Source organism: Roseibium sp. TrichSKD4, assembly GCF_000148725.1.
GTDB lineage: Bacteria > Pseudomonadota > Alphaproteobacteria > Rhizobiales > Stappiaceae > Roseibium.
Map to the genome: position 1 here is coordinate 4,386 of NZ_GL476303.1, position 45,676 is coordinate 50,061.

At 52.8% G+C, this 45,676-nt stretch carries 38 protein-coding genes and 7 pseudogenes; 20 read left to right on the forward strand and 25 right to left on the reverse strand.

From position 1 onward, the window contains the following. From TRICHSKD4_RS30545 to TRICHSKD4_RS30120, 13 genes and pseudogenes are all read right to left on the reverse strand, one after another. Positions 1 to 600, reverse strand: a 600-nt coding sequence (locus TRICHSKD4_RS30545; protein ID WP_208992980.1) for a hypothetical protein, incomplete at its 3' end; no start/stop codon positions are given. After that, positions 597 to 1,712, reverse strand: a complete 1,116-nt coding sequence (locus tag TRICHSKD4_RS02585) for an asparagine synthetase B (RefSeq protein WP_009465842.1) — start codon at positions 1,710 to 1,712, stop codon at positions 597 to 599. The genes TRICHSKD4_RS02585 and TRICHSKD4_RS30545, both read right to left, overlap by 4 nt. Before the next feature lie 174 nt (positions 1,713 to 1,886). Beyond that, positions 1,887 to 2,369 carry a DUF1933 domain-containing protein gene (locus TRICHSKD4_RS02590; RefSeq protein ID WP_168156967.1) on the reverse strand — a complete coding sequence of 161 codons (483 nt, stop codon included), beginning with the start codon at positions 2,367 to 2,369 and terminating at the stop codon, positions 1,887 to 1,889. A gap of 68 nt (positions 2,370 to 2,437) precedes the next feature. Further along, positions 2,438 to 3,445: a polysaccharide deacetylase family protein gene (locus TRICHSKD4_RS02595; protein ID WP_083782709.1), complete on the reverse strand. Its 1,008-nt coding sequence runs from the start codon at positions 3,443 to 3,445 to the stop codon at positions 2,438 to 2,440. Then, positions 3,400 to 4,302 (reverse strand): class I SAM-dependent methyltransferase, encoded by a 903-nt coding sequence (locus TRICHSKD4_RS02600; RefSeq protein ID WP_009465845.1) that lies wholly within the window; start codon positions 4,300 to 4,302, stop codon positions 3,400 to 3,402. The genes TRICHSKD4_RS02595 and TRICHSKD4_RS02600 overlap by 46 nt, the downstream gene beginning before the upstream one ends. A 32-nt stretch (positions 4,303 to 4,334) precedes the next feature. Beyond that, positions 4,335 to 4,991 (reverse strand): hypothetical protein, encoded by a 657-nt coding sequence (locus TRICHSKD4_RS02605; protein WP_040616094.1) that lies wholly within the window; start codon positions 4,989 to 4,991, stop codon positions 4,335 to 4,337. Positions 4,992 to 5,073: 82 nt separating this feature from the next. Further along, complete coding sequence (locus TRICHSKD4_RS02610) at positions 5,074 to 6,282, reverse strand: glycosyltransferase (protein ID WP_009465847.1); 1,209 nt, start codon at positions 6,280 to 6,282, stop codon at positions 5,074 to 5,076. A gap of 4 nt (positions 6,283 to 6,286) precedes the next feature. Continuing rightward, positions 6,287 to 7,192, reverse strand: coding sequence for a bifunctional 2-polyprenyl-6-hydroxyphenol methylase/3-demethylubiquinol 3-O-methyltransferase UbiG (locus tag TRICHSKD4_RS27855; RefSeq protein ID WP_050763318.1), 906 nt, complete (start codon positions 7,190 to 7,192; stop codon positions 6,287 to 6,289). Between the two features lie 100 nt (positions 7,193 to 7,292). Beyond that, positions 7,293 to 8,093, reverse strand: coding sequence for a class I SAM-dependent methyltransferase (locus TRICHSKD4_RS02620; protein ID WP_040616096.1), 801 nt, complete (start codon positions 8,091 to 8,093; stop codon positions 7,293 to 7,295). Further along, positions 8,083 to 9,156, reverse strand: coding sequence for a peptidoglycan bridge formation glycyltransferase FemA/FemB family protein (locus TRICHSKD4_RS02625; RefSeq protein ID WP_009465850.1), 1,074 nt, complete (start codon positions 9,154 to 9,156; stop codon positions 8,083 to 8,085). The genes TRICHSKD4_RS02620 and TRICHSKD4_RS02625 overlap by 11 nt, the downstream gene beginning before the upstream one ends. Before the next feature lie 44 nt (positions 9,157 to 9,200). Next, positions 9,201 to 10,496, reverse strand: a complete 1,296-nt coding sequence (locus TRICHSKD4_RS27860; protein WP_009465851.1) for an ABC transporter ATP-binding protein — start codon at positions 10,494 to 10,496, stop codon at positions 9,201 to 9,203. Continuing rightward, positions 10,486 to 11,304 carry an ABC transporter permease gene (locus TRICHSKD4_RS02635; RefSeq protein ID WP_009465852.1) on the reverse strand — a complete coding sequence of 273 codons (819 nt, stop codon included), beginning with the start codon at positions 11,302 to 11,304 and terminating at the stop codon, positions 10,486 to 10,488. The genes TRICHSKD4_RS27860 and TRICHSKD4_RS02635 overlap by 11 nt, the downstream gene beginning before the upstream one ends. A 482-nt stretch (positions 11,305 to 11,786) precedes the next feature. Next, a pseudogene (locus tag TRICHSKD4_RS30120) lies at positions 11,787 to 11,945 on the reverse strand (IS481 family transposase); the annotation flags it as partial. A gap of 62 nt (positions 11,946 to 12,007) precedes the next feature. Here TRICHSKD4_RS30120 and TRICHSKD4_RS02650 point away from each other — a divergent pair. The 10 genes and pseudogenes from TRICHSKD4_RS02650 to TRICHSKD4_RS32160 all read left to right on the forward strand — a co-directional run bounded on the left by TRICHSKD4_RS02650 (position 12,008) and on the right by TRICHSKD4_RS32160 (position 24,149). Beyond that, positions 12,008 to 13,172: pseudogene (locus TRICHSKD4_RS02650) on the forward strand (IS3 family transposase). 273 nt (positions 13,173 to 13,445) lie between these two features. After that, positions 13,446 to 14,555: a non-hydrolyzing UDP-N-acetylglucosamine 2-epimerase gene (gene wecB, locus TRICHSKD4_RS02655; protein WP_009465857.1), complete on the forward strand. Its 1,110-nt coding sequence runs from the start codon at positions 13,446 to 13,448 to the stop codon at positions 14,553 to 14,555. Beyond that, entirely contained in the window at positions 14,552 to 16,330 is a 1,779-nt protein-coding gene (locus TRICHSKD4_RS02660) for a glycosyltransferase (RefSeq protein WP_009465858.1), read from the forward strand. Before wecB ends, TRICHSKD4_RS02660 begins: the two co-directional genes overlap by 4 nt. Next, positions 16,327 to 17,490 (forward strand): glycosyltransferase family 4 protein, encoded by a 1,164-nt coding sequence (locus TRICHSKD4_RS02665; RefSeq protein ID WP_009465859.1) that lies wholly within the window; start codon positions 16,327 to 16,329, stop codon positions 17,488 to 17,490. The genes TRICHSKD4_RS02660 and TRICHSKD4_RS02665 overlap by 4 nt, the downstream gene beginning before the upstream one ends. A 147-nt stretch (positions 17,491 to 17,637) precedes the next feature. After that, positions 17,638 to 18,705 (forward strand): NAD-dependent epimerase/dehydratase family protein, encoded by a 1,068-nt coding sequence (locus TRICHSKD4_RS02670; protein ID WP_009465860.1) that lies wholly within the window; start codon positions 17,638 to 17,640, stop codon positions 18,703 to 18,705. Between the two features lie 209 nt (positions 18,706 to 18,914). Beyond that, a pseudogene (gene asnB, locus TRICHSKD4_RS02675) lies at positions 18,915 to 20,788 on the forward strand (asparagine synthase (glutamine-hydrolyzing)). 162 nt (positions 20,789 to 20,950) lie between these two features. Beyond that, positions 20,951 to 22,231 carry a Vi polysaccharide biosynthesis UDP-N-acetylglucosamine C-6 dehydrogenase TviB gene (tviB, locus tag TRICHSKD4_RS02680; RefSeq protein WP_009465862.1) on the forward strand — a complete coding sequence of 427 codons (1,281 nt, stop codon included), beginning with the start codon at positions 20,951 to 20,953 and terminating at the stop codon, positions 22,229 to 22,231. A 151-nt stretch (positions 22,232 to 22,382) separates the two neighbouring features. Further along, positions 22,383 to 23,549, forward strand: a pseudogene (locus tag TRICHSKD4_RS02690) (IS3 family transposase). 47 nt (positions 23,550 to 23,596) lie between these two features. Next, positions 23,597 to 23,866 carry a winged helix-turn-helix domain-containing protein gene (locus tag TRICHSKD4_RS32155; RefSeq protein ID WP_009465864.1) on the forward strand — a complete coding sequence of 90 codons (270 nt, stop codon included), beginning with the start codon at positions 23,597 to 23,599 and terminating at the stop codon, positions 23,864 to 23,866. A 61-nt stretch (positions 23,867 to 23,927) separates the two neighbouring features. After that, positions 23,928 to 24,149, forward strand: a complete 222-nt coding sequence (locus TRICHSKD4_RS32160; RefSeq protein WP_009465865.1) for a transposase — start codon at positions 23,928 to 23,930, stop codon at positions 24,147 to 24,149. 58 nt (positions 24,150 to 24,207) lie between these two features. On the opposite strand, the gene TRICHSKD4_RS02705 is transcribed toward TRICHSKD4_RS32160, so the two are convergent. From TRICHSKD4_RS02705 to TRICHSKD4_RS02720, 4 genes are all read right to left on the reverse strand, one after another. After that, entirely contained in the window at positions 24,208 to 24,645 is a 438-nt protein-coding gene (locus tag TRICHSKD4_RS02705; protein WP_009465866.1) for a hypothetical protein, read from the reverse strand. Further along, positions 24,642 to 25,211 (reverse strand): recombinase family protein, encoded by a 570-nt coding sequence (locus TRICHSKD4_RS02710; RefSeq protein WP_009465867.1) that lies wholly within the window; start codon positions 25,209 to 25,211, stop codon positions 24,642 to 24,644. Before TRICHSKD4_RS02710 ends, TRICHSKD4_RS02705 begins: the two co-directional genes overlap by 4 nt. Positions 25,212 to 25,329: 118 nt before the next feature. Further along, the gene (locus TRICHSKD4_RS02715; protein WP_009465868.1) at positions 25,330 to 26,196 is read right to left on the reverse strand and encodes a lipopolysaccharide assembly protein LapB; all 867 of its coding nucleotides are present in this window, start codon (positions 26,194 to 26,196) and stop codon (positions 25,330 to 25,332) included. A 12-nt stretch (positions 26,197 to 26,208) separates the two neighbouring features. After that, positions 26,209 to 29,100: a Tn3 family transposase gene (locus TRICHSKD4_RS02720; RefSeq protein ID WP_009465869.1), complete on the reverse strand. Its 2,892-nt coding sequence runs from the start codon at positions 29,098 to 29,100 to the stop codon at positions 26,209 to 26,211. Here TRICHSKD4_RS02720 and TRICHSKD4_RS31530 point away from each other — a divergent pair. Next, positions 29,100 to 29,537 (forward strand): transposase, encoded by a 438-nt coding sequence (locus TRICHSKD4_RS31530; RefSeq protein WP_247642772.1) that lies wholly within the window; start codon positions 29,100 to 29,102, stop codon positions 29,535 to 29,537. The two genes, TRICHSKD4_RS02720 and TRICHSKD4_RS31530, sit on opposite strands and share 1 nt — an antisense overlap. Here the strand turns inward: TRICHSKD4_RS31530 and TRICHSKD4_RS02725 are convergent. Beyond that, a pseudogene (locus TRICHSKD4_RS02725) lies at positions 29,529 to 30,242 on the reverse strand (transposase); the annotation flags it as partial. The gene TRICHSKD4_RS31530 and the pseudogene TRICHSKD4_RS02725 overlap by 9 nt on opposite strands. A 138-nt stretch (positions 30,243 to 30,380) precedes the next feature. On the opposite strand from TRICHSKD4_RS02725, the pseudogene TRICHSKD4_RS02730 reads away from it, so the two are divergent. Beyond that, positions 30,381 to 30,673: pseudogene (locus TRICHSKD4_RS02730) on the forward strand (transposase); the annotation flags it as partial. A 55-nt stretch (positions 30,674 to 30,728) separates the two neighbouring features. Here TRICHSKD4_RS02730 and TRICHSKD4_RS02735 read toward each other — a convergent pair. Beyond that, the gene (locus tag TRICHSKD4_RS02735; RefSeq protein ID WP_009465872.1) at positions 30,729 to 32,621 is read right to left on the reverse strand and encodes a nucleoside-diphosphate sugar epimerase/dehydratase; all 1,893 of its coding nucleotides are present in this window, start codon (positions 32,619 to 32,621) and stop codon (positions 30,729 to 30,731) included. A gap of 201 nt (positions 32,622 to 32,822) precedes the next feature. On the opposite strand from TRICHSKD4_RS02735, the gene TRICHSKD4_RS02740 reads away from it, so the two are divergent. From TRICHSKD4_RS02740 to TRICHSKD4_RS02760, 5 genes are all read left to right on the forward strand, one after another. Continuing rightward, a complete protein-coding gene (locus TRICHSKD4_RS02740; protein WP_009465873.1) occupies positions 32,823 to 33,845 on the forward strand; it encodes a GSU2403 family nucleotidyltransferase fold protein in 1,023 nt (340 codons plus the stop codon). A gap of 320 nt (positions 33,846 to 34,165) precedes the next feature. Then, the gene (repA, locus tag TRICHSKD4_RS02745; protein ID WP_009465874.1) at positions 34,166 to 35,371 is read left to right on the forward strand and encodes a plasmid partitioning protein RepA; all 1,206 of its coding nucleotides are present in this window, start codon (positions 34,166 to 34,168) and stop codon (positions 35,369 to 35,371) included. Between the two features lie 97 nt (positions 35,372 to 35,468). Further along, positions 35,469 to 36,554 carry a plasmid partitioning protein RepB gene (repB, locus tag TRICHSKD4_RS02750; RefSeq protein WP_009465875.1) on the forward strand — a complete coding sequence of 362 codons (1,086 nt, stop codon included), beginning with the start codon at positions 35,469 to 35,471 and terminating at the stop codon, positions 36,552 to 36,554. 210 nt (positions 36,555 to 36,764) lie between these two features. Beyond that, positions 36,765 to 38,042: a plasmid replication protein RepC gene (repC, locus tag TRICHSKD4_RS02755; RefSeq protein ID WP_009465877.1), complete on the forward strand. Its 1,278-nt coding sequence runs from the start codon at positions 36,765 to 36,767 to the stop codon at positions 38,040 to 38,042. Between the two features lie 105 nt (positions 38,043 to 38,147). After that, complete coding sequence (locus TRICHSKD4_RS02760) at positions 38,148 to 38,573, forward strand: hypothetical protein (protein WP_139051940.1); 426 nt, start codon at positions 38,148 to 38,150, stop codon at positions 38,571 to 38,573. Between the two features lie 4 nt (positions 38,574 to 38,577). On the opposite strand, the gene TRICHSKD4_RS02765 is transcribed toward TRICHSKD4_RS02760, so the two are convergent. After that, positions 38,578 to 38,868: a hypothetical protein gene (locus TRICHSKD4_RS02765; protein ID WP_139051941.1), complete on the reverse strand. Its 291-nt coding sequence runs from the start codon at positions 38,866 to 38,868 to the stop codon at positions 38,578 to 38,580. Between the two features lie 247 nt (positions 38,869 to 39,115). On the opposite strand from TRICHSKD4_RS02765, the gene TRICHSKD4_RS02770 reads away from it, so the two are divergent. After that, positions 39,116 to 39,592, forward strand: coding sequence for a nucleotidyltransferase family protein (locus TRICHSKD4_RS02770; protein ID WP_009465881.1), 477 nt, complete (start codon positions 39,116 to 39,118; stop codon positions 39,590 to 39,592). A gap of 3 nt (positions 39,593 to 39,595) precedes the next feature. Continuing rightward, complete coding sequence (locus TRICHSKD4_RS02775; protein ID WP_009465882.1) at positions 39,596 to 39,967, forward strand: DUF86 domain-containing protein; 372 nt, start codon at positions 39,596 to 39,598, stop codon at positions 39,965 to 39,967. 64 nt (positions 39,968 to 40,031) lie between these two features. Here the strand turns inward: TRICHSKD4_RS02775 and TRICHSKD4_RS02780 are convergent, their stop codons facing one another. The 3 genes from TRICHSKD4_RS02780 to TRICHSKD4_RS02790 are packed head-to-tail and all read right to left on the reverse strand — an operon-like array spanning position 40,032 to position 41,743. Further along, positions 40,032 to 40,412 (reverse strand): VOC family protein, encoded by a 381-nt coding sequence (locus tag TRICHSKD4_RS02780; protein WP_009465883.1) that lies wholly within the window; start codon positions 40,410 to 40,412, stop codon positions 40,032 to 40,034. A gap of 1 nt (position 40,413) precedes the next feature. Next, the gene (locus tag TRICHSKD4_RS02785; RefSeq protein ID WP_009465884.1) at positions 40,414 to 41,427 is read right to left on the reverse strand and encodes a zinc-binding alcohol dehydrogenase family protein; all 1,014 of its coding nucleotides are present in this window, start codon (positions 41,425 to 41,427) and stop codon (positions 40,414 to 40,416) included. A 25-nt stretch (positions 41,428 to 41,452) separates the two neighbouring features. Beyond that, positions 41,453 to 41,743, reverse strand: a complete 291-nt coding sequence (locus TRICHSKD4_RS02790) for a putative quinol monooxygenase (RefSeq protein ID WP_009465885.1) — start codon at positions 41,741 to 41,743, stop codon at positions 41,453 to 41,455. A gap of 102 nt (positions 41,744 to 41,845) precedes the next feature. Between TRICHSKD4_RS02790 and TRICHSKD4_RS02795 the strand changes: the two are divergent. Beyond that, a pseudogene (locus tag TRICHSKD4_RS02795) lies at positions 41,846 to 42,736 on the forward strand (LysR family transcriptional regulator). A gap of 130 nt (positions 42,737 to 42,866) precedes the next feature. On the opposite strand, the gene TRICHSKD4_RS28870 reads toward TRICHSKD4_RS02795, so the two are convergent. Both TRICHSKD4_RS28870 and TRICHSKD4_RS02805 read right to left on the reverse strand, forming a co-directional pair. Then, entirely contained in the window at positions 42,867 to 44,069 is a 1,203-nt protein-coding gene (locus tag TRICHSKD4_RS28870) for a hybrid nucleoside-diphosphate sugar epimerase/sugar transferase (RefSeq protein WP_208992981.1), read from the reverse strand. Between the two features lie 88 nt (positions 44,070 to 44,157). Continuing rightward, on the reverse strand, positions 44,158 to 44,481 hold the full coding sequence (locus tag TRICHSKD4_RS02805) for a hypothetical protein (protein WP_009465889.1): 324 nt from the start codon (positions 44,479 to 44,481) through the stop codon (positions 44,158 to 44,160). Between the last annotated feature and the right edge of the window lie 1,195 nt (positions 44,482 to 45,676).

A 45,676-nucleotide genomic window follows, 5' to 3' on the forward strand; every position in this document is an offset into this window, starting at 1 on the left:
CGTCTGTGTATTGTACTTCCGCATTACGAGGTTCGAGGTTTCCTGAGATACGAACGCAACAGCATCGGCTGCATGAATCACAGAGGCCTCGTCGCGCAGCGCTGTGAAGTGTGCGGCTTCATTCCCAGTATCAAATGGGTTGTCAGCCCAAGGGTCGCTAAAATGTGCGAGCCACGGCAATTGAGGGAGTGCCTTTTTGACGGAAAGGCCCAGCATGTGATCGACCCACGGCTGCGCAAAGGTAACTAGAGCCGAGTACTCATTTTTTCTGGCAAGTTGCAGAACTTTATCAAAACCACGGCGTAAAAAATTATATTCTGAATAATTGGCCGGTGGATTTAGGCGCCGTTTGATACGCTGAGCGAGCGGAGTGGTGACAACATCTTCTCCTATGCGCACATAATGTGTGGTGTAATACGCTTCATATAGTGCCGCGAAGGATGGATCTGAAGTGCCCTGCACGTCCTCCGGATGAACGGTCAGAACATCGATCTCCCAACCAAGTCCCGCCAACCCTTTCAACAGCCGAGATATTTGAACTGAGCGAGGGAAAACTAGAGGCGGCATTGTCCAGGTTACTACAAGTATCCTCTGGCTCATCTCCAGCGCCTCATCCACAATTCGAGAATTAGGAGATTCCAGAGACGATGGCGGTCCATCATCGCTGCTTCCGGAGAAGTGCCGACGCGCAGTAGTTGTGAAAGTGCAGCAGGGTAGCACCATTCAATCAGGCGTGTTGCTGGGCTTGCGAGCATCTCATTTGCCCAGTCTTTCAGATGATTTGATAGCCAGCCGTAGACAGGCACGGGAAACCCCTGCTTAGGCCGATCGATGATTTCGCTTGGTAACCTCTTCTCGGCGAAGCGTCGCAATATCATCTTTGTCTTCCATTGCCCATCTCTGTCCTGCCCGACACGAAGGTCATCAGGCAAGGTTGCAGCAAATTCCACGAGGCGGTAGTCGAGGAAGGGGGTACGCAATTCGAGCGAAACACCCATGGACATACGGTCTGCCTTCATCAGTAGGTCTTCTACAAGCCAATCACCGCAATAACCGTAGAGAGCCTGCGCGAGGGGTGATGCCGGACCAAAGGAACTTATACGCTCACGTTCACTGTCAAGACTATCCCTTTCGATATTGTTTTCGCGCAGTAAGGAGGCCTTTTCGTCGCTGGTCATGTAGTTGGTCATTACCAGAGGATAAGGCTCGTTACGTAGATCCAAGAACGAGGAATCGCCGCCTGCTATTCTTTGAAAGAATCGGCGAAGATAGCCTTTTCTGGGTCCCCTCCCCTGCCACTGCTGCATCACCCTATCGAACGAATAACCTCCAAGGATCTCGTCGCTCCCTTCGCCAGACAACACAACTTTTACGTCTCGTCGCGCCAATTTACAGACATAATAAAGCGGCACTGAAGCAAGATCCGCGAGCGGTTCATCTGTAAAACTGACGAGTTCGGGCAGAAAGCTAATGAACTCCTCTGGGCCGATTTCTACCTCGTGATGTTCACAGTCGAGGTGTTTTGCCACTGCCCGCGCGTAGGGGCGCTCGTCGATCTCGGGTGCGTCGCGGAAGGCTACCGAGTATGTTTTAAGCTTAAATCCCGCTTCTCTGGCTGCCGCTGCGACACAGCTAGAATCAAGCCCTCCGCTGAGCATGACCCCAACCGGCACATCCGCGACCATACGAATGGATGTCGCGTCAACCAGCAAATCATCAAAATGACGCTGAAGGGTGTCGGAAGCTTGCGAGGTCTTGGTGCAAGCCGCGGAATATCCCAGTATCGTTGTATCTCTGGGGAAGCGCCAAACGAAACGTGATCTTGTGCCGGGTGGCAGCTTTGTACCCCGTGCAGATTGTTTGCGGTCCGGGAACGTAGCGATATGTCAATAGTCCAACCGCTCCGTTATCACTGTATCGCCAGCATCGGGACTACTAGCTAGAATAGCGTTTATTTCGGACGCGAAGACAAGCTCACCATCTTTGAAACGCCAATAGAGCGGTTTTACTCCCAATCTGTCACGTAAGAGGTGAAGTGTCTGGTGGCGGCCGTCCCAAATGGCTATAGCAAACATGCCATTCAACAAGTCTACACAGGAAGTCCCAAACCGTTCGTAGAGGCGCAATATCACTTCCGTATCGCTGCGTGATTGGAAGCTCCCCCCACGGTTAATTTCCGCCTCCCGAAGGGCAGAATGATTGAAAATCTCGCCGTTGAAGACGATCAGAATTTGCCCGTCTTCGGACGACATTGGCTGGTGGCCGCCAGTAATATCGACAATGCTGAGGCGTTGCATTCCTAGGGCAATACCATCACTAATAAACTGTCCGCGGTCATCGGGGCCGCGATGAATGATGGTGTCGCACATGGCGTTTAGCCGTTTTTGTGCACTTTCGTCAGCTTTACCCGGTCTGGCCCACCCAACAATTCCACACATCAGGATTCTCGCTCGTGTTGTCCGAGCGTACAACGCAGTGGAGTTGGTGCAAGCCGCGCCGCCTTATGTCCACTCAACGAGGGGATTCCACATTTGGCTATGTGGCGCATGGCACGTTCAAAGGACTCCTGTCCAGCGACATGACATGGATCTGCATACCAAGAGAGGATTCCGCTCATTTTCATCGAGAGCATGACATCGACTGTTTCGACCATCAGGTCCCCGTAAAGACTCCCTAAGGCATAGTTTCGCCGGTCTGTAAGGTGTGACCACGAATCCAGAATGCTGTCTGCAGACCTAAAGGAGCCAAATGTTGGCAGTTCCACGATGCCGTCCATGTCAATGACCGGCCCATAGCGATGCGCAAGATTAGGGGACGTTGTCGAACAATAGGTGTAACCTAGCTTCTTCACGACGTTGTAGATAAGTTGTAGCTGGTCGGGTGATTGGAATGTTCCGAAATGTGGCGCGCGAAAGCCCTTTGGCGCCTGCCCGCAGATGGAGGTCACCGTTTGGTGGGCGTTAAGAATATCTTCGATTACCGCTGCCTCGGACATCTCATTGTAGAATGTGGTGCTGACATATTGGTCATCCTGCCACTTTGCGTGCGGCAGTTCACCGTGGTTGATGAACTCAACGCCACTTTCGGACAAGAAACGGTATGTTTTCGCCCCGTTACGCAATTGGGTTCCAGGTACAGCGAGCGTCATTTTGATGCCCAGTGAAGTGAGGAACGTGTGAACATCCTGCGACGCTGAGATATCCATGTCTGTATCGCTGTCGAATGACAGAAACAAATGAAGTCCTTGGACACCACTTTGCTCTGCTGCCCGCGAAAAGGTACTCAGCTTCTCGAGATCGGGATTATGCGATGGATGCACTCGCGCATTAAGGCGTCGTGAAATAACGCCCACCGGATCGCGGAGCAGTCGCCTGAGTCGTGGAAGTGTCCGAGACAATGTCACCACGATGGCTTGTCTCCGGTCATCCAAAGGCTCCAACCCCATCGACGAGCGAGAGACTTGACCATTGCTGTCGTCATGGCTCTCCGCGTTAATCCGGGAAGCCAAGTGTTTAAAGCCTCTGGCACGTCGGTCCCCAGCGTTTTTATCTCAAGATTGGTAAATTGAGGCATCAGATCGCGGCGTATTTCTCGCTTGGTGACCGGCCAGGTGTGCGGATTTCCCTCCTGTCTAGCTCCGTCGCCGTAGCGACTTGAAAGCTCCAGGGGGTCCAGCGACAGATTCTCCAGATTTATGAATCCCTCCGCCCATCCAACGAGGATCTTGGAGAGGATCGAGTTTCGATTGTACAGCATTAGTGACGCACGACCGCCTGGCTTCAGGACCCGGTACATTTCTGAAATTGCAACGCGAATATTGGACGTGTGATGGACGACGCCCCAAGAATAGACATGATCGAAGGTGGCATCATCAAAGGGCAGTTTTTCTGCATCGGCTTCCAGGATATCTCCCTCTAGACCGAAAACTTTGAAACGGCGTCGGGTTTGTGCGATGGAGACTGGATTGAGGTCGATACTCGTCATTCGGGCACCCTGACGTGCCCAGTTCATCGACATGCATCCCATCCCGCACCCGACTTCCAGAACCCGCTTTCCGCGGAAACGCTCGTATTCGAAGAGATTTGCAAACGGTACATCGTCACGATGCAATGGTTCATTCCACCGGTAGAATACAGCATCCGCAAGCTCAAAAAAGCGTTGGGAGCCTAGCTCGACATTTTCGACTGAGCCATCGGCTAAGGTGTACATAGCCTGACCGTGATCTTCGCCGTAGGTCATCGGAGCGTTGGCCCACCAACTCCTTATGGCATCCTTCTGCGGTTCATCGGCAGCTTTTGTCATGTTTCAATCCTGTAAACCACAATAGGAGTGGATCAAGTCCGTCCGCGTGCAAAATCGAAAGCCGAAAGTATAGCGGAAATTGGCAAGATCATTATTCCCCAAACCAACTCCACAACACGAGTATTCGACAGGAACCGGCGCACTGCAAGCGACCGGGCCATTTGCCGGTTCCAAGTAAATACTTGCCGCCTGCCGTTCGCAATGACGAGGTTGTCTGTTTTCTTCGATGCAGAGCGCTCCAGTTTGGTCCAAGTCAAACCAAGGGCGTCGGGATAAATCAGTACGATGGTCTCAAAATTCGCCTGACCTTCTACATGTTCACTATTAAGGCAGCATTGGAGAACTTTTCGACCCGCCGGGGTCCTGGAAGCGATCTTGCCATTGCTAATGTGATTGTCGGCAATAATTGTTACATCGCTAAAGCCGCCCCGCGCCACGATGGCGTCCGCAATTGCAAGCTGATAGTCCGCACTCCGTGGGTTCGCGAAATGATCACGCATTGCCGCAATGAAGCGCCTTAGATTAAGAAAAGTTACCAGGTTAAGCACCCGCCAAAATAGCGGCACTCGAAAAGCCTTCGGTTCAGCATTACCATTGCCTCCCCGATAGCTGCAGAGCAACACCAGGCCGGTTCCAGTCAACCGGGGAGGTCCGTTTACACGGGCAGCAAGTTTGATATCAGCGTTCATATGAGATTTCTTTGTGACTATTCTTTTTCGGAAGCCACGTTGCACAGGGACGATGCTTGCTTTGTCATTCTAGTACCCATCGTCATGCTGAGCCCTCGATCATTTTCGGATTACGTTTCGCTAGGATGTCGCGATAGATGCTAGCAAATTTTGCTTCAGTTTTTGCAGGAGACCAGCGAGCTCTTGCATGAGTGAAAGCACGCTCTCCTAGCGCCTTGCGAGCATTGTGATCCTCAAGCAGATGACCAAGCGCCTTGCGATAAGCCTCCACCGTATTGTCTACGAGTGACAGAAACGGATTCCCGTCAACGGCATCTGTGAACTCGGGAACCGGTTCGCCGATGCGTTTGTTCACAATCACTGGTAACCCAGTCAGCAGGGCCTCGAGAATCGACTTGCTGATTTCCCAGTACTCCGTATGGATAGCGAATATGTCTGCATCGGCTAGAAGTAGGCACAATTCATCGTTCGGCACGGCTGGCAAAAGCTTGATCCGATCCCCAACACCCAACTCACTGATCAGGGATGACAGAACCTTGAGATGCGGCCCATCTCCCACGATTGTGTACCTTACCCCTTCAAGTGATGCGACGGCGCGGATGATGTTGCTTGGATCCTTCTCGGCGAAAAGACGCCCTACATAGACAATATGCGGTGGGGAAGAGAGTGCGTAGTCCGTCTTTTGTCGCAGGAATTCCCGGTTGAGGACATTGTAGCAGACCTCGACCCGAGCCACACCGAGACGCTTGAGATATGGCAGGATAGTCTTGTAGACCGGCATCACCAAATCGGCGTTCCGCAGAGCCTCACCCTCTAGGTACTCATAAAAGGCATTGTGACGTTGGTCCGCTTTCGTCACGGGTGAAACAATGCGTCGAACAGGATTGATATCCGGGTTGATATGCAAGGACACTATGTATGGTATGCCAAGCGTTTTCTTGATGCGACTGGCGAGATATGTATTCCAGTCAGAGCCGTGGCACCTGATCATGTCAGGCGCGATCTGGCGTGCGATTTCGACACCGCCCTTGGCCCATGTGCGGAGCCGATGCCCGGTGAGGAATGGCCAGGACTTTGTCGAGATCCCTGCCTGATCCGGATAATTATGAAGAACAAGTCGAGCGCTACCAACCGTCCGCTGCAATGCAGCTGGGTCTGGTTTGTCGTCGTTGGTCATCAGAATGTGAACTTCGTCGAAGACTTCGCCGGGATTATAATATCCGGGCTGATACTCGCCTTTTTCTATGATTTGTGAAATACGGTCTGGAACGATTACAAGCAAACGGGGCATCAGGTCACATTCTATTGGCAGGTTTGCGCGCTACGAGTGTAATAGATTCTCTTGCGGGATGGTGGAATTTGCGGAAGCGCATTGGCTGAAGCAACATCGCGGGGAGATTGCGGAAGGTCAGCGCCATCGACATTTCGTCGGCAATATCCAAGGGTTCGAAGCCGATGCCTTTCAATATGCTTAGGACTTCTTCATTCGTGCGACAGAATATCGACGTTAGGAAATAGGCAGGATCCCTACCTTGCGAGCGTAGATAGTCAGCTGCCTTCTCGCGATCATGGCGCAATTCGGGATCCCAAGGGACGTGGTAATGCGCCTCAAGTCGGTGGGCCGCATAATTTGGACACTCTATGTAGACGCGCCCACCCGGTTTGAGCATCCGCCAAGCAGCCTTTAGCATCGCCTCGCAATCTTCAATATGCTCCAATACGTTCCAAAAGGTAACGGCATCAAGACTGGTGTCCGGCTGGTCGAGCTTCGTCGCATCTCCCTGCTTGAACACCAACTGCGGATCGTCCTGAGGGCGCATGCGGGCAAGTCGCCTTTGGGCGAAATTTACCTCGAAAGGAGCGATTTCTATGCCGGTGGCGTCAATTCCTGCATTGCGTGCAGCGATTACCGTGCTGCCGAAACCGCAGCCTATATCGAGAAGCTTTGACCCCCTCGGCAAATGTGCCGTTACTACGGCAGTCGTATACTCCGCATAAGAAAAACCGATATAATTGTCGAAGTGCTGTCGAATGCTTTTTTCAGTAAACGCTCCTTTGTAGATGTTGTAAAGATACTCGACAACCTCATCGACGTCTTCTTCGACATAGTGCCGCGCATCAACTTCAATAGCTTGCTTTCGCATTTCTACTGCGTACCCCATGCATTCTAACTGATTATCGCGATCGCCTGCCTCAATCAAAGTCCAACGCGGGCATCAGGATCACAAATCTGTAACCGATCCAACGCCAGCGAACCTATATTGGCGGAACTCGCTTGGGTCAAGAAACTCTATCTTGACATCAAAGCTTGCGACAGACGATGAGGTGCCGAAATGCAAAGTTCCTGAGCATTGGCAGGCTACTGATCCACTCGTCGATCATTTTTCCTTTATACCTAGCCGCCATGACTTTTTTCCAAGCTGGATGTAACAATGGCCAAAGCCAGTTCGGCCTATCAGCCCATAGTGGCAGTAATTGAAAAGAACGATGCTCGACAATCTGCAAATCGTTCTGGGTACAAATTTGGTACATCTCTGGCACCGAGATATGGAATGTTGGAGGTAGCTCCGTATATGCCCTCACACAGATAGAATTTAGCGACCTCGAGTTTCCAAGATCAAGGACACAATGTCCGCCTTTGCGTAGTACACGTGATATTTCACTGATGACGGCATCAACACAGGGGATGGCGTACAAAGCAGAGAAGGAGTATAATGTGCTGACACTACCTGTTGCCAAGGGAATTTTCTTGGCGTCACCAACTTCAAATTTCACGTGGTTTAGACCGTTATCGAAAGATAACGCATTAGCTTTGTCGATGTAAGGCCTGCTAAAATCAATACCGAGGCAATCATGCGAGACATCAGCCAAGCTGAACAGATGCTCACCAGTCGCACAGCAAAGATCAACCAAGAGGCCCTCAACCGCGTGCCGCCTTACCGTTTTGAGCTTCTCCAACAGCAGTCTGTCGACATAATCTGCTGATTGCTCATTCAGGCGGTGGCAAATTGAGTCTACCTTGTAGACACCTTCTGTTTCGTATGCAGAGCGAATTGATTGCTCAATGTCAGAATCTCGCGTTACCTGTCGACTATTTTCCAAGGAGTTTTTCCATCATACGGGTGAATGGGTTAGGAACAGGCGGACCTGCTAATGGGTTACAGTCCGAAGGTGGCAAATCCAGTTCGGCAAAGAAAGAGCGATGAACTTGTCCGCCAAATCTTGTTTTGAAATGCGTCAGCCCTTTCTGTTTTTCTGAAGCTCCATGTGGAAATATCCAGCCGGCGTCAAACCAGCGGACCCCAATCTTCTTTGCCTCAAGCATAGCGTTCCAAAAGAGCATATAGTTGCCTCCCGCTTCTGCAGCGGTCGGCGTAGAGCATCCTGTATGGTAATAGGCACCTTCTTGAAATCTGGCCATGTTGTGAAATGCGCAGGTATTGCCTTCGCTGTCTAGCGCTCGAAATAAGATCGAATAGCCATCATTTGCGAGATTGCTCGCTATCCCTGCAAAGTACTCCTTCGGATGTGGGACCACTCCGGTTCGCTGATAAGTCTGTGTGTGGATCTCGTAATATTTTTCGACATGATCCAGCCAATTTACCCTCTCTACATAGTATCCGTGTTTTTTTGATTTTTTTATCTTTCTTTTTGCCAAATTTGAAAGATTGGACCATAACTGGTTTTCTGTTTGTGATAAATCTATTACTTGAGATAGCCTCGATGTATCACGCATACCCAGCATCTCGAACCAATTGACACCCCAACTCTGGCAGAGCGAAGTTTGAGTAACTGGCGAAACCGCGTATATTACCTTTGATGCGCCGCAAGCACGGGCCAATCTTTCACAATGATCAACGATGTATCTCAAAGTAGACGTTCGTTGCTTTGCCGATATCCCCGCCTTTAGAATTGGTCCACTTCCGCTCCATCCCGAGGACATAAGTGCAGCGGCGCTTGGGTTGTATTGAAGTGGAACCACCGCAATCAATTGACCTGCACTCATGACGCCAAAGCTATAGTCTTCGAGTCCCCATCTCGGCACTGCGAGGATCAATTCTTGCCAACCCCATAAGGAAAAAACCCAGCCATCCGGAGAGCCGCAAACAAGTTTATCCCATTTCACTTGTGTTATGTCAGAACGGGTGATTACCTCAAATGCCATTTTTTATCGTCATTCTGTTCGCTGGTCTCGCCATCGCGTTACGGTCAATCGCTAAGCAATCGCCATTGGCTGCGTTGCGCTAAAGCCCCCTGATTTTGCCTTAGCCCCAATTTGCCAAGATAGTTCCCAAGTGCAATACGAACTTGAGTTGCATCCGGGACGCAATCGAGGAACTTCAGATGTCCATCGATGATTTGCCCAAAATCTAAAGTCAAACTATATTCACCACTTACCAAACGTAAGTCATCAATCCGACATTCGATCACTCCTCTTGTTCCTATTTCAAGCTCTTTGTCATCGTGCAGGCTATAAATTACTTGAACTCGATCACCCAGATCATCAATAAAGAAAATCGTAAAGTACCCCGCCTCAATTTTCTGATTAACCTCGTATCCGATGCGAATGAACATCGTATCACCTGTTTCAAAGGTCCTCGAGGGGGTACCGTCGCTATCGAAGGTTTCGATCCATTGCAGAATAGTGCAAGGTCTTTGACCTTCCCAACCTTCTGCTTGCACAAGACTAACAAACGGCGTGCGGTCTGAAATATCTGAATGCCGTTGTTCGCCCAAACCATGAAGCTGACGCATGTAACAAGATACAACGTCCTCTATCTCACCTTGCATCACTTTTTGTCCTTTAGACAAGAGAAGACCGGAGTGGCACAAACTGCGGACGGCATGGATGTTGTGGCTTACAAAAAGGATCGTACGGCCATCATTCGCGATTTTTTCTATGTTCTTTTGGCTCTTTTCTAGAAATGCGGCGTCACCGACAGCCATCACCTCATCAAGTATGAGAATATCTGATTGCAACAATGATGCGACAGCGTAGGCTAGCCGAACATACATGCCGCTGGAGTAGCGTTTGACTGGAACGTCGATGAACTGCTCGATACCGGAAAAATCGACGATCTCATCGAACTTGGAAGCAATTTCCTTTCGGCTGAGGCCTAAAAGGACGCCTGACATAAATACGTTTTCTCGGCCGGTTAGATCTGGATGAAAGCCTGTACCGACCTCGAGCAACGAGCCAACGCGCCCCCGCATTGTCGCTCGACCCGCTGTTGGTTGTGTCACGCCGGAAAGTATTTTCAAAAGAGTACTTTTGCCCGATCCATTACGCCCGAGAATACCGAGGATCTCTCCTGGCTTGACCTCGAATGAAACATCTCGCAATGACCAAAAGTAGTCGCTTTCGTCGCGCCCCATGAATGGGAAGAATTCCCGCATATGCGCGGCTACTCTTCCCAGGGTTCCTTGCGCTTCATCGCGGTGGGGCACAACGTAGCGCTTACTCAGCCCTTCGACGCGAACGGAAAAACTGTTGTTATTGGACATCTACAGCCATTTTTTCAGTTGCGGAGAACACCAGCAAGCCACTTGCTATGACGCTTATGGAGAGCAACAAAGACCAATAAAACGATGAAGTAATGGTCAATGGTTTATCCAAGAGCCCCCATCGCGAGAGTTCTACAACCCAATACATCGGGTTTAGTTGATAATAGAACTGAAATCGTTCAGGTACGAGTGCGGGTGAGTATAGTATTGGACTTGCGTACATGCCTGCTTGCAAAATGAGTGCAAGCATGGGTCGAACATCACGAAATCGAACCATGAGGCTAGCTAACCACAACCCAAGTCCCAAGCTTAGTAAGGCAGCAAACAGAAGAAGCGGAAATAACACAAGTGCCTTTGCAGTTGGGGTATAGCCATAGATCGTCGCCACAGAGAGCAGCAAAACCAGCATTATTACGATATCGAATAATTCTTTCACGCTGGCAGAGAGCGCCAATATCAATCGGGGAAAGTAGACCTTGGATATGAGGCTAATGTTATCTTGTAGGCAGCTTGCAACCGCCAATAGATTACGGCTGAACAGCCACCACGCTGTCAATCCCGCGAAAGCAAACAATGGGTAAGGGTAGCCGCCAGTATCGACTCTCAACAAGAAGCCAAACACTAGTGTGAGCATGAGCAGTTGTCCCAGAGGCTCCAAGGCAGCCCAAAATACACCCAACAGCATTTGACGATAACGTGCAGAAATTTGACGCTGTGCGAGCATCACAAGTAGTTCGCTACGTTGCGCTGCCTCTGTGAGGCCGAAGCTCCAGTTTCTTTGCCTCTCGATGATGCGAATTTCGGCCATAAAGCTTAACTCCTGCAAGCCGACACTCGGCGGTTCTCTAGACCTGTGGGTGCCTGGTGTTAGATTCAGTAACCCCGGGTCCAACGAAGCGCATGAGCACTGGATAGAACCATTCGCGAGACCCGGAGAGAAGTGTATATGGCGTTCGCGAGATTATCCTTTTGTGCTAACTTAATTTCTTGGGGTCAGAGGACGCGGCTACAGTACAAAGCATATTGTCATTAGCAAACTATTCAGGCGCACTGCGTCGCTTTCCCTATTCAAGTCGCCTCTCCAATTAAACCAACCTCTCGGAAGTTATTTCCGGACGCTGCCATATCATTCCCATTGCCTTCTGCCAATGGGGTGGCTGAGGGGTGTTGCAAACGACGTGGGATTTCCACAACGCTGGACTATCTTCTGGGGCAAATGATGAAAGCATTGTGTTTTCCAGCACATTTGTTATCTGGGTTGGCGGACCAATCATCACTTCAATCTTCAGCGCTCAGATGCGGGATCGTCGGCTGAAGAGTGTAAAGGCAATCATCCAACGGCAAGAGCGTGTGGCGGCGGAAAGCCTCAATGATCGCTTCATCCTCGACGGACAGAACCGTCGAATGCGGCTCCTTCGGTCCAGTCCTCAAGTAGGACGTAGAAGTCTGACCCAGCCCCCTGAATTCCAGCCATCTTGGTGTTAGTGATTCATCTGAGGAAAGGATGGACCATGAAACGCAGATTCAGCGACGAACAGATCATCGGGATGATCAAGGAGTACGAGGCCGGGGTAAAGGCTTCCGACCTTTGCCGGAAATATGGCATCAGCGACGCAACGTTCTACAAGTACAAAGCCAAATTTGGCGGCATGAACGTGTCCGACGCGAAGAAGCTGCGGTCTCTGGAAGACGAGAATGCCCGGCTGAAGCGGATGTTGGCGGAGGCGATGCTCGACAATGCCGCACTCAAAGATCTAGCGACAAAAAACTACTGACGCCTGACGTGAAGCGCTGTGCTGTGCGGGACGTAATGGACCGGCATGGCCTGAGCGAGCGTCGGGCATGCCGTCTTGCGGATCTGGACCGCTCAACGTTCCAGTGCCGGAAACAGGATCCGGGTGACGAGGCCTTGCGCATAAGGTTGCGGGAACTGGCGAACGAACGCCGCCGGTTTGGGTATCGCCGCCTTGGCATTCTGCTGGCCAGAGAGGGATTTGAGGTGAACCACAAGAAGCTCTTCCCGGATCTATCGGGAAGAAGGGCTTGCGATGCGCAGGCGGTCGCGCAAGCGAGCTCTTGGCACGCGTCGGCCAATTCTGGTTCCTGACAAGGTCAATCGGCGGTGGAGCCTGGACTTCGTCTCCGATGCTTTGTCGGACGGCCTGCGGTTCCGCGTGTTGTGTGTAGTTGATGACTGCACCCGAGAGGCTCTGGCGACCATTGTTGACCGGTCACTGTCTGGCGCGCGAACTCGACACCGTGATCAGGCAACGCAGCAAGCCGGAAATGATTGTCTCTGACAATGGAACGGAAATGACCTCCCATGCCGTGTTGGCCTGGTGTCAGGATACCGGCATCAAATGGCACTACATCGCACCAGGAAAACCAATGCAGAACGCCTTTGTGGAAAGCTTCAACGGGCGTCTTCGGGACGAGTGTTTGAATGAAAATCTCTTTTCCAACCTGGCCGAGGCGAAAACCATCATCGAGAACTGGAGGAAGGACTACAACACAACAAGGCCACACACATCTCTGGGTGGGATTGCTCCGGCCGACTACGCAAGACAACTCATCGCAAACCGGCCTGCTTCGCTTGAGCTACGCAATGGCTCCGCTCAGCAGGCCTTGACCACAAACCAAACATCAGAAACAAACGTGAACGGATCCTACGCTTAAACGGTCCGGATCAGGGGCAGGGTCAGTGCGACTATTTGGTGAGGAGTAAATTGTCCGTTTTTCTTGATTTTCGCACCCAAATTTGAAGCCAATTCTTAACAAATTTCAGCGTTTTCTTGATGGCTATGTGCCTTATATAGGCGGGAAGTCCATCGGTCTTAATTGTCCAAAAATTCCCAACCGGTTCTTGGCTCAAACTGGTGGTGCAAACCCGAAATATCAGATAGTTAGTAACTCCTCTCCGTAAAGGCAAATGGCAGGAAAGCATAGTAAATGAAATCCACGGAGCTCCCTCTTATTCACCTTATTGCGGCGGCTCGCCCAAACTTCATGAAGATTGCGCCGCTCTACCATGTCCTGAGCAAGGCCGACTGGTGCCGTGTTGAACTCGTGCATACCGGACAACACTACGATGCGAATATGTCTGATGCATTTTTCAGGGATCTGGATCTTCCTACACCCGACTATCACCTTGGAGTGGGGGGGCATTCCAACATTGAACAGACCGCCCAAGTAATGCTCGCCTATGATCGAGTATGCGAAGAAACAAAGCCATCGTGGATCGTCGTTGTGGGTGATGTAAATTCTACACTTGCCTGCGCGTTAGTGGGAGTTCAACGAGGGATTCGTACGGCCCACCTTGAGGCTGGACTGAGATCCGGCGACAGACATATGCCGGAGGAAATCAATCGTCTTCTCACGGACGCGATCTGCGATCTATTGTGGACGCCATCGCCGGATGCGGATGAGAATTTGCGGCTTGAAAACACGGACCCTGCTCGAGTCGAACGCGTCGGCAACATTATGATCGACACGTACGAAATGATGCGTGACCGGATTCAGAAGACCCTCACCTATTGTCGATTTGGGCTGAATGAGGGCAAATATGCGGTGGTGACCCTTCACCGGCCTTCAAATGTCGACGACAAGTCCCGCCTCACAACCATCGTCGATGCGCTTGAAACCATGACCAGTTTTTTGCCGATCGTTTTTCCGCTGCATCCCAGAACCAAGAAAATGCTTGAGCGATTTATGCTTTTCGAGCGAATTTCCGGGATTACGGACTTTCACTTTATAGAACCCCTTGGCTATGTCGAGTTTATGGGGCTCGCGAGCCGAGCGCGGCTTATTCTGACTGACTCAGGCGGCATCCAAGAGGAGGCGACGTACATTGGCATCCCGTGTCTCACTTTACGAGAAAACACAGAAAGACCCATTACTCTCACCGAAGGTACCAATCGCCTAGTCGATATTTTCACCCTTACGGAAGCAGTTGATGACGTTCTATCAACAGAGCCTGCCCGGAAAACCCCGCCGGCGCTCTGGGATGGAAATACAGCCGAGCGCGTGGCAAATTCTCTACGTCGGAATTGTGCGCCATGAAGATTGAAACAGCATCAACAGTAATCAACGACGCGCTCACAGTTCTTTCGCAGCAAAAAGATAAGGCTTGTGTTGTATGTGTGCCTTTTACAGTTGGCGAGGATACGGTTTGCAAACTCCTTGAGCATCCTAAAATTTCTGGTGTCATCGTTCACCCAAGTGATCTCTGGAAAACCTCACAGTTGAACTCCAAAACTGTTTCGGTTTTCCATGTAGCGGAGAAGCCCGATCCGGTCATATGGAATGGTGCTAAGGCATTTCTTTTCGTCGGTTTCGCGCAATGCATTCCGTATGGTGTGCTGACATCTGCACTTCGAAATGGCGTGAAGAGTGTAATTTCACTGTACCGTGGTCAATGGCGTCGTCGATCGATCTGGCGGTTCTTGGCAGAACGCCACATTCGTGGTGGCATCTTCCAACGGTTTCTTCGTTTGGCCGTTCTCAATCTGGATCGAATTGGCACCCACTCCTTACTTGCGAGGGCAGTTGCCAAAAAACTGAACACGAACAAGCCGATCGCTGATTTTGTTTCGTCTCTTCCACGACAGGGCATGACGCAAACAAAAGGGATTGCATTCTATACCGGGTCACTTGGTTCAGGTGGCGCCGAACGCCAGATGGTTAATACAATTCTTGCGCTACTCGATCGTGGCATTGGGCCCATTAGGGTTGTTTGTGCGGGCGATCCGAATGGATTTTACAAACCTGTTTTAGATTCTGTTGGTATAGCAGTCGATGCTGTATACGCGGATGATACAAGTGCAAATGAGCAGTTCACTGCCTTGTCCAGCGCGCAGTTGAAACTGGCTTCAGACCTTCCCCAAGAGCTTGCTATGGAGGTGGTTGCGTTGAGCAGTTGGCTTAAACATCACCAGCCCAGCATTTTGCACTGCTGGCAGGATCATTGCAATATTGTAGGTGGTTTGGCTGGCTTACTGTCCCAAATCCGCACGATTGTGCTATCGACCCGCAGTGTCGCACCCTATAATTTCGGCTTCTTTCAGCTCAATCAGCGCCCTACTTATCAAGCTTTCGCTTCACGGCCGGAGATCACCATTCTCAACAACAGTCGAAGAGGGGCTGATGACTATGCGAATTGGCTAGGTATAAACCGTGCCAAGATCGATGTGATCCGCAATGGCGTAGATTTAAGCAAATTAGTTAGGCCAGCGCCGGGCGAGATTGCCAGTTTCCGTTCGTCTCTCGGCATTCCAGACAGTGCACTGGTAGTGGGAGCAATCTTTACGATCTATAAATTCAAACGCCCTTTGCTCTGGGTCGACGTCGCGGCCAAAATTGCAAAGGCGCGTCCGGATGTACATTTCTTGATGATCGGGGATGGTGCTATGCGCGCTGAAACCGAAGAGAGGATCGCACGTTACGGGCTTACGAAAAGGTTTCACTTGCCAGGGCGCATGGCGAATGTTGCCCTTGCATTGTCGGTGATGAACGCTTTTCTACTGACCTCGAGCCACGAAGGTTTGCCGAACGTCCTGCTGGAGGCCCAGACGATGGCAGTGCCTGCAGTCACCGTAAATGTAGGCGGCGCAGCCGAAGCAATTGATGACGATAAGACGGGGCTGGTCGTTGACAAAGCATCCCCAGACCAATTAGCGCTAGCGGTTCTCAAGATGCTTGATGCTGACCGCAAGGCAGAAATTGCTCGCATTGGTCCGGAGTTTGTTCGGCATCGCTTCGGTTTGGACCGTATGATTGAGGAAACACTGGTAGCATACGGAGTGGGAACCGGGATCGGTCCGACTGACCTGGCATGACTTTTCGCGAAGCGGGAAAAACCGAAGCGTCAAGTGGCCACAAGAAGCTGCTTTTTGTCGTGACTGAAGATTGGTACTTCTGGTCGCATCGGCTGCCGATTGCGCGAGCAGCAAGCCAGGCTGGTTGGCAAGTGCATGTTGCCACCAGGTTAGCGGATCACCGCCCTAGAATGGAGGAGGAGGGGTTCCATGTCCATGCAATCGATTTTCATCGTTCCGGGCTCAACCCGTTCCGGGACATTGGGACATTGATTTCTCTGGTGTTGCTCTTTAGTCGGCTACGACCTGATCTAATCCATAACATTGCTGCAAAGCCGGTTCTTTACGGGACAATGGCCGCTTGGCTGTGCCGAATACCTGCAGTTGTCAACACGATGGCTGGAATGGGGTTTCTTTTCAGCAACGAAAATTTGAAGACGCACGCGGCCCGCTTTCTCTTCATGCGTGCTCTTCTCATGCTAGGTCGTCAACGCGGGCGTAATCTCATTCTACAAAATGTCGACGACAGGCAGATGTTTCTGGATGCGGGTTTGTCAGATAAACATGTTTCGCTGATACGAGGGTCAGGTGTCGATCTGGAACAATACCCAGCTAGTGATGAACCTGATGACACACCTGTCGCAATTTGTGTCTCAAGGCTTTTGCGTGACAAAGGGATTTACGAACTGGTGGAGGCTGCGCGCCTTCTTAAGCAACGCGGTATTGCTTTGCGTATCCGCCTTGTGGGGAGCTCAGATCTCAACCCAAGTAGCATACCAGAGGCCACCCTCTCGGAGTGGTCTGCAGAAGGTGCCGTTGAAATCGCTGGCCATTCCGACCGTATCGCCGACGAGTACGGTCGCGCCCACATTGCCGTCCTGCCTTCTTATAGAGAAGGTCTACCCAAGTCGCTTTTGGAGGCGGCTGCATCGGGGCGGCCGATCGTGGCAACAGACGTGCCTGGCTGTCGCGAGATCTGTTTGGAAAATGAAACGGGAATATTGGTACCTGCAAGGGAATCAGTTGAACTCGCATATGCTCTAGAACGACTCGCCCTCGACAAAAAACTCCGCCAGCGGCTTGGCCGTCAGGCAAGAAGCCTCGTAGAGGCACAGTTTTCCGAGGAAGTCATAGTAGCGCAAACACTTGAACTCTATCGGTCGATGGAGAGCTCGGCTTGACCACGGGATAGTCGGGTATGCGCAGCGGCAATGCATTGCCGTTGGCATTCTTGATTTATTCCTGCTAAAGGCGGATGCCATTGACGGAATACATCCGTTTTGGAAGCCGTATATGCCGAATAATGTTTTTGCAATGAGAGACGGAAGATGAACCAGATTTCGACCGACGGTGGCGGTGCTGCTCAACTGACTAGCCGCAAGATCCTGATAACGGGTGTGGCCGGGTTCATCGGTTTCCATCTTGCACGTCATATGTTGAATGCTGGCTGGGTGGTTGCCGGTATCGACGGTCTGACCGACTATTATGATGTCAATCTGAAGCGTAAACGGCTGTCTATTTTACACGGTGCCGGTGGTTCTGGCTCAAATAATTTTCAGTTCCATCACAATATGCTTGAGGACGCTGATAAGGTTCAGCAGGTTTTTGAAGACTTCCGGCCTGATGTCGTAGTCCACCTCGCAGCCCAGGCCGGGGTTCGATATTCGCTCGAAAATCCAAGGGCATACATTGATGCGAATTTGGTAGGAACCTTCAATGTGATGGAAGGTGTACGGGAGCTTAAGCCCCAGCATTTCCTAGCGGCGTCCACCAGCTCTGTTTATGGTGCAAATACCGTTATGCCATTCACAGAAAATCAGCGTACAGATCATGTTCTTACATTGTATGCAGCAACAAAGAAGGCCAATGAGTCGATGCTGCACTCTTACGCCCACCTTTGGAAGCTGCCGACCACCGTTTTTCGTTTCTTTACAGTCTATGGACCTTGGGGGCGGCCAGATATGGCGCTTTTCAAGTTTGTAAAGGCTACGCTCGCCGACGAGCCTATCGACGTATACGGGGAAGGCAATATGCAGCGAGACTTCACCTACATTGATGATCTAGTGGAAAGTATTGCGCGACTTGTTGATGCTGTGCCACAGGCAGGACAACCTGTCGGAAATGTTGAGGATTCACTTTCTCCGGTAGCCCCTTACAGGGTTGTGAACATTGGCGGCGGGAGACCTGTTGGTCTCATGGAGTTCATCGAGCATATGGAAACCGAGCTTGGAAAGCCTGCAATCCGCAACATGATGCCAATGCAGAAGGGCGATGTCCGTGAAACAGTGGCTTCAGCAGAGCTTTTGGAAGCCCTGACCGGATACTGCCCACGGACAGACGTTGCAACAGGTGTGAGATCATTCGTGAAATGGTACCGCGACTTCTATCAAGTCTGACGATGTATTGCAGGTCAATTCACTTAAGTGATGCGACATGTTTTCCCAAGCACTGAGGTTGCGAATAGATAGGACAAAACTTAGTCCATCAATTGAAATCCCAATTTGTGCTGCTTGAAATTATTCTACTACAAGGTCCTGAATGAATGTGTGGAATCGTTGGATTTCTGAATTTTGAAGGTGTTGCCTCTTTCGAGACCGTCACATCAATGGCAGACAAAATCGCACACCGTGGCCCCGATTCTCATGCGGCATGGTCTGAAGGGCCGATAGCTCTTGCTCACCGGCGTCTTGCGATCATTGACCTGTCGCCCGCAGGTGCCCAACCTATGGTTTCGAATTGTGAACGTTTTGTTGTGGTCTACAATGGCGAGATCTACAACTACATCGATATCCGTGCAGACATCGAAGCAGATCCCTACTTTTCGGAGGTGGTTGGAGAATGGCGGGGACACTCCGATACGGAAGTTATGCTCGCAGCATTCGGCTTATGGGGTGTCAAGTCGACACTGCAACGGATGGTTGGCATGTTCGCGATTGCGCTTTGGGACCGACGAGAGAGAGCCCTGTATTTGGCTCGCGATAGGGCTGGTGAGAAACCGCTATATTTCGGAAAATCGAACGGGGTTCTGGCGTTTGGTTCTGAATTGAAGGCACTGCGCGAGCATCCTGCGATGAAAACTGAAATAGATCGCAATGCCTTGGCGCTTTATATGCGGCATAACTATATTCCGGCACCTTATACAATCTATCGGGGCGTATCCAAGCTCACCCCCGGCACCTATGTTAGGATCGATGCGGGAGGACAGATACGTGAGGAGACTTATTGGTCTTTACAGGACAATCTGAAGCCCGAGGGCGTCCGCCGGGGCCCTACAGCAGAAAAAGACGCGGTTGACGGGCTAGAGTCCGTCCTATCTCAGGCTATTCGGCAACAAATGGTTTCAGATGTGCCGCTTGGAGCGTTTCTTTCTGGTGGCGTCGATTCCTCAACAGTTGTGGCTCTCATGCAGGCCCAAAGCAGCAATTCGGTTCGCACATTCTCAATTGGTTTTAACGAGGACAGCTACAACGAAGCACATTTTGCCAAGGCTGTAGCAAAGCATTTGGGAACGGATCATACGGAACTCTATGTGACGCCGAATGAGGCGATGGCGGTAATCCCGAAGTTGCCTGCAATATACGATGAACCATTTTCAGATTCGTCACAAATCCCCACGTTTCTTGTCTCGCAACTTGCGCGTAGCCGGGTGACAGTCTCGTTATCTGGTGATGCTGGAGACGAACTTTTCGGCGGTTATTCCCGGTATACCATGGCGCAGTCAATGTGGGCGCAGATTGCGCGGGTTCCGGGGCCATTGCGAGCCGCAGCCGCACGTTTAATCACTGCGATTAGCCCGCAGACTTGGACTGCACTGCACAAGATGATTCGCAGAGGCACCTCTGAAAGAGCATTTGGAGACCGATTGCACAAAGGTGCCAATGTGCTGGGGAGTGAAACAATCGACGGCCTTTACAGAGGTCTTGTTTCACATTGGGATGATCCCGCTGATGTGGTTTTTGGTAGTCGAGAGCCGCCGACTTATCTAACAGACAGGCGGCCGGATATTTCTGTCTTGGATCCTATAGAGCAGATGATGGCGCTCGATTTTCTGAGCTACCTTACAGACGATATCCTGACTAAGGTTGACAGAGCAGCTATGGCGGTGAGCCTCGAAACCCGAGTTCCGATGCTCGATCACCGGGTAATCGAGTATGCATGGAGCTTGCCGCTTTCGCTGAAACTTCGGGACGGACGCGGAAAGTGGGTTTTGCGCGAGGTGCTGGATAGATACGTCCCCCGTGAGCTGATTGAGCGTCCTAAGGTCGGATTTGGCGTTCCGATCGACAACTGGTTACGCGGTCCTTTGCGAGAATGGGCAAGCGACCTACTCGATGAAAAAGGCTCAAGCAGGAGGGCTTCTTCGATCCTGCACCAATCGTAAAGAAGTGGCATGAGCATCTGAGTGGTGATCGAAACTGGGCCTATCACCTTTGGGATGTATTGATGTTTGAGGCATGGCTCGACAGTTTGTCTAACTGATCCGGTCTGTCAGCGGCGATTTAGGAGTTTACCGGCGAATTTGAACTGCTATATCCGAGTGCAAAGAAAAGTGGCCATATTCAGCGGTCTAAAAGTGATGAGATCTAGTCGACCGCCTGCAGATAGCTGAAGTGTTTTTAGTTGTGAGAGATAAAAGGGTTAGTGGTGGTGCAAGCTCAGAAAAAAATTGCTGTTGTTGGTTTGGGATACGTTGGGCTTCCTCTCGCTGTGGAATTTGGTCGCAAGCGGAACGTCGTCGGGTTTGATATCAGCGAACGCCGCATCAAGGAGCTTTCTTTAGGCAACGATAGTACGCTTGAAGTGACCGCTGAAGACTTAATGGCTGCTGAGCTGCTGAGCTTCGCCAGCAACAAACAAGCAATTGCCGATTGTGAAATCTACATTGTCACGGTGCCAACCCCAATCGATGACGCGAAGCGTCCTGATTTGCGGCCTCTCGTAAAGGCCAGCGAGACTGTCGGTAGCGTGCTGAAGCGCGGAGATATTGTCGTATATGAATCGACTGTCTATCCTGGCGCAACGGAAGAGGTTTGTGTGCCTGTGCTCGAGGCAGCGAGTGGTCTGAAGTTTAACGAAGATTTTTTCTGCGGGTACAGCCCCGAACGAATTAATCCTGGAGACAAAGAGCGACGTTTACCGAACATAACAAAGATTACAAGTGGCAGTACGCCGGAAGTTGCTGAGGAAATCGATCAGCTCTATTCGGAGATTATTGTGGCTGGTACACACAAGGCAGGAAGCATCCGTGTGGCAGAAGCTGCGAAGGTGATTGAAAACACGCAGCGCGACCTCAATATTGCCCTCATGAACGAACTCAGCCTCATTTTCCAACGGATGGGGATCGACACACTTGAGGTACTTGAAGCTGCAGGAACGAAATGGAACTTTCTGCCATTCCGTCCGGGGCTAGTCGGGGGGCACTGTATTGGTGTGGACCCCTATTACCTCACGCATAAGGCTCAGGAAGTCGGCTACCACCCCGAGGTCATTCTCGCTGGGCGACGCATCAACGACAAAATGCCTACTCACGTAGCAGACGAAACAATCAAGTTGATGCTAAAAAAGGGAAAACCTGTGCTTGGTCAAAAGGTTTTAGTTCTTGGTCTCGCCTTCAAGGAGAATTGTCCTGATTTACGCAATTCCAAGGTCTGTGATCTTATTAGCGCGCTTAAGGTATATCATGTCGACGTCGATGTTTATGATCCATGGATTGATGTTGATGAAGCCCGCCATGAATACGGCCTGGAATGCCTAGGTTCTGAGCCAGAGTCGGGGCAGTATGCTGCTATCGTGCTAGCTGTCGGGCATCGCCAGTTCATAGAATACGGCATCAACCGCATCAGATCGTTTGGTCAATCAAATGCGGTTGTTTACGACGTCAAGGGAGCACTGCCGTTGAATGGGATCGACGGCAGGCTTTAAAAGCTAAGTTCTTTACTGTGAGAAGTGAATGTTTAATACCGGTATCGTTTCAAGAATGTTAGGTGGGCTGACGGGGCGTGTCGACAGTGACCCAGCCCCCTGAATTCCAGCCATCTTGGTGTTAGTGATTCATCTGAGGAAAGGATGGACCATGAAACGCAGATTCAGCGACGAACAGATCATCGGGATGATCAAGGAGTACGAGGCCGGGGTAAAGGCTTCCGACCTTTGCCGGAAATATGGCATCAGCGACGCAACGTTCTACAAGTACAAAGCCAAATTTGGCGGCATGAACGTGTCCGACGCGAAGAAGCTGCGGTCTCTGGAAGACGAGAATGCCCGGCTGAAGCGGATGTTGGCGGAGGCGATGCTCGACAATGCCGCACTCAAAGATCTAGCGACAAAAAACTACTGACGCCTGACGTGAAGCGCTGTGCTGTGCGGGACGTAATGGACCGGCATGGCCTGAGCGAGCGTCGGGCATGCCGTCTTGCGGATCTGGACCGCTCAACGTTCCAGTGCCGGAAACAGGATCCGGGTGACGAGGCCTTGCGCATAAGGTTGCGGGAACTGGCGAACGAACGCCGCCGGTTTGGGTATCGCCGCCTTGGCATTCTGCTGGCCAGAGAGGGATTTGAGGTGAACCACAAGAAGCTCTTCCGGATCTATCGGGAAGAAGGGCTTGCGATGCGCAGGAGGCGGTCGCGCAAGCGAGCTCTTGGCACGCGTCGGCCAATTCTGGTTCCTGACAAGGTCAATCGGCGGTGGAGCCTGGACTTCGTCTCCGATGCTTTGTCGGACGGCCTGCGGTTCCGCGTGTTGTGTGTAGTTGATGACTGCACCCGAGAGGCTCTGGCGACCATTGTTGACCGGTCACTGTCTGGCGCGCGAACTCGACACCGTGATCAGGCAACGCAGCAAGCCGGAAATGATTGTCTCTGACAATGGAACGGAAATGACCTCCCATGCCGTGTTGGCCTGGTGTCAGGATACCGGCATCAAATGGCACTACATCGCACCAGGAAAACCAATGCAGAACGCCTTTGTGGAAAGCTTCAACGGGCGTCTTCGGGACGAGTGTTTGAATGAAAATCTCTTTTCCAACCTGGCCGAGGCGAAAACCATCATCGAGAACTGGAGGAAGGACTACAACACAACAAGGCCACACACATCTCTGGGTGGGATTGCTCCGGCCGACTACGCAAGACAACTCATCGCAAACCGGCCTGCTTCGCTTGAGCTACGCAATGGCTCCGCTCAGCAGGCCTTGACCACAAACCAAACATCAGAAACAAACGTGAACGGATCCTACGCTTAAACGGTCCGGATCAGGGGCAGGGTCACTCGGCAGCGGCGCGGTTCGACGTGTCGATCAAGTTCGTCAACGACATGGTCAAGCTGAAGCGTGAGACCGGTTCGCTGTCAGCAAAGCGGCAAGGAAATCCCGGCTTTGGCAAACTGACGCCCTATGCCGACTGGATCCGCTCCAAGGTGGAAGAAAAGGGCGAAATCACCTTGGATGAATTGGTGGCGCTGTTGGCAAATGAGAAGCAGATGACCGTCCATCGTTCATCGGTCGGACGCCTGCTTCATCGGCTCGGGCTGACGCACAAAAAAAGATCTGCAAGCGCTTGAACAAAAGCGGGCGGATGTTGCGTGCCTGTGGCATAGCTGGATCACCCGTCGTCAGCCTTTCATGGCGCATATGCTGAAGCGCCTTGCCTTCATCGACGAGACCTGGCTGAAAACTAATATGGCCAAGCGCACCGGCTGGGCCCCGCGTGGCGAGAGGCTTGTCGATCATGCCCCGTTCGGCCACAGGCGCACGCAGACTTTTGTCGCGGCCTTGCGTCATGACAGGCTGGCAGCACCCTGGGTCATCGATGGCACGATGAATCGCGCGACATTCAACACCTAGGCCCAAGAGGCCCGAGCGTGCACATTTGGGCGTCTTGAGGAACAAACAGGGATCATTTTCATTCGCGTGATTTAGCCAACAGCACGCTGATGATGTCGGATGAGAATTTATACTTTCGCCGGTCCGAGAGGCGCTCGGCATTGACCGGATATTTCGGCCGTTTCGGTTCGAGCCCAGTGATGCGGAACCGTTCACCGCGATCATCGAACTCTTTGCCAAAATCTGACGGGTCCAACCCATACTGAGGTGCGAGGATTTCGAACATTTCTCGGTCAGGCTCAAACAACGAACCGTCTTCCATGGGAAGACCGAGACGGATTGTGTAGGAAAGGCCGACGCGAAGATTAACATCGTGGAGATCATCGTCAGCGAAGCACAAGCCGTGCTTTTCCGCAATTTCCCGGCAGGCAGTCCGCATCTCGTCTTGCAGCTTTGCGCAAAGCCCAGGCGTGAGATTCTTCAGTCGCTTCTTTTGAGGCTGAACGTTCCCACTCATGCCGGATCCTTCAAATCTTTCTTTGCCTTGTAGACAGTGCCGCGCGAAATGCCCAACTCACGGGCGATCTCGGTCGGTGACAAGCCTGCCGACAGCTTTTCGCGTATTTCCGCCATGCTGATTCTGGGTGGCCGCCCCCGGTACACACCACGCTGTTTCGCAGCTGCAATTCCTTCGGCCTGGCGTTCGCGGCGCAAGTTGGTTTCGAATTCCGCGAACACGCCCAACATGTCGAAGAAAGCTTTGCCAGCAGCTGTTGACGTGTCCACCGGTTGCTCGGTCGCAGCCAGATGGGCCCCTTTTTCCTTCAAACGAGCAACGATGGTCTGCAAGTCACTCAAAGACCGGGCCAACCGATCGATGCGCGTCACCACAAGGGTTTCGCCGGGGTGGATGAAGTCAAGAATGGTTTTCAGCTCCGGCCGGCCATCAAGATTGGCACCGCTCTTTTGTTCCGCCCTCACCATGCCGCATCCGGCGGCCTTCAGCGCTGTCATCTGCGCATCAAGGTTCTGGTCAGTCGTCGATGTGCGCGCATATCCGATTTTGGATTGAGAAGTGTTCATTTTGAGTGTGCCCGAATCTATTTGTGTTTATTAACACGAAACAGACTCATAATGAACACCTTTCACGTCAGGTTGAGTGTTCATGAGGCTTGGCTCTGTGGGTATACCCATAATGACGTCAAGAGACCTCAACTGAAGATGTGATTTCATCCAGCCATTCAACGGCACCGGGAATTTGTCTCCACGCTGTGCCATTGGCATCAACATAGCTCGATGCCTGGTCCTTGCCACCCAAGGTCACATAGTCGCCGACGGGAACAGTTGGCACGCGACCGGAGAGCATACCTGGAACATGGCGGTTGGTTTCAAAGGCATGCCCGGCGATTTCCTTCGCATTTTCCGCCTCTTCAAAATAGGCGATCAATGCCCGCGTATACTGGATTTCCGGCGAATACTCGTCGGCGCACTGTTCCATGAGCGATTTCAACATGTCCATCTTGCCCATTTCGAGGAGATTCGCCGCCAGGATGTAGCGAATACCTTGGTTATCGCCGGGGTTCAGAATAAGCATTTCCCTATAGTTCTGGATCGCTGCCTCTTTCTCTCCGGCCTCCCAGAGAACTTCTCCAAGTTCTCCGCGGGCTCGCATGTATGGCCGAGTTTCCAGGACACCCCAGAAGTGTCCCTCGTTTTCCTTTAGTCCGCCTTCTCCCAATGCGAGTTCTCCTGCGGCTACAGCACGTTCAATCATCTGCCGCCGTTCGCTGCTGGACAAAGAAGGCCGTTCTGCAAGGGTGAGCCACGCATCGGCGCAAAACACCGATAGTTTCAGTGCCTGCCGGGCCAGAGCAAATCGGCTGCGGCCGTCTGACGTTTCCCAGGAATCATAGACAAGCTCCTGTGCCTGCCAAAGCGTCTCATCGTTGACCGCGCTCTTGTATTCGGCGGAAGACGGCCGGAGAGATCTCGGATCCGGAAACACTGACAGATCCGACGCCGTTCGAACGGTTGAGCGTTGTTTGCGAGGCTTCTTTGACGTTGGCATTTCCGTCTCCGATTAAGCAGCCATGAGTTCAAAGTCGATCCGTTTATCCAGATCGACGTCGAAGCGGCCATAAGGGTTGATGTGGGAATGGATGGTTGGCGACAGGCGACAATCGCCGTCTGCAGAAAGCCGAGCAAACCATGCCGGCTCCGTCAGAACGCTCTGCAACATACGGGTGTTCACATATACCATGGAGGCTTGGAGAAGATGCAGTGCATGGGCGGAAAGCTCCTGATCGGCAATCCGGTTGCTGGCAATCTCACCGCCCTTTCCGAAGAACACAAAGCTGTTGGTGCTGTTCCAGTTCTCAACCACGTTCAGACCGTCATGGATTTCCCTGCGAAAATCTTCTGAACGAAGATAGCGGCATAGGAAGATCGTCTTGATCGCTCGGCCGAGTTCCGCCAAAGCCTTATAGGTCGGGTGCATCACGTCCGAGCGGGCGAAGCGGCGCAAGATCGCTTCAGGATCGGCCGTGCCGGTCTGCATGGCCGCCGCATACTTGACCATTTCATCGTACTGACGCTCGATCTCATCCCAATCGATCGGCTTCGATAAGATCGGTAGGAGATTGGGCAGTTTGCCGCGCATGTCCGCAAAAGGTATTGCCAGTTTCTGGCGCGCGATCGCTTTCAGCCGCGGTGCCAGGTCAAAACCGAGCAAATAACAGAAGGCAAAGCCGACAACACTCTGGCCGTGGCTGTCCACATAATGACGCTGGATTTCCATGTCGGTGCAATGCCGCAAGACACCTTCGATCATTGAGGCAACCTCGGACGAAGAACAACGCTTCAGGCGGGAATAGACACAGGTCGATTCCCGTTCAACATGCCAGTAGATCATCACTCCACGACCGCCATACCGGGCATGCCACTCGCTCATCAGGTTCCGGTCCCAAGCTCCGAACTTGGTGGAATCCGATGCGCAGGCTGTTCCGGCTTCGCCCCAGATCAGAGGATTGCGCACCGCGAGCGTAGCGTTGGCAACCCTGGCACAAGCTGCCCGCAGGGAGGGCCCATCGAGATAGCGGCGGCTGACATGCTTCAGTTCGTCGTAGGATATGTTCGGAACACCGGCTGCAATGCGTTTCAAGCCCGCATTCGTGCCGAGACCATAGAGACACAGCAACAAGCGTCGATCACGAACAGCTTGCGGCAGAGCTTCCCGGCTGGCCGAGGTCTCGAACGCATCGAGAAAGCCGGTCTCAAGGGCCGTTTCCTTCAAAGTGTCGAGAAGGCCCGTCATCGGCCAGCGGCGGTTGATCTCCGATTTCAGGGCCAGCAGCCCCTTCGGTTCCGGCAGTGGCTCGAAGGGTGTGATGCAGATCCTGTTCTTCCCATGCCAGCGCAGCCGGACCTTGTCATTGGACGGCAGGGTCGCGTTTAACTGGAGAAGTTCCTGTTCCAGCTGATCCCGCACCGATCGGACAAAGCTATGGGCATCGCGGGTCAGGTTCAGGCCGGAATAATAGGCATCGCGCTGCTCCGCAAAATCTCCGGGTAGATCCTCATCCGGGTTGCGGTATCGGTCGGACCCGGCAATCCAGATTTCCTTGGCGCGAATGCGCTCCCGCAGTTGGGTCAGGACACAAAGCTCATAAGAGATGACATTCAAGCGGCCACGCTCGTCGATCACGGTTTTCCGCCATTTGGCCGGGATCGATCCTTCCGGCGCGAACGCGACCGGGGCAAACCGGCGACCGTCTTCATTCAGACGACTGACCAGAGACAGTGCCTCAAGGATCGGCCGCCACGTCTCGTTGTTGGACCGGAACTCCAGTACGGACAAGAGTGGCGGCAACATGCGCCGGTAGTGATTGGCATAGGAGCCCCGCATCACCGTCTGGATACGAGTGTCCAACGTTCCCTTCGCCCCGTGCTCCTCAATGATCGCCTTTAGACGTGCAGCTCCGGCGACCGGAAAGATGACATCGGCCACCTTGCCTTCCGGTGTCTCCATCGCTGCTGTTGCGATGTCCACGAGAAGGCGTTCCTTGCCATGCACCTTCTCAATATCGGCTGCAATCCGGTTGACCACCTTTCGACGCGACTTTGTGCCTATCCTGTGAACCAGCTCAATCAGCAAATCCACCAGACCGTCCAGCAACTGAGCTCGGCGCGACATTACATATATGGCCAGCAGGCCAAGCCGTTTCGTCTCGCCGTGCCGGCGCATTTCCGCGGCGGTCTCGCCTTCGACGCGGCGCACCAGTATTTTGATCCAGGACGGATGGATCGAGGCGACGACTTCAAATGGCAAAACCAGAGACTGCACGAATTCCAGCCGGCTGGCTGCATCGAGTACATTGTCCAGCGTGGCGGCACCGACATCCTCCTTCAACCGCAGAAATCCCTGCTGCCCGCGCGGGTCGGACAGGCTCGCCTCCAGTGCAAGGCGTGTTTCCACTGGCATACGACCACAAATCTCATCGAGCAATCGTTCGGAAAATGCGTGCAGCGCGGAGCGCGTCAAACGCTCCATGATTGCTCGGGAGGGGATGAAAACTTTGTTTTGCAGAGCCCATGCGTAGCCCTTTTCTGCAAGCTCGGCCGAATTGGCGCCAACTGATCTGGCAATCTCCGACAGATACTCGCAAAGCGCAGCCTTCTCCCCCTCCCCAGCGCGCCGAAAGCCAAGGAAACGAAGAATTTGCAAACGGTGGCGGCGGGCTATGTCGCCGGCCAGCTTGTAAGAACCTGCAAGCGCCGCCGGTTCTCCGGTCTGATCGCAAACATAGTCGAGGGCATCCTGCGCAATCTCAGCCAATGTGGACGGGAAGTAGCCATTGCAGCGGAAAAACAACAGCTGAGCCGCAACGCCAATCCGCGTCTGATGCCGGTAGCCATGAACAAACTCAAGGTCCGAAAAGGACAGGCTCCACACTGAAATATCTTCGAAGTCCAATGCACAAATCCTCCAGAGAAAGCGCAATTTCTGGCACTTCCATAAAGAGGTCAACAATTCAAGCGACCACCCTTTGTTCCGCAAAACGCCCAAATGTGCACGCTCGGGCCTCTTGGGCCACCTATGTGGAAACCCAGCTCGCACCGACGCTGCAAAATGGCGACGTGGTAATCCTGGATAACCTGTCCAGCCACAAGAGCCCGCGCGCTGCCCAAATTCTGCGCGACCGCGGGGCATGGTTCCTGTTCCTGCCGCCATGTTCACCCGACCTGAACCCTATCGAGATGGCCTTTTCGAAGCTCAATTCGCTGATCTGTAAAGCGGCTGGCAGAACATACGAAGACCTATGGAAAGCCGCCAGTTATGCCTGCAATCTCTTCACCGTTGAAGAATGCTTCAACTTCTTCAAGGTCGCAGAATCTGCGGGTAATCGATAAGCAGACGGAGGTGTTGGCAGTCTTATAAATATCTGCAAGAAAACGCTCTTTTGAGACTTTGCGCCCAATAACCTCCCAGGCATCAGCAATGAAGGCCTCTTGGTCCATGGCAGAGATAAAATGCGGCGAAGGATAGCGATCGAGAAAGGCAAAGAACCAGTCACTGCGCGAACTGCGGTGAAATCGTTCGGCCTCAGGCCAATATAGCGGCAGATAATGGGTCAGGATGCGATGCCACAACTCAGTCTTCGAGCGAGAGACAATGTCGTGGGTCTTGGAAAGTTCCTGAAGATCGTTCGTGCCGCACAGCATGGGGTCGTGGTAGAATTGCTCGTTCCCTATATGCATCATATGCAGGATGACTTGCGCATCCTTTGGATCATTCTTGTCCCAACTGTTGTTCAAAGCCTCCCGGGTGCGGGCCAAAGCAACTGATGACACCAACTTGACTTCGAAACCGGCGTCCCTGAGCCTGTACGCTAGGGCCCTATGGTAATTGCCCGTTGCTTCAAAAACCGCGCGCACAGGACGACCATAATCCGAGAGCGCCGCAATCAATCGGTTAAAGTCGTCGAGTTGGTTCAGCACAGTCAGACGGCGGCGGCGTTTTTTACCCGGAATAACGATTAAAACTTCATGGCGAGCTTTTGCGATGTCGATCGCAACCAAAACAGGCTCTGTTTGTGCAACAGTGGCATCGGTCATAGTCGGTCTTTCTTGCGGTGTGGCTTGTTGCAAAACCACTGTAGGGATCTGACGCCCGGCTATGATCACCTGCTGCGCTATTTGAGGGCTGCGCAGGCAATCATAGCCGCTAAATCAGCACCATTCCGAGAGTGTTATGGCCCTGAGTTTATTGCCGAGAAAGTACGCGACTGGATCGCCGCCGTTGGGGCCAAGACAGCCAACATCGAACCAGGTTCGCCCTGGGAGAACGGGTATTGCGAGAGCTTCAATGCACGGTTCAGAGACGAGCTGTTAAACGGTGAGCTGTTCCACAGCCTACGAGAGGCACAAATCCTTATTGAGAAGTGGCGCATTCACCACAACACCGCCAGGCCGCGCAGCGCCTTGGGATGTCGTCCCCAGCGCCAGAAAGCATCGTTCCGATAGACCAGAGACCGACGGTGCACTAACAATCAATCCGGACCACCCAATGGGGGCACACCAAACTTTGAGGTCTGTTTGAGTTCATTTAAAGGGTGCTGCTTTCAGATCCATGCTATCTTTATGCAGGCTCGGTACAATTTCCCCCAACTTCAAAATGCAAAGGTCATTTGAGCCTAATTTCACGGACTTACCCAAATCTTCGATTTTTTGGCTCATTTTATCTAGAGGTAACAGATTGGCTGTCGCGACGATGACGCCATCAGCGCCGGAGGGCTGGTTGTCTTCATCAGCTTCGAATAGTTCCTCGAACAACTTTTCTCCAGGGCGAAGTCCTGTGAATTTGATCTTGATGTCCTTCTCGGGTCTGAGACCCGCGAGCGAAATGAGAATTTTGGCGAGGTCGACGATCTTGACCGGATCGCCCATATCCAGAACATAAATCCGCCCGCGCTGGTTGGAATTGTCGACGCTGAAGGCTGCTGCCTGTAAGACCAGCTCAGAGGCTTCCGGGATGGTCATGAAGTAGCGGCGCATGTCCTTGTGGGTAATGGTCACCGGACCACCGGCTTCGATCTGCTTACGGAACAGCGGGATCACGGAGCCATTTGACCCCAACACATTGCCGAAGCGCACTGTAATGAAACGTGTATGGGTGCCGGAGACATCAAGGGCTTGACAATAGGCCTCTGCAGCCCGCTTGGTTGCTCCCATGATGCTGGTCGGTTTGACCGCCTTGTCGGTTGAAATCAGGACAAACCCATCGACGCTGTGGGCCGCCGCCGCATCTGCCACGTTGCGCGTGCCGAGCACATTGGTCTGAATGGCTTCCAGTGGGTTTTCTTCCATGAGCGGCACATGCTTGAGCGCTGCTGCGTGGAAGATGATTGAGGGCTTTTCCGTGCTCACAATCTCCATGATCCGGTCGCGATCTCGTACATCCGCGAGGACGGGTCGTTTGGAGAGTGTAGGTGCGGTCAGTCCGAGTTCCTGATCTATATTGTAGAGGGCAAATTCCGAATTCTCGATAAGAACCAGCCGGGAGGGCGCATATTTGAGCACTTGGCGGACAACCTCAGAGCCGATGCTGCCCCCAGCCCCGGTGATAATGATGACGCGTCCGGAAATGAGGTTGTTCATCTTGCTGCGGTCAAGTTTAACCGGTGGACGGCCTAAAAGGTCGTCAATGGTGAGCTCTGAAAAATCCGGTTCAGATAGGTCAAGTGGACGCGGAGTCGCTCGCTTAATTGGTATTCCAAGATCTGCGGCTGCGGAGGTCAGGATTTTGGTGAAATCTGAGGGTGGGCGACTGCTGACCGACAGGATAGCGTCAGGCGCAATGTCTGTCCGTTGAAGACGCTCGACAAGGTTTTTCAGATCGGCAACGTCCCCCAAGATGGGAATGCCGCGAATGCTGTGCCCACCTCTCTTTTTGTCCGTGCAGATCAATCCATGGACCTTGTAGCGACCGGTAGTTTCCAGCTGATAGGTGCGAATGACGTGCTCTGCGTCGCCCACCCGCCCGGCGAGCAGGACATGTTGTATGTCTGTATCGGGCTTCTGAATATTTGCTACACGTTTGAGGCTGCCGTCACGTAGGGCACGGTATGCCAATCTAGGTGCGCCGATCATCACGATCATCATGAACCAGGTGATGAACGGTACAGACCTTGGCAGGCCGTCCAACCGCGAAATCAGAAACAAGCAAATGACAAACACAGAAATGGTTGCTGTGGCGGCAATTACAATCGCGCGTAGATCTGCAAGAGAAGCAAACCGCCAGAGGCCGCGGCCAAGTCCGGAGAGCTTGAATACTATCAGCGAGATAATGACAAAGAGACCTACCCACCCCATGTATTTTTCGGTCGGTGGGAGATTGTTAAAACCATAGCGAGCAGCGATGGCCAGCGCGAGAGCAAGCCCCGACATTAATGCATCATGCAGAACAGCAATGAGACGTTTGTTCAAAAGGGTCATAGAGTTTAGCTGAAAAACTGGAAACTTCTTACGTTTTGCGCCTAGCACCATAGCTGACGAAATGCAATTTGTCTTCGTTAGCAACGTGAAGTGTGTACACGTGTGGTTTTGCGTTATATGCTGACTACCCCACGAAACGCTTTTTGTGGGGTAGTTTGTATGTTAATTTTACCCCACGATAAAATCCATGTGGGGTAAGGCATGCCCATCGAGTATCACAGCGCGATTGGAACAGCGGCCTGGACGGACCTGCGGCGTTTGCTAATTGATGGTTCGGTTTCTGGCTTGCGCGGAACACCAAGGCAGAAGACGGTTGGGGCCAAGACCTACTGGTATGACCACTTTCGCGTCGGAAATCGGACGATTGATCGCTATATTGGTGAGGATGCGCCAGAGCTTCGGGGCCGTCTGGAGCGTCAGGCGGAGATTGCCAAGGCGGCGAAGCAGGCCGAGCGCGAACGGGCGCGGCTGATGCGGGTGCTCCGGGCCGAGGGCTATCTCTTTGCCGATGTCGGCTCAGGTCAGGTGGTTGCAGCCATGGCCAAAGCCGGTGTGTTCCGCCTTGGTGGCACGATTGTCGGTACGCATGCTTTCCGCTGTTATGAAGGCGAACTTGGCGTCCGGATCAGCTTTGATCAATCGGCCGCGACGGATGACATCGATATTGCCAGTTTCGAGCGCCTGTCCCTTGCGCTCGCCGATACGGTCGAGCCGCCACTTGCGGAAACATTTTCAGAGCTTCAATTCGACCCCCTCCCCGCACTGGAAAGCGGCAAAACCTGGCGATGGCGGCACACGAACCGGCAAACCCTCGTGGAGTTCCTGACCCCCTCCTTTGAGGAGGACGAGGCAATCCGCGATCTGCCGTCCCTCGGGGTCAACGCACAAAGTCTGCATTTTCTCAATTATCTCATCGCGGAGCCGATCCGCGTGCCGTTTCTTTATCGCTCCGGTGTGTTGGTTCAAATTCCCCGGCCAGAACGCTATGCCATACACAAGCTCATTATTGCTGACCGCCGTCAGGGCGGGCCGGATGCGATCAAGGCGCACAAAGACCGCGCGCAGGCGGCCTTTCTGATTAAGGCGTTGACCGAAACCCGCCCCGAGGACCTTGCCGAGGCCTATCAGGTCGCACTGGAAGCGGGACCTGCCTGGCGCCAGCGGATAGCCGCGAGTCTGATACACCTGCCGGAAACGGCCAATCTGCTAGAAGAAATTCTTTGAAATCCTTTCGCGTCGTTTTCACGCAATGGGGTTGATCAGAGACGTTAACCTTTCATTTACCTTAAATTCCTTGACGCGACTCACATTTTCATTCGTAATTTACGCTAAATAGGCGCGTTGGGGCTGGTTTGCCGTAACTCGACTTTCCCACCGTTGTTTTCGGTCCGGCCCGTTGATCAGAATTGCTGCAGATTGCGAATCTGGTCATTGTGCGCGCCAATTGTATTTTTGATGGGCAAAAGATGGGGCTTCCCATTCCCGCGTCCGTCGCAAGGCAGAAGCCGTAATGAACAGATTTGGCTCAAGGAATGACACAAAGAATGGCCGCTGACGAACAGATTGCCCGGGACGCAGCACAGCTGTCTGAACAGCTGAGCGAACTGCGTACCCGCCTGTTCCCCCCGGCAAATATGAAGACCATGCGGTCTTTTACCTCTGGCGAAGCGGCAAAGCTGATTGGTGTGTCCGATGGGTATTTGCGCCAGCTGGCCCTGTCTGGTGACGGCCCCTCCCCTGCCACGGATGAGCGCGGGCGGCGCAGTTACACCCTGTCCGATATCAATGCCCTTCGGGTTCATTTGGCCTCTCAACACGAACCGGGCAGCGCCAAGGCGCGGGCCTATGTTCGCCACAGGGATCCGGAGCGCAGCGAACATTGCCAGATCTTGGCTGTGACGAACTTCAAGGGCGGATCGGGCAAGACGACCACCTCAACTCATCTGGCACAGTATCTGGCGATCCGTGGCTACCGCGTGCTGGCCGTTGATCTCGATCCGCAGGCCTCCATGTCGTCGCTTTTTGGCTATCAGCCCGAGCTGGACCTGACCGGCAATGACACGATTTATGGCGCCATTCGCTATGATGATGAACGTGTCACCTTGTCGGACGTTATCCGCAAAACCTATGTTGATGGCCTTGATCTGGTGCCCGGAAATCTGGAGCTCCAGGAGTTTGAACACACCACACCGCAATATCTGGCGAGCCGACCAGCTGGATCGGACCCGAGCGAATTGTTTTTCGCCCGGGTTCAGGCGGCGCTGCGATCTGTTGAAGACAATTATGATGTTGTCGTTCTCGATTGTCCGCCGCAGCTTGGCTATCTGACGCTCGGGGCGCTGTGCGCGGCAACGTCCGTGATCGTGACGGTCCACCCGCAGATGCTGGATGTGGCCTCCATGAGCCAATTCCTGTTCATGACCTCTGATTTGTTGTCAGTTGTGCGCGAAGCGGGCGGTACGCTGAACTTCGACTTTCTGCGCTATCTCGTCACCCGGTTTGAACCACAAGACGGACCCCAAACCCAGATTGCAGGCTTTTTGCGCGCCCAATTTGGCGAGCGGGTTTTGACAGCGCCGATGGTGAAATCGACCGCAATTTCTGATGCTGGCCTCACCAAACAGACGCTCTATGAAGTGGGCCGGGAAAACTTCACCCGGGCGACCTATGACCGGGCGATGGAAGCGCTGACAACTGTCAACGCGGAAATCGAGACCCTGATGCTCGAAGCTTGGGGGCGTAAAAAATGACGCTGTTAATCTTATCAGGAAAGTTATGCACACCCCCCTCCCTTGCCCGTATACTGGAGCGGTTTGACCGGACCGGACATGTTTGGGGGATGTTGGCATGACAAAACGCAAGGATCGTTTGAAGGCGTTGTTTACGGGAACGGAGGCACCGGACCTGCCGAAGGATTTGGAAACGAAATCCGCCAAGGCACCGGGCAAGCCACAAGCGGCGGCCTATGAGAAAAGGTCCAGCCCTAAAACCGGCCCCTCCCCGGCTCCAGCTGATGCCGGCCGATCCCGCTCCGCCTCCGGTGCGGTGAAAGCCATGGGGTTGTCACTCGGGCAAATGGCGGAGGAGCTGCAAGAGCAAACCGGCGAGCGGATTGTCGAACTGGAGCCGAACCACATCGAGCCCTCCCCGGTTGCCGACCGCATCACGCTGGAAGCAAATCTGGATGACGGGTTTGCGGAGCTGGTGGAAAGCCTGAAGACGCGCGGCCAGCAAGTGCCGGTGATGGTGCGCCGCCATGCGGACCCAACCAAGGCGGCCGAGGGATGGTATCAGGCCGCCTATGGTCACCGGCGGATCCGAGCGGCCCGCGAACTCGGGCTTAAGGTTCGCGCCATTGTGCGGGATTTGTCCGACGACGCGTTGATCCTGGCGCAGGGCAAAGAAAACTCTGAACGGCGGGATCTTTCCTTCATAGAGCGGGCTTTCTTCGCTCGATCCCTGATTGAGCATGGCATTTCCCGCGCGATGATCCAGGAAGCGCTGTCCATCCATAAAACTGAGATGACCCGTTTGTTGCAGGTGGCTGACAAGGTCCCCTACCCTATTGCACGGGCTATTGGTCCGGCGCCCAAGGCCGGACGGCCGCGTTGGCTGGAGCTGGCCGAGCTGATTGACGGGGAAGCTGCAGAAGTTATCGCTCAGGATGAAATCATGTCGGAGTCGTTTCTGGCCTCAGGTTCCGACACACGGTTCAAGCGTTTGCATGCGCGGTTGCTAAACCGGCGCAGCAAAAAGCCGTCTGGCGATGTGGTGAACAGTCGGGCGGGCGTTCCAATGGCTGAGGTCAAGGGAACAGCTATCCGCCTGGCAAAATCCGTACCGAAAGACTTTACCCAGTTTGTCGCCAACCGGTTGCCGGACCTGCTGGAAGCCTATGAGGCTGAGCGAAAGGCGCCAAAGAAGTCGAGTTGACAGCTGTCAACTTTGAACGGTGCATCCGCACCAGAAATTGAAAACCAAAGGAGAAAGGAGACAGGCAACAAAAAGGCCCCCAAAGCAGATCGCCCCGGAAGCCCTCTTTGTATGTAGCAATCTCAGAGAATCACTTCCGCGAAAAAATGTCAAGACTGCCCGGTCTCAATTGAGGTCAGGGGAATCCTTTCTATTGCCGTTTGAACGGTCATGGAGACAACAAATTCCCTTGGAACGACGCCTTTTGGCGGCGGACGGTTTTCTATTGCCTTGTTCAAGGCGCAGAAATCCTTGAACGACCGGCGCGCAGCGTTGAAAGACGGCAGCAACATCACCGGAAAAGTGGATAAGTGGCAATTTCTGCGCGCCCTGACCGAAGCCAAGGCCGCCTTTGCCTTGACCGATCGTGCCATTGCCGTTCTTGAGGCCTTGATGAGCTTTCACCAAGAAAAGGAATTGGACGGCACAGAAGACATAATCGTCTTTCCGTCGAACCGGGAGCTTAGCTTGAGGGCCCGCGGTATGTCCGAACCAACGCTGCGCCGACACGTGGCGACCCTCATCAAGGCCGGATTTCTACTGCGTAAGGACAGCCCGAACGGCAAGCGCTTTGCGCGCAAGGGGCAGGGCGGTCTGGTGGAAGAGGCTTTTGGCTTCAATCTTGCCCCATCGGCCCTGATGGCCCCGGACGTCTTTGAAGAGGCGGAAAAAGCGCGTCATCTGGCGCTGGAGCTGCGCAAGGCGCGCGGCGAGGTTACCCTGCATTTGCGCGACATTTCCAAAATGATCGAGGCTGCGTACGAGGACGGCATCGCGCAAGACGACTCTGATCAATGGTTTGGCTTTACAAACCGCCTGAAGGATCTTTCTGGACGCGTGTCCCGTCACGCCTCGCTTCAGGAGACCCGTGACAGGTGCCAACGGCTGGTGAGCCTGCGTGTTGAAGTCGAAAGCGCGTTCCTGGCGGGGATGAGGGAAGAGGATCTGGAGACGGGAGAAGAGATTTCTGATCTGCAGCAAAGCCCTGAAATTAGTTCGAAAAATAAAAAAAATAAAGGCAATGCCGCTCAAAATGAGCGCCACATTCAGAATTCAAAAACAGATACCTCATTTGAACCTAACAAAGAAAAAAATGTAGCGGAGGGCAGCAGAGATTTTGACCGAACCGAAACGGAATCCATCCGACTGAGCGAATTGAAGGAAGCCTGTCGGGAGTTTCCAGAATATGCGCTGGACGGTCTGAACTCTTGGGCGGATGCACGGAAGGCAGCGAATCTCGCCCGACCGATGCTCGGCATTTCAAAAAACGCCTGGCATGAAGCGGTGGAAGCCATGGGGCAGGGCGGCGCAATTGTAGTTCTGGCTTATCTGATCGAGCGGGCAGGGGAGATCAAAACTCCCGGCGGCTATCTGCGCAGCTTGACGGACCGCGCAAGCACCGGAAAACTCCGCCTGCGGCCAATGGTGGAGTCTTTGCTCAATCGGTAAGGCGCAGGCTATACCTTTTTATGCTCCAGAACATTGCCTTCCGGATCACGGATGAAGGAGAATTCGGGTTGCCCCAGAGTCCAACGACCCAATCTGAGTTAGATATTGATGATTGGCCTCCAGTCGACGGAGTTGATGTTACAGGGGCATTCTTCGATGTTCTCTTTGTCCTGTTTTGTTTGGCTGATTTCTGCAAGCGTGTTGTTTTCGAACACAAAACAACACCAACGAAGTTTGTATTGCGGCCTCGGAATTCAGATCATTCTCGCAGTGCTCGCGGCTGGTTGGCTTTATATTTCGCCGGACTTCACGGAGACCCAAGCATTCGGGGTTTTGTTCTATTTTGAATTAGGCAGACTGTTGTTTTTGCTTTTTTGCGCTGCGATTTTGGCTGGTCTTATGGGGCTTGTTGTTCTGTTGAAAGGAAGTCGTGTCCAGCACCTCTGTGTTAGTTCTCTGAATTTTGCTGCTGCGACCATTGCCCTCGGAAATACTCTTTATCTTGCTGCAAGGGTGTGGTCCTCCCTTTAGGGGCTCAGGAATGCTCAGTCAGGCAGAAAGTCTTAAAGAGACCGAGGCTCCCGGCCAGAAGTAAGGCAAATAGAACGAGTGCTTCGGTCGGTGTGCGCCCTTTGGATGTCAGATTGAGCCGCCCTGCGATCCAAGCAGTCATACTCGCCGCGCCGGTGGTGAACAGGGGCAAAACCAACACGGCCTGAGTGATCGGGTCTGGTGGAAGCAGAAGCGCGGCCAATAAGGACGCAAGATAAGCACTTACGAAACTGGCGAGCACTCCCGCGCTTGAAAATAGAAGTGTCTTTCGCATGTGAGGACCCGATTTTTAGTTCGCTTTAACGGGGAGTGGACGTTGGCAGCTGTCAACTTTGGCTATTGGGTGATCTACCGCTATCTGAGCAGTACCTTTTCGCTTGTGTCCCCAATCCTCACCATAACAGATTAATTTGCCACAGCTGTATCAGTCCTAAGGCTATTGTACGCAGAGCGTACACCTATCGAAATGGATGCATATTTGTGATATTGTGCACAAATACACATATCGGCGGAGCTTTTCCATGCCCAGTCTTCAACCATCTAAACCCGAACAGCAAACGGCCTATTTATCGGCACGGGTGCCGGTTGCGCTGAAAAATCGCTTTAAGGCGCTGGCGGCAGAACGTGGCGCAAAGGTGCAGGATCTTCTCCAAAAGCTTGTGAATGACTATGTGGCCGGCGAAGGCGCTCAAACACTTTCGGCGACTGACATTATTGCGCGGCTGCGAAGTCAGAAAGAAGAGCTGCAAAAGCAGGGCATTGCCCATCTCTATCTTTTTGGCTCGGTTGCCAGGGGATCGGCAACGGCAAGCAGCGATATTGATCTTTCCTATGTGGCAACGGAAGGAACACAACTGAGCTTGTTTGATATTGGGCGTTTCAAGCAAGTCCTGGAGGAGGTTTTGGAGTGTTCTGGAAAAGTGGACCTTTCACCGCGTTCACAACTGGCAGACCACGTGTGGGAGACGGCGAGTTCAGATGAAATTCAGGTGTTTTAGGGCATGCGCACGGATGGGCATCGCTTGCAGGACATCAAGCTCGCAATAGACGATCTTCGTGTATTTGTTGCGGAACTGGATGAGCCGACCTTTTTGTCAACGCCAAAGTCGGACCGAAAGACGTTTCGGGCAGTCTGCTCATGTCTTCAGGATATAGGCGAAGCGGTGAAAGCGGTTTCGCAAGAGGTTAGGTATCGCCACCCGCACATACCATGGCGCTTGATTGCGGGAATGCGCGATCACATTGTTCACGAATATTTTCGCACAGATCCGGGCATCATTTGGGCAACGCTTAAGAGCGGCGAACTGACTGCACTTTATCGGGTGGTTGTTTTGGAGCTGGAGCGGGAAGGGGATCGGCGCGACAAGAGTTGACAGCTGTCAACAAAGGTCGAGTTGGTTATTGTGTTCGGCATGGCGTACAACTGAATGGTTGGAGCTACTCATCTATCACGAAATCGACATGCAGGTGGTTTCCATCTGGATCAGCGATGTGGAACTGAACCAGTCCGGTTTCCTGAATTTCGATTTTTTGAAATGGAGCGCCATACTCGTTCAGTCTGCGCTCAAATTCTTCCGAACCCTTTGCGGAAAATGCGAAATGTTCCAATTTTAACGCTGCTTCTGAACCGACGCGATCAAGTTGGGTGTTTTCAACCAGATGGATCACCGGCACTTCATCTGTATAAAGCCATGCTCCGCAAAAGGGAAAATTTGGGCGCGGACCGGACGTTAGACCCAAAATGGCTTCGTACCAAGCCACCATTTCGTTCAGCTTGGTGGTGACAACATTGACATGCTCCAGCCGCTTGATGGTCATCTCAAAAACCCTCCAGCACAATCTTGCCTTTGGATCTGCCGCTTTCCAAAAGCGCATGGGCTTTCATCAAATTGGCGGCATTGATGCTGCCAAAGGTCTCGGCAACAGTCGACCTGATGGCACCAACATCAATCAAATTCGCGACTTCGTTCAAAATCGCGCCCTGGCGCGCAATGTCTGCGGTGTTGAACATTGCTCGTGTGAACATGAACTCCCAATGGATCGAGATTGCCTTTTGCTTGAAGGGCATAATGTTGAACGTCTCCGGGTCGTCGATCAGCCCAAAGCGGCCTTGCGGGGTCATGAAGTGTGCAACTTGCTCACAATAGTGGTGCGAGTGTGTTGTGGAGTATACAAAATCCACGCTGCCAATGCCGAGCTCGTCGATCTGCGGTCCTAGCGGATTGGCGTGGTTGATCACGTGATGCGCACCCAGGTCCTTTGCCCAGGATCGGGTTTCTGGACGAGAGGCTGTTGCAATAACTGTCACATCGGAAAGCGCGCGCGCAAGTTGGATCACCATAGAACCAACTCCCCCTGCACCTCCAATGATCAGAAGTGTATTGTTCCCGCCGGCAACGGCATCCGTGATGTTCAGCCGATCAAACAGCATTTCATAGGCCGTTAGCGTTGTAAGCGGTAGGGCTGCTGCTGCCGACGACGACAAAGTCTTGGGGGCCTGTCCAACGATGCGTTCATCCACGAGGTGGAACTCTGCATTCGTACCTGAACGGCCCACATCACCGGCATACCAGACCTTGTCTCCAACCGCGAACCCACTGGCAGCTTCACCAACGGTAACGACTTCACCTGCCGCGTCCCATCCCAAAATTGCTGGTGTGCTGTTTTGGGGTGCGCGCCGCTGCCGGATTTTTGTGTCCACCGGATTGACTGAAATGGCAGCAATCTTCACCAGCAGATCATGACCCGACGGGACAGGCTTTTCAGCCTCAAAGTCGATTAATGCGTCGGCTCGATTGATCGGTCCGGTCTGAAGATACCCAACAGCTTTCATGGCGCGCTCCTTTTGGTTCAGGCAATTAGCCGATGATCGTCATCTCATTCAGTGTGAATTCATCAACCGCGCCCTCGGTCGCAGCCATGTAGGCGGCAAGATGCGGTGCGCCCATATGCGCCTGCCAAAGCTCTCTGCTTTCCCAGTTTTCGTAGAACATGAAATGAGCGGGATTTTCGTTGTCTTGATGAAGGTCGTAGTTGATGCAGCCTTCTTCAGCACGCGTGATGTCGATGAGCTTCAAGAGCTCGGCTTTCACCAGTTCGATTTTCTCCGGGTTCGCTTTGATGTTGGCAACAATGGTCAGTTTTGTCATGGTGTTGGTCCTCTATGTTTGATGACGTAACCCTAACCTAATGACCTTACATGGCCGGATAAACGGCTTTGATGCGGAAATATAATCCGATATACTCGGATAATGTTACTCAACAATCTTCGACTTTTCTTGGTCATTGCCGAAAAGGGCAGTCTCGTCGCGGCTGCTCGTGAAACAGGGCTGTCGACGACGACTGTGTCTGAGCGTCTGGCGTCCCTAGAAAGCCATTACGGCGTTGTCCTGTTCAATCGAACCACTCGATCTATCAGTTTGACTGAGGAAGGGCGTGTGCTGCTGGAGGGCGCGAAGACGGTGCTGAGCGAGGTCTCGGATCTTGACGCTCGGATACGGCATGGGGCTGAAACACTCTCAGGCCCAATTCGCATGTCAGCGCCTATTGATCTGGGGCGCGGCCTTATCTCTGAAGTCATATCATCCTTCACTTTGAAGAACCCGGCTGTTTCAATCGAACTCTCGCTATCGGACGGGTATGTCGATCTTGTGGGGCAGGGGTTCGACCTCGCGGTTCGTTTCGGTAATGTCACAGACACGTCGTTGCGGGTACGCAGCCTTGGACATTTCCAGCGCCGTGTGTGTGCTGCAACAGCTTATCTGGAACAGCATGGCGTGCCTCAAACACCCGAGGACCTTGCAAACCACAACTGTCTGGTCATGCGCTTTGGCGGAACTTTGGACAACATTTGGGAGTTTGGCTCGGGTCCAAAACGGGTCCGGGTCACTGTGCGTGGGAGCCATGTGGTTAATGACGGCTAGCTTATTCGCAAATGGGCTTTGTCTGGACGCGGAATTGTCCTGAAATCGGAGCTGGATATCTCCGAGGACATACAGTCTGGGACTTTGGTTTCGGTACTTGAACAGCATTTGCCTCCGCCGACCCCATTGCAAATGATGTTTCCGCCGGGCCGTGCCCAACCGCGCCGCGTTGCAGCTTTGGCTGAACAGATCGTGCGCGCCATGCCCAAGCCGGACTAAGGTTTGGAGGGCGGAATGAGCTTTGCTCAATCAAAGGCGATAGTGGAGGGCAGGGCGCCCTCAACGAGGCTGATTGGTGCAATCTGAAATGCGCCATCTATTCGACGGCCTAAAGCTTGAGCGGAAAAGCCTATTTCGCCACGCGGTCCCCGCGGCCTTTGCCTGTGAACGTGGCAATAATAATTTTCAGCTCCAGAAGCAGGCCGCGGCGGGCGATGTATTCCGCGTCTTTTTTGGAAAGGCGCACGGGATCGCTCATGTCTATGTCCTTGATTTGTGCCAGGCCGGTGATGCCGGGAAGGACGGTCAGCACACCGCGCTTCGTGCGCTCGTGGACCAGCTCCGTTTGAACCGGCAGGCAGGGGCGGGGGCCAACAAGCGAAAGTTCACCTTTGAGGATGTTCCAAACCTGCGGCAGTTCGTCGATCTTGGTCTTGCGAATAAAGTTTCCAATTGGCGTGACAGAGCTTTGTGAGACCTCATGGGTGCCAGCCTGTTTCGTGCCCTTGGCCATGGAGCGGAACTTGTAGCAGACAAAAACCTTGCCTCCCTTGCCAACACGGTCCTGTGCAAAGATGCCCGGCCCCGGCGAGCCGGTTTTCACCAGCACCCAGATGATCGCCAGCAGCCACCAGAACAAGAGAATGACTGATAATGCGAAGCCATAATCGATCAAGCCGCGTCCCAGCCGGTAGACTAGGTTTTCTTCCTTCGGATCAGCCGGAAACATGGGCTCGTCGGAAGCCTTGAAAAAATCGGTGCTGACCAGTGTGCCGGCGATCCGTTTGACTGAAACCGTTGGAGCTAAGGCGGACAAAATCGCAAATGCAGGGCGGCGAAGACCCTTGGGAAGCTTCTCCAATACCGCCAGCTTGCCAGCAAAGCGCTCGCCATGAACAGCGGGTAGAAATAGATTGACGATGTTGATGCCGTCGATCGCGCTCAGAACACGGATTGCCTCGCGCTTGCTGCGGGCATAAGGCGTGTCAGGACCATCATCCAGAGCATGAAAACTGGAAACATTGATAAAGGTCGGCACCTTGGCTGCGCGCGCCGCTTCCGCGATGGTCCGCGTCAGCTCCACATTCGCAGCCCGGAATTCATCCTCGCTCGCTTCAGCCGTGTTGTTCAACACCGCCAGATGCATAACTGCATCCACACCTTCAAGCAGCTCCCGCAGCTCCTCATATGACCCGCATCGGGCATTCTCGGCGAGGCTCTTGAGGCGCGCCGGATCCCGGCCAACCAAAACAAGGTCAACCCCGGCAGCCGCCAACATCGGCACCAACTGAGCCCCCAAAAACCCCGAGGCACCTGTCATGAGAAGTTTCAAGCGAAGATCCTTGCGAAAAGCAGATTTGCAACGCTGCTTGATTAGCCGGTCGGGCAGGGGAGGTCAAAAGGAAGTGTGTTAGCACTCCCTACTTGCTCAAGATCTGTTCGACATCGCAGGCAATAGAGGTTGCCAACATTCGGACAGAACGCCGATTGGATGTTCGGGCCAGTTCGGACGAGAGCAAAGCGCATTTTTCCATAACCGCTTCAAGGGTCAAGGCTTCAGACCTTGCAACAGCTGCCAAGCTCACTTCTTCTTTTTCGATCAATTGGCCGTAAATGGCCTCCGTCACATTTTGGTGTGGGGTGAGGAGGTCTGCTCGAACGCGGTTTAGATCTGAAAGTGCGGCATCGACAATCTCGTATTTGGCGACGGTCTGAACCTGATTTTGAGTTTTCGTTTGGATCATTTGGCAGGTGCCTCGTCTCTTGTGTGATCAGATAACAACGACCTGGCACAGCTTGAGACCTTTGTCCGCGGGGTAAACGATCGTTTGGTAAACAAGTGACGATCGAGAACAGCCATGGGTGATAGTAAGGCACTGCATATGATGCTCATATCGTTTTGCGCGCGCTGAATTGGGTGACTCACTAGCTTATAGCTGGGGGCTGGGACTTCTCACCCGTATGAATCAAGTCAGCAGCAAATCGGCGTAACTCTTTTCAAGTTGTGTTACTGCATTTCATCAAGTGGAATTGTCGATTCACGACATCACATTATCGATTCAGCGCGGAACGCCGTTACCATTTTTCGGCAAAAATCTGCCTTTCGAGATCTACCACGCGGTTGCCGTGGGCAAGGTCTCTGGGGGCTAATTTTCGGACCTTTGAATCGTGAATTTGCAGTTTTGAATCAGAAAAATATCAGATTGAATCGCGAATTCACTGAAGTGAATCAAAATAACACAAATTAAAATAGTTTATCTGCAGTCGCGGGCGTATTGCATTGGGTTGGGTGCGCTTGAATTAAACCGCTGGCGGATCTGTAAAGCGTTGGATCAAGCTGCATCATGAGGTTCGCATAGAGCACTGCTAAAACAGAGTTTTCGAGAATTGAGGTCCGCGTTTTAGGGCAAGTATGAGGAAAATGGGTGCTTTGAAAGAAACGATTCAAAGCATGAGATTTCCGTTACTTTTGTAGGAAGTAATGGGGGGAGAACAAATTTCTGCCGACCGCTTGCTCTCGTAGATTTCTTCACTTCAAGGTCTCTGGCTGAAAAGCACTCGGTTCTGCGAAAAATATGCAGATAGCTCGCATTTCTTTTATCCGAAGCTGGGTGTTGGTCATTGGCGATATCCAACAGATTGCTCTCTGAGTGCGTTTTACGTTTCCAAAAAGTGCGAACCAGCAGAAAATAAATTCCATAAGATAGATTCTGCGATTTATGTGTGTAGGCGCCATGCCTAAATGTCTCACTTTTTGCAATTCAAAAATGTCACACTTCCCGTCTTTGAGCGATGTTTTAACTGGGCGTTTAGAGGGTTGGCATGGGTTGGGTCATGATGAGTACGCGGGAGTTAAACCGGATCGAAGTTCTGTCTCAGATTCACGATGGTGTTTTGGATCTGTCGACAGCTGCATCTGTGTTGAGCTGTTCGAAGCGG

Excerpts from the sequence above, each read along its gene's own strand:
- TRICHSKD4_RS02590 (WP_168156967.1), bottom strand. The coding sequence starts at position 2,369 with ATGTGCGACACCATCATTCATCGCGGCCCCGATGACCGCGGACAGTTT.
- TRICHSKD4_RS02595 (WP_083782709.1), bottom strand. The coding sequence starts at position 3,445 with ATGGGGTTGGAGCCTTTGGATGACCGGAGACAAGCCATCGTGGTGACA.
- TRICHSKD4_RS02600 (WP_009465845.1), bottom strand. The coding sequence starts at position 4,302 with ATGACAAAAGCTGCCGATGAACCGCAGAAGGATGCCATAAGGAGTTGG.
- TRICHSKD4_RS02605 (WP_040616094.1), bottom strand. The coding sequence starts at position 4,991 with ATGAACGCTGATATCAAACTTGCTGCCCGTGTAAACGGACCTCCCCGG.
- TRICHSKD4_RS02610 (WP_009465847.1), bottom strand. The coding sequence starts at position 6,282 with ATGCCCCGTTTGCTTGTAATCGTTCCAGACCGTATTTCACAAATCATA.
- TRICHSKD4_RS02625 (WP_009465850.1), bottom strand. The coding sequence starts at position 9,156 with ATGGCATTTGAGGTAATCACCCGTTCTGACATAACACAAGTGAAATGG.
- TRICHSKD4_RS27860 (WP_009465851.1), bottom strand. The coding sequence starts at position 10,496 with ATGTCCAATAACAACAGTTTTTCCGTTCGCGTCGAAGGGCTGAGTAAG.
- TRICHSKD4_RS02635 (WP_009465852.1), bottom strand. The coding sequence starts at position 11,304 with ATGGCCGAAATTCGCATCATCGAGAGGCAAAGAAACTGGAGCTTCGGC.
- wecB (WP_009465857.1), top strand. The coding sequence starts at position 13,446 with ATGAAATCCACGGAGCTCCCTCTTATTCACCTTATTGCGGCGGCTCGC.
- TRICHSKD4_RS02660 (WP_009465858.1), top strand. The coding sequence starts at position 14,552 with ATGAAGATTGAAACAGCATCAACAGTAATCAACGACGCGCTCACAGTT.
- TRICHSKD4_RS02665 (WP_009465859.1), top strand. The coding sequence starts at position 16,327 with ATGACTTTTCGCGAAGCGGGAAAAACCGAAGCGTCAAGTGGCCACAAG.
- TRICHSKD4_RS02670 (WP_009465860.1), top strand. The coding sequence starts at position 17,638 with ATGAACCAGATTTCGACCGACGGTGGCGGTGCTGCTCAACTGACTAGC.
- TRICHSKD4_RS32160 (WP_009465865.1), top strand. The coding sequence starts at position 23,928 with ATGGCGCATATGCTGAAGCGCCTTGCCTTCATCGACGAGACCTGGCTG.
- TRICHSKD4_RS02705 (WP_009465866.1), bottom strand. The coding sequence starts at position 24,645 with ATGAGTGGGAACGTTCAGCCTCAAAAGAAGCGACTGAAGAATCTCACG.
- TRICHSKD4_RS02710 (WP_009465867.1), bottom strand. The coding sequence starts at position 25,211 with ATGAACACTTCTCAATCCAAAATCGGATATGCGCGCACATCGACGACT.
- TRICHSKD4_RS02715 (WP_009465868.1), bottom strand. The coding sequence starts at position 26,196 with ATGCCAACGTCAAAGAAGCCTCGCAAACAACGCTCAACCGTTCGAACG.
- TRICHSKD4_RS31530 (WP_247642772.1), top strand. The coding sequence starts at position 29,100 with ATGCACAAATCCTCCAGAGAAAGCGCAATTTCTGGCACTTCCATAAAG.
- TRICHSKD4_RS02735 (WP_009465872.1), bottom strand. The coding sequence starts at position 32,621 with ATGACCCTTTTGAACAAACGTCTCATTGCTGTTCTGCATGATGCATTA.
- TRICHSKD4_RS02740 (WP_009465873.1), top strand. The coding sequence starts at position 32,823 with ATGCCCATCGAGTATCACAGCGCGATTGGAACAGCGGCCTGGACGGAC.
- repA (WP_009465874.1), top strand. The coding sequence starts at position 34,166 with ATGGCCGCTGACGAACAGATTGCCCGGGACGCAGCACAGCTGTCTGAA.
- repB (WP_009465875.1), top strand. The coding sequence starts at position 35,469 with ATGACAAAACGCAAGGATCGTTTGAAGGCGTTGTTTACGGGAACGGAG.
- repC (WP_009465877.1), top strand. The coding sequence starts at position 36,765 with ATGGAGACAACAAATTCCCTTGGAACGACGCCTTTTGGCGGCGGACGG.
- TRICHSKD4_RS02765 (WP_139051941.1), bottom strand. The coding sequence starts at position 38,868 with ATGCGAAAGACACTTCTATTTTCAAGCGCGGGAGTGCTCGCCAGTTTC.
- TRICHSKD4_RS02770 (WP_009465881.1), top strand. The coding sequence starts at position 39,116 with ATGCCCAGTCTTCAACCATCTAAACCCGAACAGCAAACGGCCTATTTA.
- TRICHSKD4_RS02775 (WP_009465882.1), top strand. The coding sequence starts at position 39,596 with ATGCGCACGGATGGGCATCGCTTGCAGGACATCAAGCTCGCAATAGAC.
- TRICHSKD4_RS02780 (WP_009465883.1), bottom strand. The coding sequence starts at position 40,412 with ATGACCATCAAGCGGCTGGAGCATGTCAATGTTGTCACCACCAAGCTG.
- TRICHSKD4_RS02785 (WP_009465884.1), bottom strand. The coding sequence starts at position 41,427 with ATGAAAGCTGTTGGGTATCTTCAGACCGGACCGATCAATCGAGCCGAC.
- TRICHSKD4_RS02790 (WP_009465885.1), bottom strand. The coding sequence starts at position 41,743 with ATGACAAAACTGACCATTGTTGCCAACATCAAAGCGAACCCGGAGAAA.
- TRICHSKD4_RS02805 (WP_009465889.1), bottom strand. The coding sequence starts at position 44,481 with ATGATCCAAACGAAAACTCAAAATCAGGTTCAGACCGTCGCCAAATAC.